General features: G+C 72.0%; 49 protein-coding genes (2 of these 49 only partly in view). 21 read left to right on the forward strand and 28 right to left on the reverse strand.

Features of this window, described 5'->3' with window-relative positions; genetic code table 11:
* On the reverse strand, positions 1-154 hold the 5' portion of the coding sequence (locus ABKA17_RS18450) for a P1 family peptidase (protein ID WP_502994310.1). 905 nt of this gene lie to the left of the window's left edge; the window shows 154 of its 1,059 coding nt (coding positions 1-154); it begins with the start codon at positions 152-154; its stop codon lies beyond the left edge, outside the window.
* 105 nt (positions 155-259) lie between these two features.
* Here ABKA17_RS18450 and ABKA17_RS18455 point away from each other — a divergent pair, with 105 nt between their 5' ends.
* From ABKA17_RS18455 to ABKA17_RS18475, 5 genes are all read left to right on the forward strand, one after another.
* On the forward strand, positions 260-1,516 hold the full coding sequence (locus ABKA17_RS18455; protein ID WP_353693170.1) for a MalY/PatB family protein: 1,257 nt from the start codon (positions 260-262) through the stop codon (positions 1,514-1,516).
* A gap of 292 nt (positions 1,517-1,808) precedes the next feature.
* Positions 1,809-2,813 carry a sugar ABC transporter substrate-binding protein gene (locus tag ABKA17_RS18460; RefSeq protein WP_353693171.1) on the forward strand — a complete coding sequence of 335 codons (1,005 nt, stop codon included), beginning with the start codon at positions 1,809-1,811 and terminating at the stop codon, positions 2,811-2,813.
* Positions 2,813-3,889 carry an ABC transporter permease gene (locus ABKA17_RS18465; RefSeq protein ID WP_353693172.1) on the forward strand — a complete coding sequence of 359 codons (1,077 nt, stop codon included), beginning with the start codon at positions 2,813-2,815 and terminating at the stop codon, positions 3,887-3,889. Before ABKA17_RS18460 ends, ABKA17_RS18465 begins: the two co-directional genes overlap by 1 nt.
* Positions 3,890-3,897: 8 nt before the next feature.
* Positions 3,898-4,779: an ATP-binding cassette domain-containing protein gene (locus tag ABKA17_RS18470; RefSeq protein ID WP_353693173.1), complete on the forward strand. Its 882-nt coding sequence runs from the start codon at positions 3,898-3,900 to the stop codon at positions 4,777-4,779.
* A gap of 105 nt (positions 4,780-4,884) precedes the next feature.
* On the forward strand, positions 4,885-5,337 hold the full coding sequence (locus tag ABKA17_RS18475) for a hypothetical protein (RefSeq protein WP_353693174.1): 453 nt from the start codon (positions 4,885-4,887) through the stop codon (positions 5,335-5,337).
* A gap of 21 nt (positions 5,338-5,358) precedes the next feature.
* On the opposite strand, the gene ABKA17_RS18480 is transcribed toward ABKA17_RS18475, so the two are convergent.
* The 5 genes from ABKA17_RS18480 to ABKA17_RS18500 all read right to left on the reverse strand — a co-directional run bounded on the left by ABKA17_RS18480 (position 5,359) and on the right by ABKA17_RS18500 (position 10,674).
* The gene (locus tag ABKA17_RS18480) at positions 5,359-6,513 is read right to left on the reverse strand and encodes an MFS transporter (RefSeq protein ID WP_353693618.1); all 1,155 of its coding nucleotides are present in this window, start codon (positions 6,511-6,513) and stop codon (positions 5,359-5,361) included.
* A 174-nt stretch (positions 6,514-6,687) separates the two neighbouring features.
* Positions 6,688-7,587, reverse strand: a complete 900-nt coding sequence (locus ABKA17_RS18485; RefSeq protein WP_353693175.1) for a PfkB family carbohydrate kinase — start codon at positions 7,585-7,587, stop codon at positions 6,688-6,690.
* 84 nt (positions 7,588-7,671) lie between these two features.
* On the reverse strand, positions 7,672-7,926 hold the full coding sequence (locus ABKA17_RS18490; protein WP_353693176.1) for a DUF3040 domain-containing protein: 255 nt from the start codon (positions 7,924-7,926) through the stop codon (positions 7,672-7,674).
* 199 nt (positions 7,927-8,125) lie between these two features.
* Positions 8,126-9,361 (reverse strand): cation:proton antiporter, encoded by a 1,236-nt coding sequence (locus ABKA17_RS18495; protein WP_353693177.1) that lies wholly within the window; start codon positions 9,359-9,361, stop codon positions 8,126-8,128.
* A 251-nt stretch (positions 9,362-9,612) separates the two neighbouring features.
* Positions 9,613-10,674 (reverse strand): oxygenase MpaB family protein, encoded by a 1,062-nt coding sequence (locus ABKA17_RS18500; RefSeq protein WP_353693178.1) that lies wholly within the window; start codon positions 10,672-10,674, stop codon positions 9,613-9,615.
* 92 nt (positions 10,675-10,766) lie between these two features.
* On the opposite strand from ABKA17_RS18500, the gene ABKA17_RS18505 reads away from it, so the two are divergent.
* Positions 10,767-11,414: a TetR/AcrR family transcriptional regulator gene (locus tag ABKA17_RS18505; protein WP_353693179.1), complete on the forward strand. Its 648-nt coding sequence runs from the start codon at positions 10,767-10,769 to the stop codon at positions 11,412-11,414.
* 15 nt (positions 11,415-11,429) lie between these two features.
* On the opposite strand, the gene ABKA17_RS18510 is transcribed toward ABKA17_RS18505, so the two are convergent.
* Together ABKA17_RS18510 and ABKA17_RS18515 are read right to left on the reverse strand one after the other, a co-directional pair.
* Complete coding sequence (locus ABKA17_RS18510; RefSeq protein WP_353693180.1) at positions 11,430-12,386, reverse strand: expansin EXLX1 family cellulose-binding protein; 957 nt, start codon at positions 12,384-12,386, stop codon at positions 11,430-11,432.
* A 159-nt stretch (positions 12,387-12,545) separates the two neighbouring features.
* On the reverse strand, positions 12,546-13,118 hold the full coding sequence (locus tag ABKA17_RS18515) for a GNAT family N-acetyltransferase (RefSeq protein ID WP_353693181.1): 573 nt from the start codon (positions 13,116-13,118) through the stop codon (positions 12,546-12,548).
* 72 nt (positions 13,119-13,190) lie between these two features.
* On the opposite strand from ABKA17_RS18515, the gene ABKA17_RS18520 reads away from it, so the two are divergent.
* A complete protein-coding gene (locus ABKA17_RS18520; RefSeq protein WP_353693619.1) occupies positions 13,191-13,640 on the forward strand; it encodes a GNAT family N-acetyltransferase in 450 nt (149 codons plus the stop codon).
* A gap of 12 nt (positions 13,641-13,652) precedes the next feature.
* Positions 13,653-14,519, forward strand: coding sequence for a fructosamine kinase family protein (locus ABKA17_RS18525; RefSeq protein WP_353693182.1), 867 nt, complete (start codon positions 13,653-13,655; stop codon positions 14,517-14,519).
* A 67-nt stretch (positions 14,520-14,586) separates the two neighbouring features.
* Here ABKA17_RS18525 and ABKA17_RS18530 read toward each other — a convergent pair whose 3' ends face one another.
* Positions 14,587-15,672 (reverse strand): FAD-dependent oxidoreductase, encoded by a 1,086-nt coding sequence (locus tag ABKA17_RS18530; protein WP_353693183.1) that lies wholly within the window; start codon positions 15,670-15,672, stop codon positions 14,587-14,589.
* A 266-nt stretch (positions 15,673-15,938) separates the two neighbouring features.
* Here ABKA17_RS18530 and ABKA17_RS18535 point away from each other — a divergent pair, with 266 nt between their 5' ends.
* From ABKA17_RS18535 to ABKA17_RS18560, 6 genes are all read left to right on the forward strand, one after another.
* Positions 15,939-17,513 carry an acyl-CoA carboxylase subunit beta gene (locus tag ABKA17_RS18535; protein ID WP_502994277.1) on the forward strand — a complete coding sequence of 525 codons (1,575 nt, stop codon included), beginning with the start codon at positions 15,939-15,941 and terminating at the stop codon, positions 17,511-17,513.
* Positions 17,514-17,617: 104 nt separating this feature from the next.
* Entirely contained in the window at positions 17,618-19,396 is a 1,779-nt protein-coding gene (locus tag ABKA17_RS18540; protein ID WP_353693184.1) for a fatty acyl-AMP ligase, read from the forward strand.
* Positions 19,393-23,409 carry a beta-ketoacyl synthase N-terminal-like domain-containing protein gene (locus ABKA17_RS18545; RefSeq protein WP_353693185.1) on the forward strand — a complete coding sequence of 1,339 codons (4,017 nt, stop codon included), beginning with the start codon at positions 19,393-19,395 and terminating at the stop codon, positions 23,407-23,409. The genes ABKA17_RS18540 and ABKA17_RS18545 overlap by 4 nt, the downstream gene beginning before the upstream one ends.
* A 20-nt stretch (positions 23,410-23,429) precedes the next feature.
* Entirely contained in the window at positions 23,430-24,374 is a 945-nt protein-coding gene (locus tag ABKA17_RS18550) for an alpha/beta hydrolase (protein WP_353693186.1), read from the forward strand.
* 122 nt (positions 24,375-24,496) lie between these two features.
* Positions 24,497-25,720 carry a PucR family transcriptional regulator gene (locus ABKA17_RS18555; RefSeq protein WP_353693187.1) on the forward strand — a complete coding sequence of 408 codons (1,224 nt, stop codon included), beginning with the start codon at positions 24,497-24,499 and terminating at the stop codon, positions 25,718-25,720.
* A 166-nt stretch (positions 25,721-25,886) separates the two neighbouring features.
* Entirely contained in the window at positions 25,887-26,528 is a 642-nt protein-coding gene (locus tag ABKA17_RS18560) for a cutinase family protein (RefSeq protein WP_353693188.1), read from the forward strand.
* 79 nt (positions 26,529-26,607) lie between these two features.
* Here ABKA17_RS18560 and ABKA17_RS18565 read toward each other — a convergent pair whose 3' ends face one another.
* The 4 genes from ABKA17_RS18565 to ABKA17_RS18580 form a co-directional block, all read right to left on the reverse strand.
* Complete coding sequence (locus tag ABKA17_RS18565) at positions 26,608-28,329, reverse strand: hypothetical protein (protein ID WP_353693189.1); 1,722 nt, start codon at positions 28,327-28,329, stop codon at positions 26,608-26,610.
* A gap of 109 nt (positions 28,330-28,438) precedes the next feature.
* A complete protein-coding gene (locus ABKA17_RS18570) occupies positions 28,439-29,464 on the reverse strand; it encodes a hemolysin family protein (RefSeq protein ID WP_353693190.1) in 1,026 nt (341 codons plus the stop codon).
* Positions 29,461-30,780 carry a hemolysin family protein gene (locus tag ABKA17_RS18575; RefSeq protein WP_353693191.1) on the reverse strand — a complete coding sequence of 440 codons (1,320 nt, stop codon included), beginning with the start codon at positions 30,778-30,780 and terminating at the stop codon, positions 29,461-29,463. Before ABKA17_RS18575 ends, ABKA17_RS18570 begins: the two co-directional genes overlap by 4 nt.
* A gap of 203 nt (positions 30,781-30,983) precedes the next feature.
* Positions 30,984-31,370, reverse strand: a complete 387-nt coding sequence (locus ABKA17_RS18580) for a BlaI/MecI/CopY family transcriptional regulator (RefSeq protein ID WP_353693192.1) — start codon at positions 31,368-31,370, stop codon at positions 30,984-30,986.
* A 145-nt stretch (positions 31,371-31,515) separates the two neighbouring features.
* Between ABKA17_RS18580 and ABKA17_RS18585 the strand changes: the two genes are divergently transcribed.
* Positions 31,516-31,755 (forward strand): twin-arginine translocase TatA/TatE family subunit, encoded by a 240-nt coding sequence (locus ABKA17_RS18585; RefSeq protein ID WP_353693193.1) that lies wholly within the window; start codon positions 31,516-31,518, stop codon positions 31,753-31,755.
* Here ABKA17_RS18585 and ABKA17_RS18590 read toward each other — a convergent pair.
* From ABKA17_RS18590 to ABKA17_RS18620, 7 genes are all read right to left on the reverse strand, one after another.
* Entirely contained in the window at positions 31,750-32,727 is a 978-nt protein-coding gene (locus ABKA17_RS18590; protein ID WP_353693194.1) for an ABC transporter substrate-binding protein, read from the reverse strand. The genes ABKA17_RS18585 and ABKA17_RS18590 overlap by 6 nt on opposite strands.
* Positions 32,728-32,893: 166 nt before the next feature.
* Complete coding sequence (locus tag ABKA17_RS18595; protein ID WP_353693195.1) at positions 32,894-34,414, reverse strand: carboxylesterase/lipase family protein; 1,521 nt, start codon at positions 34,412-34,414, stop codon at positions 32,894-32,896.
* An 85-nt stretch (positions 34,415-34,499) separates the two neighbouring features.
* Positions 34,500-35,441, reverse strand: a complete 942-nt coding sequence (locus ABKA17_RS18600) for a TIGR03619 family F420-dependent LLM class oxidoreductase (protein ID WP_353693196.1) — start codon at positions 35,439-35,441, stop codon at positions 34,500-34,502.
* Positions 35,438-37,159: an amidohydrolase gene (locus ABKA17_RS18605; RefSeq protein WP_353693197.1), complete on the reverse strand. Its 1,722-nt coding sequence runs from the start codon at positions 37,157-37,159 to the stop codon at positions 35,438-35,440. The genes ABKA17_RS18600 and ABKA17_RS18605 overlap by 4 nt, the downstream gene beginning before the upstream one ends.
* A gap of 26 nt (positions 37,160-37,185) precedes the next feature.
* Positions 37,186-38,160: an ABC transporter permease gene (locus ABKA17_RS18610; RefSeq protein ID WP_353693198.1), complete on the reverse strand. Its 975-nt coding sequence runs from the start codon at positions 38,158-38,160 to the stop codon at positions 37,186-37,188.
* Positions 38,157-39,704: a sugar ABC transporter ATP-binding protein gene (locus tag ABKA17_RS18615; RefSeq protein WP_353693199.1), complete on the reverse strand. Its 1,548-nt coding sequence runs from the start codon at positions 39,702-39,704 to the stop codon at positions 38,157-38,159. Before ABKA17_RS18615 ends, ABKA17_RS18610 begins: the two co-directional genes overlap by 4 nt.
* A 9-nt stretch (positions 39,705-39,713) precedes the next feature.
* Entirely contained in the window at positions 39,714-40,751 is a 1,038-nt protein-coding gene (locus ABKA17_RS18620) for a sugar ABC transporter substrate-binding protein (RefSeq protein ID WP_353693200.1), read from the reverse strand.
* A gap of 226 nt (positions 40,752-40,977) precedes the next feature.
* On the opposite strand from ABKA17_RS18620, the gene ABKA17_RS18625 reads away from it, so the two are divergent.
* Positions 40,978-42,039 carry a helix-turn-helix transcriptional regulator gene (locus tag ABKA17_RS18625; RefSeq protein WP_353693201.1) on the forward strand — a complete coding sequence of 354 codons (1,062 nt, stop codon included), beginning with the start codon at positions 40,978-40,980 and terminating at the stop codon, positions 42,037-42,039.
* Here the strand turns inward: ABKA17_RS18625 and ABKA17_RS18630 are convergent.
* The 5 genes from ABKA17_RS18630 to ABKA17_RS18650 form a co-directional block, all read right to left on the reverse strand.
* Positions 42,008-42,553, reverse strand: coding sequence for an ATP/GTP-binding protein (locus tag ABKA17_RS18630; RefSeq protein WP_353693202.1), 546 nt, complete (start codon positions 42,551-42,553; stop codon positions 42,008-42,010). The genes ABKA17_RS18625 and ABKA17_RS18630 overlap by 32 nt on opposite strands.
* 412 nt (positions 42,554-42,965) lie before the next feature.
* Positions 42,966-43,928, reverse strand: coding sequence for an alpha/beta hydrolase fold domain-containing protein (locus tag ABKA17_RS18635; protein ID WP_353693203.1), 963 nt, complete (start codon positions 43,926-43,928; stop codon positions 42,966-42,968).
* Between the two features lie 97 nt (positions 43,929-44,025).
* Entirely contained in the window at positions 44,026-45,639 is a 1,614-nt protein-coding gene (locus ABKA17_RS18640; protein ID WP_502994312.1) for a cellulase family glycosylhydrolase, read from the reverse strand.
* A gap of 214 nt (positions 45,640-45,853) precedes the next feature.
* On the reverse strand, positions 45,854-47,530 hold the full coding sequence (locus tag ABKA17_RS18645; protein WP_353693205.1) for a tetratricopeptide repeat protein: 1,677 nt from the start codon (positions 47,528-47,530) through the stop codon (positions 45,854-45,856).
* Between the two features lie 79 nt (positions 47,531-47,609).
* Positions 47,610-48,347, reverse strand: coding sequence for a flavodoxin family protein (locus ABKA17_RS18650; protein ID WP_353693206.1), 738 nt, complete (start codon positions 48,345-48,347; stop codon positions 47,610-47,612).
* A gap of 163 nt (positions 48,348-48,510) precedes the next feature.
* Between ABKA17_RS18650 and ABKA17_RS18655 the strand changes: the two genes are divergently transcribed.
* Positions 48,511-49,497, forward strand: a complete 987-nt coding sequence (locus ABKA17_RS18655; RefSeq protein ID WP_353693207.1) for an NAD-dependent epimerase/dehydratase family protein — start codon at positions 48,511-48,513, stop codon at positions 49,495-49,497.
* 241 nt (positions 49,498-49,738) lie between these two features.
* Here ABKA17_RS18655 and ABKA17_RS18660 read toward each other — a convergent pair whose 3' ends face one another.
* Positions 49,739-50,851, reverse strand: coding sequence for a sensor histidine kinase (locus tag ABKA17_RS18660; protein ID WP_353693208.1), 1,113 nt, complete (start codon positions 50,849-50,851; stop codon positions 49,739-49,741).
* A gap of 2 nt (positions 50,852-50,853) precedes the next feature.
* Positions 50,854-51,564 (reverse strand): response regulator transcription factor, encoded by a 711-nt coding sequence (locus ABKA17_RS18665; RefSeq protein WP_353693209.1) that lies wholly within the window; start codon positions 51,562-51,564, stop codon positions 50,854-50,856.
* Positions 51,565-51,678: 114 nt separating this feature from the next.
* On the opposite strand from ABKA17_RS18665, the gene ABKA17_RS18670 reads away from it, so the two are divergent.
* From ABKA17_RS18670 to ABKA17_RS18680, 3 genes are read left to right on the forward strand one after another with little or no spacing between them, the layout of a single operon-like run.
* Positions 51,679-52,362 (forward strand): glycosyltransferase family 2 protein, encoded by a 684-nt coding sequence (locus ABKA17_RS18670; RefSeq protein ID WP_353693210.1) that lies wholly within the window; start codon positions 51,679-51,681, stop codon positions 52,360-52,362.
* Positions 52,359-52,976, forward strand: coding sequence for a TIGR04282 family arsenosugar biosynthesis glycosyltransferase (locus ABKA17_RS18675; RefSeq protein ID WP_353693211.1), 618 nt, complete (start codon positions 52,359-52,361; stop codon positions 52,974-52,976). Before ABKA17_RS18670 ends, ABKA17_RS18675 begins: the two co-directional genes overlap by 4 nt.
* Entirely contained in the window at positions 52,973-53,719 is a 747-nt protein-coding gene (locus ABKA17_RS18680; RefSeq protein WP_353693212.1) for a class I SAM-dependent methyltransferase, read from the forward strand. Before ABKA17_RS18675 ends, ABKA17_RS18680 begins: the two co-directional genes overlap by 4 nt.
* Positions 53,720-54,032: 313 nt before the next feature.
* Here ABKA17_RS18680 and ABKA17_RS18685 read toward each other — a convergent pair whose 3' ends face one another.
* Positions 54,033-55,304: a molybdopterin-dependent oxidoreductase gene (locus ABKA17_RS18685; protein ID WP_502994279.1), complete on the reverse strand. Its 1,272-nt coding sequence runs from the start codon at positions 55,302-55,304 to the stop codon at positions 54,033-54,035.
* A 65-nt stretch (positions 55,305-55,369) separates the two neighbouring features.
* Between ABKA17_RS18685 and ABKA17_RS18690 the strand changes: the two genes are divergently transcribed.
* Positions 55,370-56,663 carry the 5' portion of a hypothetical protein gene (locus ABKA17_RS18690; protein WP_353693214.1) on the forward strand. The gene runs 38 nt beyond the window's last position, so only the first 1,294 of its 1,332 coding nucleotides appear in the window; the start codon lies at positions 55,370-55,372; its stop codon lies off the right edge, out of view.

Raw genomic sequence — 56,663 nt, forward strand, 5'->3', positions numbered from 1 at the left:
GCGGATCGATCAGGGTGGTGTGCCCTACCCGGATGCCGGGCACGTCCGTGAAACTGTTGAGCGGTCCCGTGGACATGTCACCGGCACACAGGCCGAGTTCGCGGGCGCGACGAGAGGCGCCGGGTGAAGGCGAGGACAAGGGTGGACCGGGCATGCGCATGATCGGCACACTAGCCAAAACCTCGTACGACATCGCGTACGGCCCGGAGAGACGTTCGTCCGCCTACGGCCTCGGCGCGTCCGGGCACTGGAGCGCATCATGACCGAACCCGAGCCCACGGACCGCACCCCCGGCGCCGCCGACGCCACGGACGCCCGGCGGACGGATCCCCTGGCCCGGCTCTCCCTGGAGCAGCTGCGGCGGCGCACCAGCATGAAGTGGCGCACCCACCCCGAGGACGTGCTGCCGCTGTGGGTGGCGGAGATGGACGTACCGGTCGCTGCGCCCGTCCTCGAGGCGCTGCGTTCGGCGCTCGATCTCGGCGACACGGGATACCCCTTCGGGACCGCCTATGCCGAGGCCCTGGCCGCTTTCGCCCACGACCGGTGGGGCTGGGACGGGCTGCGGGTGGCGGACACCGCGATCGTGCCCGACGTGATGATGGGCATCGTCGAGGTGCTCCGGCTGATCACCGACCCGGGCGACGCGGTCGTGGTGTGCTCACCGGTCTACCCGCCCTTCTACGCGTTCGTCGGCCACGACGCTCGCGAGATCGTCGAGGCACGTCTCGGCCCGGATCTGCGGATCGACCTGGCGGCCCTGGCGGACGCCTTCGTACGAGCTCGGCGCGGGGGCCGTCGGGCGGCGCTCTTGATGAGCAATCCGCACAATCCGACCGGTGTCGTGCACACCCGCCGGGAGCTGGAGGCGGTCGCGGCCCTGGCCCGGACGCATGGCGTGCGGGTGGTGTCCGACGAGATCCACGCTCCCCTGGTCCTGCCGGGAGCCGTCTTCACCCCGTTCCTGAGCGTGCCCGGCGCCGAGAACGCGTTCGCGCTGGCCTCGGCCTCCAAGGCGTGGAACCTGGCCGGGCTCAAGGCGGCCGTGGCCATCGCCGGTCCGGAAGCCGCCGACGAGCTCCGGCTCCTGCCGGAAGAGGTCGGTCACGGTCCCAGCCATCTCGGGATCATCGCCCACACCGCGGCCTTCCGCGCGGGCGGGGAGTGGCTGGACGACCTGCTGCTCGGGCTCGACGCCAACCGCACTCTGCTGGGCGAACTGGTCGCGGAGCACCTGCCCGACCTGGGGTATCACCGCCCCGAGGGCACCTATCTGGCCTGGCTGGACTGCCGAGGGCTGGGACTGCACGGTGATCACGACGCCGAGGGCCCCGGCGTGGTGAGCGATCTCGCCGGGCCCGCGCGGATGTTCCTCGACAGAGCCAGGGTCGCGCTCAGCTCGGGCCATGTCTTCGGCACTGGTGGCGAGGGACACGTCCGCCTCAACTTCGGCACGACGCCGACCATCCTGCGCCAGGCGCTGAGTCGTATGGGACGCGCGGTGCGGGGTCTGTAGACCGCGCCGCCCGCAAGCCCCGGCCCCGTCGGGGCTCCTTGTCGATACGTCCTGACAAACCTATTGACATCACCAGTGGGGCGTTTCATAGTACGACGCAACTAGAGCGCGCTAGTAACGCGCGCTAGCACCCCCACGAGCGGCACACACCCTCCGCTGCCTCACCCGACACAGCTCCGCCGCACACGGCATCGCCGAGCCGCCCGCCCGCCACTCCGGACCGGGCGGAACCCCTCACGCCAAGACCCACATCCCACTTCCACCCTGATCAGCACAGCGAGGTGCAAGGGACATGCACAGACACCACCGAGCCGCCACTCTGACCGCCACGGTTCTCGTCGGCGCCCTGTTCGCGACCGGCTGCTCCAGCAGTTCCGGTGGCAAGAAGTCCGAGGAAGGCGACGCGGCGGCCGCCGCGGGCAAGGCGAACACGCCGCGCATGACCGTGGCCATGGTCACCCACGCCTCCCCCGGCGACACCTTCTGGGACCTCGTCCGCAAGGGCGCCCAGGCCGCGGCCGCCAAGGACAACATCAAGCTCGTCTACTCCAGCGACCCCAGCGCCGGAAACCAGGCCAACCTGGTCCAGAACGCCATCGACCAGAAGGTCGACGGCATCGCCCTCACCGCGGCCAAGCCCGACGCCCTCAAGGACGTCATCGCCAAGGCCCAGAAGGCCGGCATCCCCGTCGTCGGCTTCAACTCCGGCGTCGACAACTGGCAAGACCTCGGCATGCTCGAGTACTTCGGGCAGGACGAGAACATCGCCGGCCAGGCCTTCGGCGAACGCCTCGACCAACTCGGCGCCAAGCACGCCCTCTGCGTCATCCAGGAGCAGGGCCAGGTCGCCCTGGAAGCCCGCTGCGCCGGCCTGAAGAAGGGCTTCAGCGGCACGACCGACACGCTGTACGTCAACGGCACCGACATGCCGTCCGTGAAGTCCACGATCACCGCCAAGCTCAAGGCGGACTCCTCCATCGACCAGGTCGTCACCCTCGGCGCGCCCATCGCGCTGACCGCGGTCCAGTCGCTCTCCGACGCGGGCAGCAAGGCCAAGGTCGCCACCTTCGACCTCAACAAGGACCTCGTCAAGGCCGTCCAGGCGGGAACCGTCGAGTTCGCGGTCGACCAGCAGCCCTACCTCCAGGGCTACCTGTCCGTCGACTCGCTGTGGCTGTACAAGAACAACGGCAACTACATGGGCGGCGGTGAGCAGCCGGTGCTGACCGGCCCGGCCTTCATCACCAAGGACAACGTCGACAAGGTCGCCGAGTTCGCCTCGAAGGGCACCCGGTGATGAGCATGACCCAGCACGCCGAGCCGGCGGTGACCTCACCGCCGGCCCCCGGCCCGAAGGCGACCGACGGCCGGACCGCTCAACGCCCCCTGGCCCTGCGTCTGTTGGCCCGCCCCGAGATCGGCGTCTTCCTCGGTGCCGTCGCGGTATGGGTGTTCTTCCTCGTCGCCGCCCCGCCGGTGCGCGACGGCGGCTCGATGGCGAACATCCTCTACCAGTCGTCGACCATCGGGATCATGGCCCTGCCGGTCGCGCTGCTGATGATCGGCGGGGAGTTCGACCTCTCGGCGGGTGTGGCGGTCATCGCCTCGGCGCTCACCGCCAGCATGCTGACGTACCAACTCACCCTGAACGTCTGGGCGGGTGTCGTCGTCGCGCTGCTCGTGTCGCTGGGCATCGGCTTCCTCAACGGCTGGCTGCTGGTCAGGACCGGCCTGCCGAGCTTCCTCGTCACTCTGGGCACGTTCCTGATCCTCCAGGGCGTGAATCTGGCGGTCACCAAGCTGGTCACCGGGAACGTCGCCACCGACGACATCAGCGACATGGACGGCTTCGCCGGCGCGAAGAAGGTCTTCGCCTCGTCCTTCGAGGTCGGCGGCGTGCAGGTCAAGATCACCGTGGTGTGGTGGCTGGTCTTCGCGGCCATCGCGACCTGGGTGCTGCTGCGTACGCGCTACGGCAACTGGATCTTCGCTGTGGGCGGCAACAAGGACTCCGCCCGCGCCGTGGGTGTCCCGGTCACCTTCACGAAGATCTCCCTGTTCATGCTGGTCGGCTTCGGCGCCTGGTTCGTCGGCATGCACAACCTGTTCTCCTTCAACACCGTGCAGTCCGGCGAAGGCGTGGGCCAGGAGCTCATCTACATCGCGGCGGCCGTGATCGGCGGCTGTCTCCTGACCGGCGGCGCCGGTTCGGCCGTCGGGCCGGTCTTCGGTGCGTTCATGTTCGGCATGGTGCAGCAGGGCATCGTCTACGCCGGCTGGAACCCGGACTGGTTCAAGGCCTTCCTCGGCGTGATGCTGCTCGGCGCCACGCTCATCAATCTGTGGGTCAGCCGCGCGGCGACCCGGAGGTGACCCATCCCATGACAACCACCCAGGACGACCCGCGCGAAGACGCCCCGGTCGTCGAACTCAAGGCCACGGGCAAGGCGTACGGCAATATCCGGGCCCTGCACGGCGTGGACCTGAAGGTCTTCCCCAGCCAGGTCACCTGTGTGCTCGGCGACAACGGCGCCGGCAAGTCCACCCTGATCAAAATCATCTCCGGGCTGCACCAGCACACCGAGGGCGAGTTCCTCGTCGACGGCGCCCCGGTCCGCTTCACCACCCCCCGAGAAGCCCTCGACAAGGGCATCGCCACCGTCTACCAGGACCTCGCCGTCGTCCCGCTGATGCCGGTGTGGCGCAACTTCTTCCTCGGCTCCGAGCTCACCAAGGGCCCCTGGCCGATCCGCCGCCTGGACATCGAGCAGATGAAGAAGACGGCCGACGAAGAGCTCCGCAACATGGGCATCGTCCTGGACGACCTCGAACAGCCCATCGGGACGCTGTCGGGCGGCCAGCGCCAGTGCGTGGCCATCGCCCGCGCCGTCCACTTCGGCGCCCGGGTGCTGATCCTGGACGAGCCCACCGCCGCGCTCGGCGTCAAGCAGTCCGGCGTGGTCCTCAAGTACATCGCCGCCGCCCGCGACCGCGGCCTGGGCGTCATCTTCATCACCCACAACCCCCACCACGCCTACATGGTCGGCGACCACTTCAGCGTGCTGCGCCTGGGCACCATGGAACTCAACGCCGCCCGCGACGAGGTCAGCCTCGAAGAACTCACCAACCACATGGCCGGCGGCTCCGAACTCGCCGCCCTCAAGCACGAGTTGTCCCAGGTCCGCGGCGTCGACGTCGAAGAACTCCCCGAAGCACAGGACCTCAAGGCACCCGTCGCGACGAGCGGGCAGCGGCTGTCCTGAGGGCAGTTGATCGCATGGCCACGGGGGCGCTCCTGTGGCCATGCGCTTCGAAGGCGCCCAGTAAATCGAGCGACCAACCGCCTCCGCGCCCCGCACACTCCGCACATGTCCACCGATGTGAGCGGAATGATCGAGTGCAGGCCCTTGGCGCGGATCTTCGGAGCGGACGACGAGGACGCCGTATGGCACGCCGCCATCGACCTCTTCTTCCTCGACCCCGGCAACGCCTATGACGCCCTCGCCTGCCTGTTCGGTGTCCGCAACACGTACGGGTTCCGGCCTCTGACAACGGACCGTGGCCTGCCGGAGGATGCTTCGGACGAGCTGCGGGACGGGATCGACGCGTGGCGCGGACCGGACGGCGAACCAGGCACGACATGGATCAGCTGGGCCGAACTGGCCGCGGCCGACTGGGAGGAGACGGACAGGTCCGGCACACGCAGTCGCGCCGCCGTCGCCGGGGCGGGGACCGGGTGGGCGCCGGTTTGGGACGTCATGCGGACGCTGGCCTCGTTGCACGGGCCGGAACATGTGAGGCTCGTGGTCTGGTTCCGGTGAACGCGAGGTGAGTACCCGCCGTCAGCACGGCCCTGCCAGGCGGGCCGCGACAGCCATGACGGCGACGGAGACCACGGTGATCCCGGCCCCGACGTAGAGCGGCGCGGTGTAGCCGAGGCCCGCGGTGATGGCCAGGCCTCCGAGCCAGGCGCCGAGGGCGTTGCCGACGTTGGATGCGGAGACGTTGGCGCCGGCGGCCAGTGCCGAGCCGTGGGCGGCGTCGGTGACGCGGGTGATCATGCCGGGCACGGCAGCGAACCCGAACAGCCCCATCAGGAACACCAGGATCACCGAAGCGGTGGCGTCGGCGGCCAGCAGGCCGAACGCGGCCAGGGTGACCGTCAGTCCGAGGAGGGCGAGGACCAGGGCGCGGTCCCGGTCGTGGTCGGCCGCTCGTCCGCCGAGCAGGTTCCCGACGACCAGGCCGACGCCGTACACCATCAACAGCCAGGCGACGTCTGCCGAGGAGAAGCCGCCGACCTCGGTGAAGGTGTAGGCGATGTAGCTGAACGCGCCGAACATGCCGCCGTAGCCGAGGGCCGTGGCGGTGAGGGTCAGCCAGACCTGAGTGGAGCGGAGTGCTCGGAACTGTGCGCGCAGGTCCGGGTGTTCCGTCCCTGTGGATCGGCCGGCCCTGGCAGGGACGAGGGCGATGATGCCCACCAGGGCCAGTACGCCGATCGCGGTGACCGCCCAGAACGCCGCCCGCCAGCCCCAGCGTTCACCGACGAGTGCGCCGAACGGCACGCCCAGCACGTTCGCCAGCGTCAGTCCGGCGAACATCACCGCCACCGCACGGGACTTGCGCTCCGGTGCCACGAGGCTCCGTGCGACGAGGGAGCCGATACCGAAGAACGAACCGTGGCACAGCGCGGCCACGATCCTGCCGAGCAGCATCACCGGATAGTTCGGCGCGATCGCGGACAACAGGTTGCCGAGGACGAACAGCACCACGAGGCCGACCAGGACCTGCTTGCGGGGCAGTCGCGCGGTGACCGCGGTCAGGGCGATCGCGCCGATCGCCACGCTCAGGGCGTATCCGGAGATCAGCCAGCCCGCTGTCGCCTCCGACACCGCAAGACTCGACGCCACCTGGGGCAGCAGGCCTGCGATCAGGAACTCGGTCAGGCCGATACCGAAGCCGCCGAGTGCCAGGGCGACGAGCCCGCTCGGCAGGCGTCGGCCTTCGATCGGGCCGCTGTCCAGCACGGAGCTGGGATTGCCGGCGGTCATGCTTCTGACGTCGCCTTTCGGGATGCGTTCAGGGTGCTCATCCGTCGACCCTCACGCGTGGCGACGGCTTCCGTCCATGGACAAAGGCCGACGGCACTTGGACGAACGTACGGCGCCCTACTCCCCTCGCAGCCAGGCGCGGGTACCGAACGAGGCGCAGGCCCGCGATGCCACCGTGGCCGCGGCACGCAGAGCCTCGGCGAAGTGTGCTGAGGTCAACTGGCCCTGAACGGCGAGGTGGTGGGTGAGGGCGCCGTGGAGGAAGTCTCCCGCGCCGAGCGTGTCCGCCACCGGGACCGAGGGGACGTCCACCGTGCCGCCGCCGTCGGGGCCCGACCACTCGATGGGCGCCGCCCCTTGGGTGATCGCCGCCCAGCCGACGCCGTACTCCCGCAGGAAGTGCAGGGTTTCCGCCGGGGTGTCGGTACCGGGCGGGTGGAAGTCCGCCGAGCAGACGGCGACGTCGATCGACGGCAGCAGATGCTCCGTGCCGTCCTTCCAGCTGCCCCCGTCCAGTACGGTCGGGCGGCCGAGGGCGCGGGCCAAGTGCGCGGCGAAGAGGGCGAGTTCCCTGTGGTGGCCGTCGAATTCGACGATGTCCGAGGCTGCCACGAGCGTGCCGAGATCGCCGGGTGGGGTGATGCGCCGACCTGTCGCGTTGGTCGAGGCGACGGCGCGTTCCCCGGTGGATGCCGTGACCATGATGGAGGAGACGGCCGGGGGCTCGGTCTCCTCGGGCGTCAGGTCCGACACGTCGACGCCGAACCGGTGCAGGTCGGCTGCCGCGGCGAGGCCCAGCGGATGGGATCCGATCGCGGTGAGCAGGCGGGCCGCGCCGCCCAGGTGGCTGAAGGCCACGGCAGCGTTCGCCGCCGGACCGCCCGCGGCGACGGTCTGCCGACGGGCCGTCAGTTTCTCGTCGGGGGCGGGCGCGCGGTCCACGAGGTGGATGACGTCGAGCGTGCACAGGCCCACGAACAGGCCTGCGGGACGTCGGCTCGCCGCCGGTTCCACCACGAGCGCCTCCTGCCGAGGGGGTGCGGGTGATCAGTGTACGAACCGACAGCGCCGACAAACCGACGAACCGGCGGTGAGCGGACGTCAGGCCGGCGGGTCGACCAACTGGGCCGCCAGGCCGACCCCGACCAGGCCCGCCGCGATGAGCAGCCCGTTGGCCAGGACCACCCCGGCGACGAGTACGACGGTGGCGACGGCCAGGGCCCACCAGGCGCCCGTGCGGCGGTACTCACGGGGCCGGGGGGGGTGGCCGACGCTCATCGCCCTGGCGAAACGGGGGTCGTCGCACGCGCACCGCGCTTCGAGTGCGACCAGACGCTCGTCCTCGGGTCGGGGCATGGCTTCTCCTTCGCGCCAGGCGCTGCCGAGCCGCGAGCGGCGGGGCAGCGAGTGTCGTGAACGGGGGCGAGATGCGACGCAGGCGGGTGTGTGACACGGTCGGGCGGCCGCGATCGCTCGGCGGGGCTGGGGCGAGCAGGCGGCTGGACACACGATGAGCGCGGTAGGAGGGACGTACCGGCTCACACTGCCCGGCTCTCTATGCATTCTCCCTGGCGGTTGGCCCGTGCAAACAAGTGTCGGCCACGGGTTGTCGGTTCGGCGCCGACGAGCCCAGGAACGTGAGAGCCCGCGCCAGCAGTTCCGCGCGTCCTGCCACGACCGGCCCCAGGACCGCGAGCACCAGCACGTATCCGGCGATGAAGGGGGCGAGGCGGTCGTCGAGGCCCGCGCTGGTCGCCATCGCGGCAAGGATCAGGGCGAACTCCCCTCGGGCGACCAGGGTGGTGGCGATGTCCGCGGCGCGCTCGGCACCGTAGCCGTACAGGCGTGCCACCAGGAGGCCGGCGGCGACGTTCATGACGACGGTCAGTGCGGCCGCGGCGGCCACCGGTCCTGCGACGCTCGCGACGACGGCGGGGTCGATGGCCAGTCCGAAGGCGAAGAAGAAGATGGCCGCGAAGGCGTCGCGCAGGGGGTGTACGAGCCGGCGGATCCGGGCGGCCGACGGTGTGCCGGCGAGGATGAGACCGACCATGAAGGCGCCGATGGCGTCGGCGACGCCCAGGACCTCGGAGATCCCGGCGACGAGGACCGCCGCGCCGAGGAAGCTGATGACGAGCAGTTCGTTGTCGCGGACCGCGATGAGCCGGCCGACCAGCCGTGTCCCGTAGCGGGCCGCGGCGGCCAGTGCGAGCAGGAAGCCGAAGGCCTTGCCCGCCTGCCAGAGCACGTCCGCGAGGCCCTGCGCGCCGCCGATGACCGGCTGGAGTGCCGCGAGATACAGGGCGAGGAAGATGTCCTCCACCACGATGACGCCCAGGATGAGACGGGTCTCGGGGCGGCCCAGACGGCCCAGGTCGATGAGGATCTTGGTGACGATCGCGGACGACGAGATGCCCAGCACGCCGGCCAGCACCAGCGCCTCACGGGCGCCCCAGCCGAGCGCGAAGCCGAAGCCCAGTCCCGCGCCGACGTTCAGCAGCAGATAGATGCCACCGGCCGCCAGGAGCCGCTTGCCGCCGCTCCTGAGGTCGTCGAGGTGGAACTCCAGGCCGAGGTAGAACAGCAGGAGCACCAGACCGAGCGCGGAGAGCATCTCGAAGTCGTGGGCGTCCTGGACCAGGACGATGCCGGGTGTGTGGGGGCCGAGCAGGATGCCGGCCAGCATGAACAGGGGGATGGTCGGAAGGCCGATCCTGCCGCCGAGGCGGGCGAGCAGGGCGGCCGCGAGGAAGGCGCCGCCCATGGCGAGGAGGGTGTCAGCGTGTCCCACGGGTCACCGCCCTCGGCCGTGAGAAGGGACGGGATGGCTTCACATGGCGGGGATGGATACAGGTACTCCTTGTGGTGCGTTGCTGCCGGCGTTCTCGAGGACCGCGCCCGGGCCGGGTGTCACCACCGGCCCGATCGGCGCCGTCTCTACGCTGGCACGACCCGCACGTCCTCGGCCATCGGTGTCAGCACTCATTTCGGCAGGTGGCGACCGCCCGCGATCCCGTGATCGTGTGGAGCACCTCGCCGCGTTCAGGAGAGCGGGCCGAGGATCTCCTGGGACTCGATCAGACCCTGGTCGCTGGGGGCCTTGCCGTCGCCGAAGACGCGGGTGGCCTGGCGGGCCCGGAACTCGAGGTGTGCTTCGGCGGGTTTGGCGTAGCCGTAGCGTGCGCGGGCCTCCGCCGGGGTCAGGATCTCGGCGTTGCGGGGCGGGACACCGAACTTGATCGGCGCGACCACCGGGACCGTGGAGGGGGACAGCAGGCCCAGCAGGCGCAGTTCGAGGGTGGGGTTGAGGTGGGCCAGGGCGAACGACACCTTCATCACGGGGACGATGAGGACGTCGAGGAGGCGGGACTGCCGGATGCCGGCCATGTCACGCATCCAGCGCGGCAAGGTGGCGATCGTGGCGGTCCGCTGCGCCTTCGCGACGGCGAGGCGCACCGGCTTCGCCCAGAACGGCACCGGCGGCAGGACGAGTTCGGTCCTGAGGAGGTGGTTCATGGCCTGGCGTGCGATCGGGCTGGCGGAGAGCCGGGGACGCGTCCGCGCGAAGTACGCCCGGACCCCGTCACGGGTGCGGGGCACGTCGTCCGGGGAGCAGGTCTGGAGTTCGGCGGCGACCGCGCAGGCCTCCCAGTACTCCTTCTCCTCCTGCGCGGTGAGTTTCCCGGGGCCGTACTTCTCGTAGGCGTAGAGGATCGAGTGCCAGCCCGTGAGCTGGATCCACAGCTGCGAGGCGGGGTCGTTGGCGTCGTAGGTGCCGCCGCCGTAGGGCAGTTCGCCGATCGCCTTGGAGTGGACCTTGACCAGGATGTCCGCGGCCTTGGACACCTCCCGTGAGCCGGCGAAGGCGACCATGGCGAAGTAGCGCAGGGTCCGGTCGTAGCGGGTACGGGCGCGCTGGTAGATGCCCTGGGTCCGGTCCACGGCGGCCACCAGGGGCGGGTCGAGTTCCTCGACGACCACGGCCCGCTGGAATCCCACCGTCGGCGCCGTCGGATAGCTCCAGACCTTCCACACCACCGAGCCCGGGCCGAAGAAGCCGTAGTCCTCGTGCGGTTGGACCTCGTCGCGCCTGAACTTCGCCATGGGGCCACTCCCTGTGCGTCCGCGGCGTGGACCGCCACTCGATTACGACACTGCTGTCGTAAATTAAGACACGGGTGTCGTAAACTGCCAAGGTGCCAGCGACCACGAATGCGTCGGACCGGCCGCGCAGACGGCGCCCCTACGCCCCGCGCGTTCCCATCGAGGAGCGCCGCGAGCAGCTGCTCGACGCGGCCCTGGCCGTGATCGTCAGCGACGGCTACGACCGGGTGTCCATCGACGCGATCGCCAGGCGGGCCGGTGTCGCGCGATCCGTGGTCTACGGCGCCTTCGCGAACCTCGACGCCCTGCTGCTCGCGCTGCTCGACCGACAGCAGGAACGCGCCTACGCACGACTGCTGGAGACCGTCCCCGACGCCGAGGAGCTGCGCGACCCCGCCGAGTTCGGCTCCGAAGCGGTGCGCCGGATGGCCGGCATGCTCCATGAGGACCCGGACACCTGGCGGCTGATCCTGCTGCCGCCAGGCGACATGCCGACCGTGGTCCGCGACCGTATCGAGGCGGACCGGGAACGCTTCCGGCTGCTTGTGGAGGAGTGGCTCTCCCTCCTCCTCGCCGGCCGGGGCGAGACGGGACTCGATCCGCGGGTCCTCGCCCACGCCCTCGTCGCCTGCGCCGAGCACTTCGGCCGGGTCGCGCTCACCGACCCCGACAGGTTCGACCTGCCCCAACTGGCGGGCCAGGTACGGGTGATCCTCGGCGCACTCTGGCCGGCGTCCTGACGTCGCGGCCCGTCCTCAGTGCGCCGCGAACTGCACGCTCGTCGGCTGCACCGCCTCGGCGCGCAGGGCGATCCCGTCGATCGTCAGCTGCTCGCCGTAGATGTCGGTGATCCTGATCGCTCCGCCGCAGCCGGTGCCCTGCTCGGAGAGGAAGTAGTTGTACTCGGTGCGGGCCAGCCGGGTCCAGCCGCTGCCGGTGCGGACCTCCAGGCGGGCCAGGGGATTGCGGTGGCCGATGGCCTGGATGGCACACCAGTAGCGGGTCGAGCCGGTCTTGTAGCGGATCGAGATCTTCTCGGACGTGGCGGGGCTGAGCAGGGTCCAGGTGACCGGTATCTGCCCTCGCGAGGGCGCGGCGAGCTTGGCGAACGCCTGCGGGCTGAGGTCTAGTTGGCCGGGTTTGCAGGGCAGCGGGCATTCGTTGGTGATCCGGACCGTGACGGTGGCGCCGTCGGCGGAGCGGACGCGCACATACGCTCCGCACGCCTGGGAGGTCTCGTAGTCGGTGTGGTTCATCGCCGCGGTCATGACGTCGTCGGTGGGTCCGTAGGAGCAGGCGCCGTCGCCGTTGCCGGTGTCGTAGAAGGTCGCGATGCCCTGGTAGGTGGTCCCGGGGCGGATCCGTCCGGCCAGTGACCCCGCGCCGGCGGCCGTGCGACGGGGACTGGCGGTCGAAGGCTTGGCCTTAGGGGTGCTCGGGGACGCGGAGGGGGCGGTCTTCGCCGTCGCCGAGGGGCTCGCCTTGGTGGCCGACGCGCTGGGGGACGCCGTGGCGGGCGCCCGTCCCGGTGTCGTGGCCGCCTCGCTCACCTCGACACTGGCCGACGACGCGGCGGGCTCGCCTCCGTCGTCGTCGGGACCGAACGCCACGATCAAGGAGGCGATGAGGGCGAAGGCCGCCGCGACCAGCGCGGAGACCACCCAGGTGCGCTGCCGGCCGGGTCGACGGCGGTGTGAAGAGGACGACGCCACGGATGAGGTCCTTACGTGGTTCGGAACGTGCTTCGGAACGTTCTTCGCGAGCACGCGTGCTGTGTGCAAGGCCCTCGAAGAGAGCCTCCGAACCCTCAGTGGCCGCCGGAACCGAAAAGGTTGCCGCCCTGCGTCGAGGAAATTCGAGGGAACGTGTCCTCAGCGCAGATCGAGTCGCATCAGAATCCGTGGATGCCCCGCCAGCACGGACGTGGTGTCGGCGGCATGGACGAATCCGGCGCGCTCGAAGTTCGTACGGATCCCCGCGTACGCCATCGTCAGATCGACCCGGGCGTCACCGTTGTCGAGGGGGTACGCCTCGACGGCCGGTGCGCCGTGCGAGCGGGCGAAGTCGACCGCGCCGGTGATGAGGGCGTGCGAGATCCCCTGCCCGCGATGGCCGGGGCGGACGCGGACGCACCACAGTGACCACACCGGTAGTTCGTCGAGGTGCGGGATCTTGCGGCTGCGGGCGAAGGTCGTCTCCGAGCGCGGCGCCACGGCGGCCCAGCCGACGGGCTCGTCGCCGTCGTAGGCGAGCACGCCGGGTGCGGGCTCCGCGCGGCACAGCCCGGCGACGTACTCGCCACGGGCCGGGCCGCGCAGTTCGTTGGCGAGCTTGGACGGGATCCGGTAGCTCAGGCACCAGCAGACGGTGGCGGTGGGCGACTTCGGTCCGATCACGAGACGGACGTCCTCGAAGACCGAAGCGGGGCGAACCTCGATGGGCATGGCGCCACGATGCCACGGTCCGTACCGAGCCGTGCGCCGTACAGGCATGCGAATTACCCTGGCGGGGTGATCATGACGGACTGGGACCTGCGGCCGGCGTCGGCGACCGACGTGGAGGCGATCGTCGAATTGCGTGCCGTGGTGATGTGGCCGGACCTCGAACGGCTCGGCCGGTACGACGAGCACCGGGTACGGCAGCGGCTGCGGGACAGCTTCGCACCCGAGCACGCCTGGATCATCGAGGTGGGCGGGGAGTTCGCCGGGTGCGTAGCGTTGCGACCGGCCCAGGACGCGCACTGGTTGGAGCACTTCTTCGTCGCCCCGCGTCTTCAGGGCAGCGGTGTCGGCTCCGCCGTACTGCGCAGGCTGCTGGAACGGTGTGACCGGGAGGGCATCCTGGTCCGGCTGAACGTGCTCCAGGGCAGCGCGGCCCGACGGCTGTACGAGCGGTACGGGTTCACCGTCGAGTCGGAGGATCCGGTCGACGTGTTCATGGTGCGCAAGCCGGAGAGCGGCGGCTGAGCGGAGGGCGCGGTGCGTGAGGAGGGTGACGGGCCGGAGGCGGTCGCCGCACGGCTCACCGGCCGTGCGGTGGTGGCGCGGCGGCGGCTGGCCGAGGCGGTCACCGAAGTCACGCTCGACGGTGGGCCGGTGGTGGTCAAGGACGCCGGGAGCGCCGAAGCTGCCCGTGCCGAGGCCGTGGGGCTGGACTGGCTGGCCGAGGCGGGGTCGGTCCGGGTGCCTGTCGTGCACGGTGTCGAGGGGCAGTGGCTGGTCACCGGGTGCGTTGCGGAGGGGCGCCCCGGTGCCGGGGCGGCGCTGCGGTTCGGCCGGGAGCTGGCCGGGCTGCATGCGGCCGGTGCGGCGGCGTTCGGTGCGCCTCCTCCAGGTGGGAGTGCCGAGGCGTTCATCGGGCGCGCCCCTATGCGGAACGTGCCGGGGTCCGACTGGCCCGGCTGGTACGCCGAGTACCGGGTGCTGCCGTACCTTCGCGCGGCCGTCGATCGTGGCACCGTCCTGCGTGGCGAGGCGGCTGTGGTGGAGCGGGTCTGCGAGCGACTGCCCGAGCTGGCCGGTCCGGGGGAGGTACCGGCTCGGCTGCACGGGGATCTGTGGAGCGGCAATGTGCTGTGGGGCGCCGACGGAGAAGTGCGGCTGATCGATCCGGCGGCACACGGGGGTCATCGTGAGAGCGACCTCGCGATGCTCCGGCTGTTCGGCTGTCCGCACCTCGCGGAGGTGCTGGAGGGCTACCAGAACGCCACGCCGCTCGCCGCCGGCTGGCAGCGGCGCGTCGGCCTGCACCAGCTGTTCCCGCTCCTTGTGCACGCCGTGCTCTTCGGCCGCTCCTACGCCGAGCAGGCCCTGGACGCGGCGCGGCAACTCCTCGCCGATCACTGAGCGGTTGGGCTTGCGGTGACCTGCGTCGGGGAGTTGATCATCGGGCTGCTCGTTCGGGGCACGGAACCTATGCCGAGCGGTCCAACCGGAAGCGCGGGTGGGGCTCGGCGCGGCCCGTGGCGAGGTCGGCGGCCATCGCGCCGATGAGCGGGGTGAATTTGGCGCCCTGCCCGGAGCACGGGGAGACGATGACGAGGGGGCCGCGCCGGTCGAGGACGAAGTCGTCCATCGGAGCGGTGGTGTACAGACAGGTGGCCTCCGCGACCGGGTCGGGGTGAAGGCCGGGGAGCCGGTCGTGGACGAAGGCGCTCACGCGGGCGCGTGACGTCGGGTCGACGACGCCGCTGCGGGTGCCGGCCGTGGTGGGCGTCCCGCGGTTGTGCTCGGCGACCTTCACGGCGGGCAGCGGGCCGCCGTCGCCGCCGGAGGGCAGACCGTAGGCCTGCATCGTCTTGTCGTTGTAGACCAAGGTCGGCCAGAGGACCGACGGGTCCCGCTGGCGGAAGTGGAAGACCTGCTGCTGGGTCACCTTCAACTCCGGCAGGGTGACGGGCAGGCCGAGCTCGGGCAGCCACGCTCCGGCGGCGATCACCACGGTGTCGGCGGTCAGTTCCCGGCCGTCGTCCGTACGCAGGCGCACCTTCCGTCCCACGTCGAACCCCGTGACCCGTACGCCGGTCCACACGTCCGCCCCGCACTCCACGGCCCTGCGCACACACGCCGCGACCGTCGCGTCGGCGTCGACCACACCGGCGTCCGGGTGGTACAGGACCCGGCCGTCGAAGCGGATGTACGGCCAACGCTCCGCGGCGTCCTGGGCGCCCAGGAGTTCGTACGGCACTCCGCCCTCACTCAGTACGCGGGCCAGCCCCTTGGTGTCGTGCTGCGCCCCGAAGTCGAGTCCACCGGTCGTCCGCAGCAAGGGAGTCGAGCTGTCCTTCTCCAGCTCGCGCCACTGCTCGTAGGCCCGCCCGGTCAGACCCACGTAGAGGGCCTCGGCGTACGCCCTGCGGAAGATCCGGGAGCTGCCGTGCGAACTGCCGTTCTTGTGGCCGATCTCGTAGGCCTCGACGAGCGTGACCTCGTGTCCGCGACGGGCGAGTTGCCAGGCGGTGGCCGCGCCCATCAGTCCGGCTCCCACGACGGCGATCAAAGGTCCTCCCCGGGTGTCCAGTTCGTCCCCGCGAGCACAACGCGGGCCATGGCGCACTCGATGGTATGCGTCGACGAGTACGTCTTCCGGATCGACGAGCGCCTACCGCACCAGCAGAGGCGCGGGACGCACGACGCCGGTCGGGGCCCCTTGTCACACCGGGATGAAATTCCCTCCCCGATGACTCAACTCCCCCAAAGGGACCACTGATTCGCCCCGCCCCCGTCGTCACGCTGCCATATTCGACAACCACTTCGGAGGTGGTTGTGACACAAGGGGCTACGACATCCGGTCCGGAGCCGAGGGCCGCGCTCGATCGTGGAGACACCGCCGAGCGCATCGCCGAGCTCGGCCGTCGCGAGAAGGAGGCGACGGGGGACGGCGGGGTGAGGAGGCGTGGAGAGTTCGGGGCCCGGGAGCGGATCGAGCGGCTGGTGGACCCGGGGTCCTTCAGCGAGACCGGTCTGTTCGTGCGGGCCAGGGACACCGGCGCAAGCGGCCGGCGCCCCTACGGCGACGGCGTGGTCACCGGGTTCGGCACCGTCGACGGGCGCCGGGTGTGCGTGTTCGCCCAGGACTCCTCGGTGTTCGGCGGAAGCATGGGCGAGGCGTTCGGCGAGAAGACCGTCGCCCTGATGGACCTCGCCCTGAAGACGGGCTGCCCCGTCATCGGCCTCAACGACTCCGGCGGCGCCCGCATCCAGGAGGGCGTCGCCTCACTCGCCCTCTACGCCGAGCTGGTGCGCAGAAACGTCCAGGCGTCCGGCGTCGTCCCGCAGATCTCCGTGGTGCTGGGTCCGTGCGCGGGCGGGGCCGCCTACTCGCCCGCGATCACCGACTTCACGGTGATGGTCGACGGCGCCTCGCACATGTTCGTCACCGGCCCCGACGTCATCGAGGCGGTCACCGGCGAGCGCACCACCGCCGAGGACCTGGGCGGCGCCCGCACCAGCAACACCGTCAACGGCAACGCCCACTTCCTCGCCGCCGACGAGGAGGACGCCCTCGACACCGTACGCGAGCTGCTGTCGTACCTCCCCGCCAACAACCTGGAGCCGCCACCGGAGTACGCGCCCGGGGACGCCCCCGCCGGGGAGCCGCTCGACTCGGTCGTCCCGGACCGGCTCGGGCAGGCCTACGACATGCGGGAGATCCTGCGGGCGGTCGTCGACGACGGTGAACTGCTCGATGTGCAGGAGCTGTTCGCACCGAACATCATCTGCGCCCTGGCCCGCGTCGAGGGACGGTCGGTCGGTGTCGTGGCCAACCAGCCGCTGTACGCCGCCGGCGTCCTAGACATCGACGCCTCCGAGAAGGCCGCACGGTTCGTACGGTTCTGCGACGCTTTCGGCATCCCCCTGCTGACCTTCACCGACGTACCCGGCTATCTGTCCGGGTCGCGCCAGGAGCGCGGCGGCATCATCCGGCGGGGCGCGAAACTGCTCTACGCCTATGCCGAGGCGACCGTCCCCAAGGTCACGGTCGTGGTGCGCAAGGCGTACGGCGGCGGGTACGCCGTGATGGGCTCCAAGCACCTGGGCGCCGACGTCAACCTCGCCTGGCCCACCGCCCGGATCGCCGTGATGGGCGCCGAGGGCGCGGTGGGCCTCCTGCACCGGCGCGAACTGGCCGCCGCGGCCGACCCCGAGGCGCTGCGGGCCCGTCTGGTCGCCACGTACGAACGCACCCACGGCACGCCCTACCTCGCCGCCGAACGCGGCTACGTCGACGCCGTCATCGCCCCTCGCGACACCCGCCCGCACATCTGCCGCGCCCTGCGCGCGCTGCACGGCAAACGCGCGCACCTGCCGCAGCGCCGCCACGGCAACATCCCGCTCTGAACCGACGCCGACGCGCCGGCATCCCGCTTCGACCCCCGACTCCCCTCCCCCGCACGGCCGTACCGCCGCTTCCGCAACGCCCCGCGACGTGAGGAGCACGACCGATGGACAGCCGCCGCCCCCCGCTCGCGCCCGCGTGCCGGACCCTGCCGGAGTATCTGCGGCACTGGGCCGAAAGCACCCCGGACCGACGGGCGTTCACCTTCGTCGATCACCCCGCGCCGCACTCGCGCGGTGTCCACCGCACCCTGACCTGGCGGCGTCTGGACCTGCGGGTGCGGGCGCTGGCCGCGCGCCTCGCCGAGGAGGCCGAACCGGGGGCACGGGTCGCGCTGTTGTGCCCGCAGGGCGTCGAGTACGTCACCGGGTTCCTCGCGACGCTGGCCGCCGGGATGGTCGCCGTACCGCTGTATCCGCCGGGCCTGCCCGGGCACGCGGACCGGCTCGCCGGGGTGCTGGCCGATGCCCGCCCGGCGGCCGTCGTGACCACGAGCGCGGTCCGGCAGGAGGTGGCCGACTTCTGCGCGCGCACCGGCCGTGACGGCGGCACGCGGATCGTGTGCGCGGACGCCGTGCCCGACGACGAGTCCCACGGTTTCCGTCCATCGGACACGGACGCCGGTGCCACCGCGTATCTCCAGTACACCTCCGGTTCGACCCGCGCCCCGGCCGGCGTGGAGATCACCCACGCCAATGTCGTCACCAACGCCCGCCAGGCGCTGACCGCGTACGGCGCCGACGTCCACCCGGTGACGTGCGTGGGCTGGCTGCCGCTCTACCACGACATGGGACTGGTGCTCAGCGTCGCCGCGCCCGTGGTCCGCGGTCTGCTGTCGGTGCTGATGGACCCGACCGCCTTCCTGCGCGAGCCCGTGCGCTGGCTCCGGCTGCTCGCCGCGCACCCGCGTGCCCTCAGTGCCGCTCCCAACTTCGCCTACGACTACTGCGCCGCGACCGTCACCGACAGCCAGAAGGCGGACCTGCGGCTGGACGGCGTCCACGCGCTGATCAACGGCAGCGAACCCGTCCGGCCCGGCACGGCCGACCGCTTCCACGCCGCCTTCGCCGACCGGGGTCTGGCACCCACCACCCACTGCCCCTCGTACGGACTCGCCGAGGCGACGGTGTTCGTCAGCGCCGCCCGGCCCGGTGCGCCGCTCGGCCGGTTCGCCCTCGACCGTGATGCCCTCGCCGCCGGAAAGGCACTGCCCGCCCGCCCCGACGACCCCAGAGCCGTGCTGCTGGCCGGCTGCGGCACCCCGGCGGGGCAGCGGATCCGCATCGTCGACCCGGCCACCGGCGCCGCGCTGTCGGAGGGCGAGGTCGGTGAGATCCGGGTGCAGGGGCCCAACGTCGGCCGCGGCTACTGGCAGCGGGCGGAGGAGAGCGAGCGGGTCTTCGGGGCCCTCCTCCCCGACGCCGAGGACTCCTCCGGCGGTCGCTGGCTGCGCACCGGTGACCTGGGGGCGGTGCTGGACGGGCAGTTGATCGTCACCGGCCGGCTCAAGGACCTCGTCATCGTCGACGGCCGCAACCACTACCCGCAGGACATCGAGGCCACGGCCCAGGACGCGCACCCGGCCGTACGCCCCGACCGGCTCGCCGTGTTCGCCGTCCCGGGTTCCTCGGGGGAACGGGTCGTGGTCGTGGCCGAACATGTCCGCACCACGACCCTCACCGACCTCGACGTGCCGAACGTCGTACGCGCCGTGCGCGGTGCCGTCTCCGGTCGGCACGGTCTGCGGCTGCACGACGTCGTGCTCGTCCCGCCGGGGTCGGTCGCGCGGACCTCCAGCGGCAAGGTGTCCCGCGCCCTGACCCGCGAGCGCTACCTCGACGGCATGTACACAGCGCCCCCCGCCTCGCGGAAGGCCGCGGGATGAGGGCCGTCGACGCGGGCGCGCTGCGCCGGCTGATCGCCGAGCGGGTCGGCTCCTGGGACGGCACCGCCCCCGAGGACGTTCCCATGGACCGGCAGCTCACGGACCTCGGCATGTCCTCCCGGGACGCGGTCGCGCTGGCCGCCGAACTGTCCCGCGCCACCGGGTGCGAGCTGCCGGCGACGCTGCTGTGGGAGGCGTCCACCGGGGACGCCCTGGTGGCGCGGCTGTGCGGTACGGCCTCCGGTCCGGCGCCGCTCGTCATGGCACCCGGCGGCCCCCGCGAGCCCGTCGCGGTCGTCGGGGTCGGCTGCCGGTTGCCGGGCGGGGTGCACGGCCCGGGCGAGTACTGGGAACTGCTGTCCAAAGGTGTCGACGCCGTGCGGCGGGTGCCCGAGGACCGCTGGCGTGACTTCACCGCCTTCCCGCCCGCCGACGCCCATCCCTACGGCGGCTATCTCGACGACATCGCCGGGTTCGACGCGGACCTGTTCCACATCACCCCGCGCGAGGCCGCGCTGATGGACCCCCAGCAGCGGATCCTGCTGGAGGTCGTCCACGAGGCGCTCGACCACGCCGCCGTGCCGGCCGCGTCCCTGGCGGGCACCGCCACGGGCGTCTTCGTCGGCGTCTCGGCCCCCGAGTACGGTCAGCTCACCGGCTCCGACCCGGCCGCCGTCGACCCGTGGGCGCCGGCCGGCGCGGCCCTGAGCATCACCGCGGGCCGGCTGGCGTACGTCCTGGACACGCGCGGGCCCTGTCTGGCCGTGGACACCGCCTGCTCCTCGTCGCTGGTCGCCGTGCACCACGCCTGCGTCAGCCTGTGGGCCGGCGAGAGCGAGACGGCGATCGCGGCCGGGGTCAACCTGCTGCTGTCGCCCGCCGTCACCGTCGCGTTCCGGCGGGCGGGCGTCCTCGCCCCCGACGGGCGGTGCAAACCGTTCTCGGCCGCGGCCGACGGCATCGGGCGCGGCGAGGGCTGCGCGGCGGTGATCCTCAAACGGCTGTCCCACGCGGAACGGGACGGCGACCGGGTGCTGGCGGTGATCCGGACGACGGCCGTCAACTCCGACGGGCGTTCCAACGGCCTGATGGCCCCCAACCCCGCCGCCCAACGGGCCCTGTTGGAGACCGCGTACACCCGGGCCGGTCTCACCCCGGGACAGGTCGACTTCGTCGAGGCGCACGGCACCGGCACCCCCCTCGGCGATCCGATCGAGGCGGGCGCCCTCGCCACGGTGCTCGGCGCCGAGCGCGACCCCGACCAGCCGCTGCTGCTCGGTTCCGTCAAGGGCAACCTCGGCCACCTGGAGTCGGCGGCGGGCATCGCAGGCCTGGTCAAGACGGTGCTCGCGCTGCGCCACGACGTCATCCCGCCCTCCCTGCACTGCACCGGCGGCAGCTCCCTCGGCGACGACCGGCTGCGGGTCGTGACCGAGCCCGAGCCATGGCCCCGCTACGGCGGCACCGCCACGGCGGGTGTCTCCGCGTTCGGCTTCGGCGGCACCAACGCCCATGCCGTACTGGAGGAATGGCGGCCCGCAGGTCCCCCGCCGGAGCCGGTCGACGAGCCGACCGCCCGGCTCCACCTCTTCTCCGACGCGGACGTCGAGCGGGTACGTGACACCGCGGCACGGGTGGCCGACTGGCTGGACACCAGCGCCGCGCACCCGGCCGACGTGGCCCGCACCCTCGCCGGGCGCACCGCCCGGGGACCGGTCCGCGCCGCCGTCGTCGCCCACGATCGCGCCGAACTCGCCGACGCGCTCAGGGCGTTGGCCGCCGGGCGCCCGGACTCACGGGTCGTGACCGGCGACCGGGACCTCGTCGGACCCGGCACCGTGTGGATCTTCTCCGGGTACGGCGGACAGTGGGCCGGCATGGGGCGCCGGCTGCTCGCCGAGGAACCCGCGTTCGCCGCCGCCGTGGAGAAGCTCGACCCGCAGCTCGCCGCCGAGTGCGACGGCCTCTCCCTGTACGACCACCTGGCCTCCGGCACCGGTCTCGACCGGTTGGTGACGGCCCAACCCCTCATGTTCGGGCTCCAGTTGGCACTCGCCGAGCTGTGGCGTTCCTACGGTGTCGAACCGGCCGCCGTGATCGGGCACTCCATGGGGGAAGTGGCCGCGGCGGTGTGCGCGGGCGCCCTGGACGTGTCGGACGGCGCGCGTGTCATCGCCGTACGCGCGCGGCTGCTGAACGGTCTGCGGGGCGGCGCGATGGCCGTCGTCGACCTCGACGACTCCGAACTCGGCTCCCTGGAGCGGGACTTCCCGGGTGTGCACGTCGCCGTGCACTCCTCGCCGCGGCAGAAGGTCGTCACCGGCGAGGAGGAAGCGGTGGGCCGGCTGGTGGACCGGCTCCAGAAGGAGGGCAGGCCCGCCCGGTCCCTGCGGGTGGTCGGCGCCGGGCACTCCCCGCAGGTCGACGCGCTGCTGCCGGAGCTGGCCGGCGAACTGGCCGGCGTGCGGGGCCGCCGACCGCGGCTGCCCGTCTACTCCACGGTCCTGGACGACCCGCGCGCCGAGAGCGCGTTCGACGCCTCCCACTGGACCGCCAACCTGCGCAGGCCGGTCCGTCTCGACCGCGCCGTAGCGGCGGCGGCCGCCGACGGTCACACCGCGTTCGTGGAGATCTCCTCCCACCCCGTCCTCACCGGGGCCGTGACCGACTCCGTACCGGGCGCGCTCGCCCTGGCCACCCTGCGCCGCGACGCGGACGGATCGGCCGCGTTCGCCGGCCAGCTGGGGGCGCTGTACGCGGCGGGGCAGCGGCTGCCGCTCCCGCCCGGCCAGGTCGTCGACGTACCCGGGCCGCGCTGGCGCCATGGGCGGCACTGGTGGACGGACGGGAGACCGGGGTCCGGCACACGCCCGGTGTCGGGGCCGGCCGACCCGCCCGTGACGGCGCGGGAGCAGCGTCCGGCCGATGACGGCGCGGGGCGCACGGACGGACGGCCCTCGGTCCTGGCACGTCTGAGCCACCACATCGCCGCCGTCAGCGGACACCCGCCGGCCCGGGTCGTCCCGGCCGCCGCCCTCGCCGACCTCGGGCTCGACTCGCTGATGGCGGTCCGCGTCCGTACCGCCATGGAACGCGAGTTCGGCATCGAACTGCCCCTGCGCGACCTGCTCGGCGCCGCGACCGTGGCCGAGGTCGCCACCCGCGTCGAGCAGGCGCTCCCCCTGACGGCCGGTGGTGTGCACCCGCGTCCACTGCGCGCCACCGGCTCCCGGCCTCCCCTGTTCCTCGTGCACGCGGCGGGCGGGCCGACCTCCGTGTACCGGCAGCTCACCGAACGACTCTCCGTCGAGCAACCGGTGTTCGGCCTCGACCGCGTCGAACAGGCCCGCACGGTCCCGGACAAGGCCCGCCGCTGCGCCGAGGCGATCGCCGCCGCGCATCCCGACGGCCCCGTACTGCTGGGCGGTTGGTCCTTCGGGGGCTTCGTCGCCCAGGAGGCCGCCCGGCAACTGACCGAGGCGGGACGTGAGGTGCGTCTGCTCGTCCTCATCGACTCCGTACGCCCTCTCCTGGACCCCGGTCTGACGCGGGCGGACCGGATCCGCCGCCACTTCGAGGGCTTCGCCTCGCACGTCGCCGAAAACTACGGCGTCCGGCTGGAGTTGCCGTACGAGGAGTTCCTGGCGATGGACGACGACGAGCACCGTATCGACGCCGTACTGGGGGCGCTGCGCGCGGCGGCCGACGTGCCGCCCGCCGCGTTGGAGCACCAGCGCGCCTCCTACCTCGACCTGAGGATCGGCGAGGCGCACCGGCCGGGCCCCCACCTCGGCCGGACCGTCCTGTACCGGGCCACCGAGCCCGCCCCGCACACCGTGCGCGATCCGGCCTACGAGCGGGACGACGCGACGCTGGGCTGGGACGAGGTGTGCCCGGACCTGGAGGTCGTACCGGTGTCCGGACACCATCTGGCGCTGCTCGACCCGCCGTACGTCGAGGAGATCGCCGCCCATCTCGACCGGGCGCTCGCCCCACGCGCCCCGGCCCCCTGAACCGCAACCGAGGAGCCGCCATGCCCCACCCTGCCACCGGAGTGACCCGGCGCACCGCCGCCAGAACGGCGGCCGCCGCCGGTCTGGCCGTCCTGTTCGGCGCCACGGCCGCCGAGGGCCGTGCGCGGGCGGCGACCCGGCTCGGCCCACGCACCCTGGACCTGTCCGTGCCGTCCGCCGCGCTGGGCCGCAGCGCGCCCGTGCGGCTGATCCTTCCGACGGGTTTCGACACCGACACCGGCCGGACCTACCCCGTGCTGTACCTGCTGCACGGGGCCCACGACGACTACACCTCCTGGACGCGGGAGACCGACATCGAGGCCTTCACCGAGGGGCGCGACCTGATCGTGGCGATGCCGGACGCGGGCCCCACAGGCATCCCCACCGCCTGGCGCAGCGGGCCCGACTACGAGACGTTCCAGGTCGAGGAGGTTCCGCGGCTGCTCGCGCGGGAGTACCGGGCCTCCGGCAGACGAGCCGTCGCCGGGGTGTCCACCGGCGGCTACGGCGCCATGGCCCACGCCGCCCGCCACCCGGGCGCGTTCGCCGCGGCGGCTTCCTACAGCGGGGTCCTCGACACCACCGCACCCGGCGTCCCGACCATCATGGACGCGATCGTCGCCCGCGAGGGCCTCTCGCCCGCCACGCTGTGGGGCAACCCCCTGCTGAACCTCCTCACCTGGCGGGACTTCAACCCGCGCGCCCGGGCGGAGGGGCTGCGCGGCACGGCCCTGTACGTCTCGCAGGGCAGCGGACTGGCCGGTGGCGGCGGCGACCCGCTGCCCCAGGTCCTGGAGAGCGCCCTGTGGCCCTCGGCCCACAGCTTCACCGACCGGCTCGCGCTGCTCCGCGTCCCGGCGACCACCCACTTCTACGCCGGTGGCGGGCACAGCTGGGCCTACTGGAAAGGCGAGTTCAGGGCGTCGTGGCCGATGCTCGCCGGTGCCCTGGGGGTGCCCGAGTAATGTCCGCGCCGTGGGGGCACGGAACGGAGCGGAGGGGTCGCCCGTCCAACTCGGGAGGTCTCACTCGTCCCGTGGGCAACAGCGCTCGCGCGAACCGCATCCGGGCGAAAGGAATGTCCCCGATGGCTTCCCCCACACCGCACGAGGTGCCCGACGGTCGCGGGGCCGCACCCGTGCCGCCCGCGCTGGCCGAGTTGCTGCGCGCCCAGCTCAAGAGCGTTGCCGACGAGGTGGAGGAGGAGGTCCGTCGCCAGGTCCCCGAGTACGCGCGGCCCGCCGACGACACCGAGCGCAAGCGGCTGCGGGAGGGGGTGGTGCAGGCCCTGACCCTGTTCGTCGATCACATCGCCGACCCGTGCGACGACGGGGAGTCGATCGCGGCGACGTACTACGAACTCGGGCGCGGTACGGCTGTCCAGGGCCGCGGACTGGACGCGTTGCAGTCCGCGCTGCGCGTCGGCGGGATGCACGCCTGGCGGCTGATGGGCCGTACGGCGGAGGACCTGGGGCTGGACTCGACGGTCGTGGCCGCGCTGGGCGAGATCGCGTTCCGGACGGTGCACGAGGTCGCGGAGGCGGCCGCGGCCGGGTACGCGGCCGGGCAGTTACGCAGCACGGACGAGCTGGAGCGGCGCCGAAAACGCCTGCTGAAGCTGCTCCTGGGCGGGGATCCCGTGGCCTCGGAGGCGGTGCAGGACCTGGCGCACCACGCGCGGTGGCCGGTGCCGCGGCGGATCGCCGTCGTCGCGCTCGCGACCGCTTCCCCCGACCAGCGCGAGGAGGGCCTGTCACCGGGGATGGCCGGCGCGCTGGTGGACATGGAGTCCCGGCCGCCTCGCATGGTGGTGCCCGATCCCGACGGTTCCGGGCGGTGGGCGGGGCGCGGGTTCGCCCTCGCGCTGCGCGGCCGGCCGGCGGCGGTGGGCCCGACGGTGCCGGTCACCGAGGGCGCGCGGTCGCTGCGCGTCGCCGCCCGGGCGCTGGGTCTGATGGGGCGCGGGATCCTGCCCCGGCAGGGGGTGGTGCGGTGCGCCGACCACCTGTCGACCCTGCTCCTGCACTCCGACGAGCCACTGCTCGACGACCTGCGGGCCCACGCCCTCCGCCCGCTCGACACGGTCCTGCCGGGCCAGCGCGCCCGGCTCGCCGAGACCCTGCTGGCCTGGCTGCTCAGCGGCAGCAACGTGCCGGATGTCGCGGCCCGGCTGCACATCCACCCGCAGACGGTCCGCTACCGCCTGCGTCAGCTGGAGAAGCTCTTCGGTGACGCCCTGCACGATCCCGGAACCCGCCTCGACCTCATCCTGGCGCTGCGGGCGGAATCACTGCACACGCGGACGGAATGACCGCGGAACGACTTTCGACGCCCGCACATTCGATAAAGGCTCAACCAGCTACAAAAACTCATGACGTTTCCATTGTCCCGTCCATAACAGTCGGACCGGCGAAGCGCATACCTTCGGGGCATCCTTTTTCGCAGGCGCGTATCGCGCCCCACCCGCGGAGGATTCCATGCGCATCCGTTTATGCTTCGCCGTACTCTCACTGGTCGGCGGTGCCGGGCTCGCCACCCTCTCGGCGCCGACTGCCACAGCCGCGGCCTGCACGGACATCGACGTCGTCGCGGCCCGCGGCACCTTCGAACCGGGCACGCTCGGTTTCATCGTCGGCGACCCCGTGTATTCCGCGCTGCAGAAGAAAGTCACCGGAAAGACGTTCTCCAGCTATGCGGTGAACTACCCCGCCGACCTTTCCCCGACTTCCGCCGCCCAGGGCAACGCGGATCTGGTGAACCACGTGAACCGGCAGGCCGCTTCCTGTCCGAATCAGCGGTTCGTTCTCGTCGGCTATTCGCAGGGAGCGAACGTCGTCGACAACTCCATCGGAATCAGCAGCGCCGGCGCGGTGGTCGGCAGTCCGATCGTCGCCACACTGCCGGCCACGGTCGAACCGAAGGTCAAGGCGGTGCTGCTGTTCGGCAACCCCATCCGGGCCATCGGCAAGAGCGTCACGGGCACCTATCAGAGCCGCACGATCGACTTCTGCGCGGCGGGCGACCCGGTCTGCGAGAACGGCGGAGGAGACGTGGGGGCCCATCTGGGATACACCGCGAACGCGGACGCGGCGGCCGCCTTCGCGGCGGGCCGGGTCTGAGGTGTGAGACCTGAAGTCCGAGCATGACGTGGGGAGGGCCCGGGAGATGTCCCGGGCCCTCCCTTCGTACCGTCGCGGGTTACCGCGGATTCGCAGCGAACCGCGCGAGGTTGGTGGACACGGGCTCGGGCCGGCCGTCGTTCTGCACCGGTGCCGCGGTCAGCACGTCGAGGTGCTGGTAGCCGTCGGCGACCACGGGGTGCAGGTCGGCGGGGACCCGGCCGGCCAGCAGTCCGTCGCCCGCGAGCACGGTCAGGACGGGGTTGGCGGTGAGCCCGCCGGGGTGCACGACGAGCCGCTTCACCTGCGGGGAGGTTGCCAGTTGCAGGTCGGTGACGAGCTTGGTCGGGAAGTACTGCTCGGTGAAGTCCAGCGGCTGCTCGGCCAGGCTCCGGGCCAGCTCCTGGATACCCGTGACCTCCTTGCCCGCGTCGGTGAACGGCGTGCCGTCGGCCGAGCGGTACCCGGGGTCGTCGGCGTCCCCCACCCGGTCGTAGTCACGCCAGGTGTACAGCGGCCCCGCCGGCCGGTCCGGGACGGCCTTGTACTCGGTGCCGTACAGGCCGGGCTGCTGCTGACCGCCGTTGGCGACGGGGAAGTTCTTGTCGGCGACCGGTCCCCCGTCGAAGAACCCCACGCTGCTCTGGAGGAAGGCGAGCGGTACGGAGTTGTCGTCCATCAGCGCGCCCAGCACCGCCTCATTGGTGAGCCGGAAGTCCTTCACGCTCGGCGAGCCGCTGAGGAAGGTGGCGGTGTCCTTGGAGAACAGGAACCGGTTCGTGGCCTCGATGTTGAGCCCCGAGGGCAGATAGCTCGGCAGGTCGGCCTCGGCCCCCGGGCTCTGCACGGCGCCCAGTCCGGCGATGGCGAGGAGTGTCATGGTCTCGGGGTTGAGCAGGACCGGCGCGGACAGCGAGCGGGGCAGCACTCCGCTGTCGAGTCCGGCCTGTACGACGCCGTGGCCGAGGCCGATGTCGGGCAGGTTCATGTCGTCAGGGAGGCTGCCGCTGAGGTCGGCCAGCGACGTCGAGACGGTGGTGTCGAGGGCGAAGTAGCCCGCGCACTGGTTGTATCCGGCGTCGGTCGTGGTGCGCGGGTTCCCGTCGAAGTCGGCGGCGGCGAAGTAGCCGGTGACGACCCCGCCCAGCGAATGTCCGCCGCACAGCACCTTGCGCTTGCGCAGCGTCTGGTCGGGCAGTTCGGCCGCGAGCAGGTCGTACTGGTCCCGGACGGTCTGCTCGATGCCGAGCCGGGCCATCCATCCCAACTGCCCGTTGTCCGCGAAGCCGTCGAAGGTGCGGCCCGCGACCTGCTTGCCGCGGTAGTAGTAGTCGACGGCCGTGTGCTGGTCGCCGGAGGCGATGCCGGTGCGGTCCTCCAGGCAGTTGGACCGCCGGTCCAGGGCCCAGAACTCGATGTGCAGGCCCTGTGCCGCGGCCGCCGTCACGGTGTTGCGGGCGACGCTGTCGAAGGCCCCGGCCCCCTCCAGGATGCCCGGCTGGGCGACCAGGATCCGGTCCGCGTCCGCGGCGGCGGCCGGACCGTCGTCGGCGCGGTAACGGAGATACGACAGCCAGTCGCACGCGGCCGGACGGGCACCGGCCGACTCCGGCAGCGGCACCCGTACCCGCACCACCGACTCACGCACCCCGGCGACCGGCGAGGTCGACACCACCGGCGTCTCGGTCCGCGCCCCGTCCGCCCGGGCGCCGGAAGCCGCCGCCGTGAGCGTCCCCGCGGTCAGCAGTACCGCCAGCGCGGCACACCGCCACGCCTTCCCTCTCCTGCGAATCGTGTCCATGCCCTGGACGCTAGGATCCCGGCCACACCCGCCTCAGGAAGTGCTGACAGGAACTCAGTCTTCCGGTGCGGCCTTGTCATCGGGGCGCAGCGCCGGGCTCACGGCCCCGTCACGCCGCCGGTTGCAGATAGCGGGCCAGCAGGTCGTCCAGGGTCACCATGCCCGTCAGGCGCCCGGCCCCGTCGCGTACGACCGCCAGGGTGGCCCGGTTGCGGCGCAGGAGCTCGATCGCGTCGGCGACGGTGGCGTCCTGTGTGAGCTCCGGTACCGGTCGGGCCAGGGCGCGGGCGTCGGTGGCGCGTGCCTGGGCGCGGGCGACGAGGGCGTCCCGGGCGTGGACGGAGCCGAGGACGCGACGCTCGCCGCCTTCCTCGCGGACGAGCAGGCGGGTGCGGTCGTGGTCGGAGGCGAGGCGGAGGATGGCGTCGATGTCGGCGGCACCGTCGACCGAGGTGATCTCCGCGGCCGGGATCTGGAGTTCCCCGACCGGGGTCTCGGGCTCGACGAGCGAGCGGGTCAGCAGCTCCGAGTCGTTCTCGCTGATCAGCCCCAGCCGCTCGGACTCCTCCACGAGGTGGGTGAGCTGCTCGCGGTTGTGGACCGCGGCGAGTTCGTCGCGCGGGGTGACCCGGCACAGCCGTACCAGGGCGTTGCTGATCCGGTTGAGCACCGCGATCAGCGGCCGTACCGCCTTCACCACGGCGCGGAAGGCCGGGGCGAGGAGCATGGCGGAGCGTTCGGGGTGGGCGATGGCCCAGGACTTGGGGGCCATCTCGCCGACCACCATGTGCAGGAACACCACGACGACCATCGCGAAGACGAACGCGATGGCGTAGCTGACGCCGCTGGGCAGGCCCAGGTCGTGCAGGAGCGGGTCGAGTTCATGGGAGATGGCGGGCTTGGAGACCGAGCCCAGGCCCAGGGTGCAGACGGTGATGCCGAGTTGGGCGCCGGCCAGCATCAGCGACAGCTCGCGCATGCCGGCCAGGGCCGCCTTGGCGCCGCGCTGCTGCTGGGCGACGGCCTTCTCCATACGGTGCCGCTTGGCGGCGACCAGGGCGAACTCGGCGGCGACGAAGAACCCGCTGCCGATCAGCAGCAGCACGGTGACGAAGAGCGCCATCGGGAAGCTCATGACCCCTCCTTGTGGATCCGGACCCGCTCCGGCACATGCCGGTCCAGGGTGCGTACGACGATGACCGCGCTGCCGCCCTCGGTCAGTTCGACCGTCAGCCGGTCGCCGATGGCGGGGAAGCGGCCCAGGCGGTCCACGATCAGGCCGGCCACGGTGTCGTAGTCGTCCTCCTCGGGCAGGTCGATGCCGGTGGCGTCGGCGATCTCGTCGAGGCGGCGGCCGGCGTCCACCAGCCAGCCCGCGCCGTCGGGGACGGCGACCTCGATGACCGTGTCGGTCTCGTCGGCGATGTCTCCGACCAGTTCCTCGGCGATGTCCTCGTAGGTGACGATGCCGGCGACCCCGCCGTGTTCGTCGAGGACGACCGCGAACTCGTCGTCCCGCTCGCGCATCTGCTCCACGGCGTCCGGCAGCGGCAGGGTGTCGGGCAGGAGCAGCGGTCGGCGGGCCAGCGCGCCCGCGGTCGTGGCGGCCAGCGTCGCGGCGGGCAGCCGCATCAGCTCGCGGACGCCGACGACGCCCGGAACGTCGTCCGGGTGGTCGCCGAGGACGGGGTAGGTGGAGTGGCCGTGCTTGGCGATGAGGTCGACGGCCTCGGCGGCGGTGGCGTCCTTGCGGACGAAGACGGCGTCGACGCGCGGCACCATCACCTCGTCGAGGGTGCGCTCGGAGAACTCCAGGGCGTGGTCGATGAGTTCGGCGGTCTCCCTGGGCAGCTCGCCCTGTTCGTGGGACTCGCCGATGAGGTGGCCGAGCTCCTCCAGGGTCGCGCCGTGGTGCAGTTCCTCGACGGGCTCGATGCCGACCTTGCGCAGCAGCCGGTTGGCGGCGCCGTCGAAGACGCGCACGAGCGGGCCGACGACCTTGAGGTACGCCAGGGTGGAGCCGGCCAGCGACTTCGCGAGGCGCTCCGGTACGGCGATCGCGAGGTTCTTCGGGGCCAGCTCGCCCAGCACCATCTGGACGACGGTGGCCAGGACGAAGGCGAGGACGACGGAGATCCCGCCGACGGCGCCCTCGGGGATGCCGATGCCGGTCAGGGCGGGCTCGAGCAGTGCGGAGACGGACGGTTCGGCGATGAAGCCGACGACCAGTCCGGTGACGGTGATGCCGAGCTGGGCGCCCGACAGCATGAAGGACAGCCGCTCCAGGACCGTCAGGGCGCGGGCGGCCCTTCGGTCACCCGCCTCCGCCTCGCGGGCCAGGGCGAGCCGGTCCACGGAGACGTAGGCGAACTCCTGGGCCACGAAGTAGCCGGTACCGGCGGTGAGGACGAAGACGGCCAGCAGGCCGAGCAGGGCGTTCACGGTGCTCATCGGCGTGTCGATCGAGCGGGGGCACCCTGCCCATGGGGTCCGGGACTGTGCCCCGGGGAGTCCGTCGCGGTGGCGGACAAGTCTTGCTCCTTCAGTTGGTGTGCGGTGGGGGAACGAACGGGACGGGGACGGGGTTCCCTCCGGCCGCCGGCGCACCGGCTTCTACGGTGCTGTAGATGTACCGTGCCGTAGATGTTAGGGCTTCAGGCGTCCGCGTCGCCTCTCGCCTGCCCGAGCAGGTCACGCAGCAGCTTCTCGTCCGCGGGGTCGAGGGAGGCGACGAAACTGGCCAGCACCGCCGCGCGGTCGCTCTCGGCGTCCAGGAGCCTGCGCATCTTGTGGGCCGCCAGTCCGAAGCGGTCCGACTCCGGTGTCCAGACGAACGAGCGGCCCGCCCGTTGCCGGGTCACCGCGCCCTTGGCCAGCAGCCGGGTCAGGATCGTGATCACCGTCGTATAGGCGAGGCCCGCCCCCAGCCGCCGCTGCACCCAGCCCGCCGTCGCCGGGCCGTCGGCCTCGCGCAGCACCGACAGGACCTGGGCCTCCAGCTCGCCCGGCCCCCGTCGCCGGGGGCGCCGGTGATCGGTCACGTCCTGTCTCCCTTCCCGCTGCCGCACACTGCACGGGCGGTCCATCGTAGGGACACCGTGCCGCTCCGCGGCCTGGCAGAGGTACGCTGCCCGCCTGGCCGGGATCGCCTCCGACTTCGGCACCGTCCGATCCGGAGGGATCCCCATGTTCGGAATGAGCGAGCTCGTCGTCGTCCTGCTCGTCGTGATCGCCGTCCTCGCTGCCAAGAAGCTCCCCGAACTGACCCGCTCGGCGGGCAAGTCGGCGCGCATCTTCAAGGCGGAGAAGCTCGCCATGGACGAGGGAGCGGCCGAGGAATCGGCGACCCCTCGCGTGGTCCAGGGCGAGGTGGTCACCGATTCCGGGCGGCCGCAGGCTCAGGGTGGCGCCACCGACGGGTCATGAGAACAGGGTGGCCAGGTCCGGCTTCTGGCCGCCGAACAGTCCGTCCTGCTCGCTGAGCGTGGCCAGCTTCTCCAGGGAGGCCATGTCGACCTCGGTGGGCCAGCTGGGGAGGATGAGGTTCTTCAGGACGTCGCCGCTGATCTTGGTGTAGGTGGTGAGGGTCTGGCGGGCCTCGTCCGGGTGCGCGGAGGCGTACTCGAGCGACTCGTTCATCGCCTCGGTGAACTTCTTCACCAGGTCCGGGTTCCGCTGCGTGAGCTGCGTCGAGGTGAAGTACGTCGCGACGGTGAGCTCGGGGTCCGTCTCCGCGAAGGGTGAGGCCACGACGCGGGCGCCCTGCGCCTTGGCGACGGTCTGCGCGGGTTCGCCCATCCAGGCGGCGTCCACCCGGCCGTCGTCCACGGCGGCGGGCATCTGGTCGAAGGGGATCTCTACGAACTTCACCTTCGAGGGGTCGCCGCCGGCCTTGCGGACCGATTCGCGCACCGTGGTGGAGCCGATGTTCTGGAGGGTGTTGACCGCCACCGTCCGTCCGGCGAGGTCCTTGGCCGTCTTGACGGGGCTGTCCTTCTTCACCATCACGGCGGTGACGTCCGCGCCCACCTTGCCGTTGGAGGCCGCGCCGTTGGCGACCGACTTGACCGGCACCTTCTTGACCTGGGCCAGCATCAGCGAGGTCGTGTTGCTGAACCCGAACTCGAACTGACCGCTCACCACACCGGGGATGATCGCGGCGCCACCCTGGGCGGCGACCATCTCCAGTTTGATGCCGCGGCTGCTGAAGAAGCCCTTCTGCTGCCCCAGATAGAGCGGGGCGACATCGACGATCGGAATGATCCCGACCTTGACCGTCGTGGTCTTCGTGCCGCCCGCGCTCGACGAACCGCTCGTTCCCGAGTCCGAGGATCCGCAGCCGGCCAGACCGGCGAGGGTGATCAGTGCTGCGCCAAGCCCGAGTACACGCCTTCGCATGGGCTCCTCCAGGGGGAAGGGGTGGGGAAGAGACCACGGCTGTCCTGGTGCGTCTCGACAGCCCGGCTTATTTTGTGCATTTTCGCGACGGCCGCAATCTACACGCCTTACTTCACGCTGTCAGCACTCCTGACAAGGCTCGTCCGACCGGGCCGCCGACCAGGGGTTACGCCGACGCCAAGGGCAGCGCGGCGAAGGTGTGCCGCTCCCACAGAAGGCGCGAGGCCTCCTCCGGATAGGCGGCCACCGTCGGTTCGATGTCCAGGAGTTGGACGAGACGCCGCTCGTCGTCGTACGCGGGCCAGCCGGGGTCGCCCGTGGTGGCGAACGCGGTCCAGGCGGAGCGGACGCGGTCGGAGAGCGCCTCGGTCTCGGGCGTGGGGGCGGGGCCGATCAGCATGCTGCCGAGGCCGTTGCCGTCGTACACGCCGAAGGTCAGGGGCACGTCCAGGCCGTGGCAGGCGCCCAGTGCGCCGCCGTTGGCGGGGGCGGACCAGGTGAGGTCGTAGACGTGCGCCCGGCCGCCGCCGGCCACCTGGGCCTGGGCCAGGTGCAGCGAGGGCATGCGGAACAGCCAGTCGGACTGGACGAGCTCGAAGAGGTACTCCGTGCCCGCGTCCGGGAAGGCGGCGCGGTACGCCTGTTCGGCGTCCGGCGTCGGGCCGAACAGGCTCAGAGCGAGTGCCGCCAGCCCGTCGTCCACCCGGCCGAGCAGTCCGCCGAGCAGCAGGAAGAGGCGGTACTCGTCCCGGTTGTGGCCGACGATCAGCTCCACGTCGGCGGCGGCGCCGGCGGCCAGCGCCTCCCAGGGCGCGGTGGGCAGGACGTCGCCGTCGACGACCGGTGAGAACGGGGTCGGGGTGAGGGCGACCGCACGCCACCGCGGCAGGTGCTCGCGCATCCGGGCGGTCAGCGTCGCCCCCGCCTCGGGCAGCTTGCGCGGGTCCACGCCGGCCAGGTCGGCGACGGTGGGCCGCAGCCCGATCTCGGCGGCCAGCGCCTGGGCGATGTCGGTGGCGAGCGCGTCCGAGAAGTACGTGCCCGGCACGCTCTGGGCGATGGCCCGCCGGAACAGGCCCCGCGCCCTGGGCATGACCATCAGGGCGGCGATGGACCCCGCGCCGGCCGACTCGCCGAAGACGGTGACCTGGTCCGGGTCGCCCCCGAAGGCGGCGATGTTCTCGCGCACCCACTCCAGCGCCGCGACCTGGTCGAGCAGACCGCGGTTGGCGGGGGCGCCCTCGATGTTGAGGAAGCCCTCGATGCCGACCCGGTAGTTGAGGCTGACCACGACGAGCCCGCCCTCGCCGGACAGGCGGCTGCCGTCGTAGGCGCGGTCGTCGGAGGAACCGAACTTGTAGGCGCCGCCGTAGATCCACACCATCACCGGGCGGCGTGCCGCCGGGTCCGCGTCCGGGGTCCAGACGTTCACGGTCAGCCAGTCGTCACCGGCCGAAAAGCCCCCGGGGGCCTCGGGTCCCATCGGCTCCTGGGGCGGAGGCGGGCCGAACGCGAACGCCTCGCGCACGCCGTCCCAGCGGTCCACCGGCCGTGGAGCGGCGAAGCGGTCCTCGCCCACCGGGGGCTGCGCGTAGGGGATGCCGCGGAAGACCGACAGGCCGCCCTCCCGACGGCCCTGTACGGTGCCCGCCGCCGTCGCGGCTTCCGGAAACTCGCTTCTGCTCATCGACGACTCCTCAGGGGCTCAGCGCGGTGGCGTGGCGCAATGTGTGCTGTGAAAACTAGTGCACTATGCGAACAGAAGTCACCCCTCACTTCGTCATGGTCTCCACGCGACGCGTCACCTCGCGACAGAACGACCCGATTCCGTCCGGATCATCAATGAACTGGTTCGGCTTTATACAAAAAGTCGTGAATCCCTGCTCCAGCTGTTCCGGGATCGACGCGAGGGCCGCCCCTAGATCCGCCGGCGAGCGGTCGTCCGGGAACACGGCCTGAGTGCCGCCGATCATCTCCAGCTCCGCCGCGTCCCGCCCGGCCGCGGCCATCGCCTCCTCGAGAGCCAGCAGGTCCTGCGCTGTGGGGCGACCCAGCGGATGGAAGCCATGGCCGTACCGGACGAGTCTGCGCAGGACCGGGCCGTGCAGGCGCTGTCCGCCGAACCACAGGCGGGGGCCCTCGGGGCGGTGGGCCTTGGGTTCGAAGTAGACGTCCCGGAAGGAGTAGTGCTCGCCGTCGTGGGAGATCGGGGACGCTCCCCACGCCTTCGCCCAGACCTCCAGATGTTCGTCCAGCAGACGTCCGCGGCGGCCGAAGGGGACGCCGAGCGCGTCGTACTCGTCCCTGCTCCAGCTGACCGTCGGCTGCACCAGCAGCCGCCCCTCGCTGATCAGGTCCAGGGTGCCCAACTCCCGTGCCATCAGCAGAGGATGACGCAGCGGTGCGAGGACGGCCGCCGCCGCCAGCCGCAGGCGCCGGGTGACGGAGGCGATGGCGGCGAGCAGGAGCAGGGAGTTGGGCCAGGGCGTGTACGGGTCCTGGTTGCCCGGGAGGGCGTAGTCACGGGGGTTGCCCATGATGCCGTCGGCGCCCGCGTCCGGACCGAGGACGATGTGCTCACTGACCATCACCGAGTCGAAACCGGCGTCCTCCGCCTCGCGGGCCCAGCGGACGGCGGCGGGCAGGTCGGCCTGGCCACCGGTGAGGGTCCAGTTCTCGCTCAGGACGAGCAGCATGCGGGGCGCGGCGCTCATCGCTCGCCCCGCTCGTGGACCACACGTCCGTCGAACACCGTCAGATCGACCCGTACGTCCGTGATCTCGTGCGGGTCGAGGCCGAGCAGCGGCCGGTCCAGGACGCACAGGTCGGCCACCTTGCCGACCTCGACCGAGCCCTTCCACTCCTCCGCGAAGTCCTGACGGGCCGGGTTGATCGTGTACGCGCGCAGGGCGTCGGCGAGGGGTACGCACTGCTCGGGACCGCTGGGCCGGCCGCTGGCCTTGGACTCACGGAGCATCATCGCGGCGACGCCCTGGCGCCAGTCGGGTTCGGTGATCGGCGCGTCGGAACTGGCGCAGACCGTCACACCTGCGTCGAGGGCGGAGCGTACGGGCCACTGGTAGGCGGAGCGCACGGGGCCGACGACCTCGTCCATCAGGTCGGAGATCGTCCACTTGATGCCGGGGTTCATGTTGACGCCGTACCCGTGCGCGGCGAGCTTGGCGAGGCTCGCGGGCCCCGCGAAGTCACCGTGGATGACGTAGTGGCGGGCCTCGGCCCTGGGCGCCGCCTCGTTCGCGGCGACGAAGGCGTCGACGACCTCGTCGATGGCCCGGTCACCGGTGACGTGCACACCGAGCTGGTAGCCCGCCTCGTGCGCGACCCGGATCATCTCCCGCAGCTCACCGGCCTGGAGGGCCGGGGTGTCGCCGTGCACACACAGCGCGCCGTGACCGCCGTCCGCGTAGGGCTCCTTCATCCAGGCCGTGCGGTTCGGCGGGACTCCGTCGGCGAAGATCTTGACGCCGATGGCACGCAGCAGGCGCTCGTCGGCGGAGGCGGGGCGCGGCAGTTCGGCCAGTCCCTTGCGCACGTCGTCGGCGGAGCCGCCCATGGGGGCGGGCAGCAGCAGGACGCTGATCCGGGCGTCCAGGGCGTTCTCCTCGGCGAGTTGGGCGTACGCGGTCCAGTTGTCGGTGCTCAGGCCGCCGAACAGCGAGGACGTGCCGCCGGGGCCGAGGCCGGGCTCGGTGTAACTGGTGATGCCTCGCGTGTGCAGTTCCCGGATCACGCCGGTGATGGCCTCGCGGCGCTGGGCGACGGTGGGGCTGGGCAGCGCGGCCTGGACGAGCCGCCCGGCCGCCTCGCGCAGGATGCCCGTGGGCTCGCCGTCACCGTCGTGGTCGATGACTCCGCCGGGCGGCGCCACGCTGTGCGCACCGATGCCGCAGCGGCGCAGCGCCTCACTGTTGACCCACACCATGTGGGAGGAGAAGTCGGTCAGACAGACCGGGTTGTCGGGCGCCACCGCGTCCAGGTCCCGGCGGTGCGGGAACCGGCCCGGGTCGGCGAGGCACTCCGCGAGATACCCAGGGTCCCAGCCGAGGCCGACGATCCACTCACCGGGCCGGGCCTCCCCCACCGCGCCGCGGACCACCTCGGCGACGTCGGCGATCGAGCCGACCGCCGGATGGCCGACGTAGAGCGCGAACGGCGGTTTCGTCAGGCCGTACGCCGCCCCGTGCAGATGCGAGTCGTTGATGCCCGGCAGGACGGTCCGTCCGCCGAGTTCGACGATCCGGGTGCCGGGGCCGGCCAGGGCGCGCATCTCGGCGTCGCCGCCGACGGCCAGGATCGTCCGGCCGTGCACGGCCACCCCTTCGGCGACGGTGAAGTCGCCGTCGACGGTGACGACTTGACCGCCCGTCAGAATTAGAGTGGGAATGCTGGGGGTGGGGGCGCTGTCGCTCACGTGGGTCCTTTCGGGGATGGGGGATGTCACCGCGTCGCCCGCGGTCCGAAGTAGGCGAGGGCGGCGCCTGCCACCAGGGCGGTGCCCTGGGCCATCTGCTGCCAGAAGGTCGGCACGTCCAACAGGGTCAGCCCGTTCTGGAGGCTTCCGAGGAAGAGCACGCCGAGGAGTACGCCGAAAACGGATCCGGATCCGCCGGTCAGCGCGACCCCGCCGAGCAGTACGGCGGTGAGCACGGTCAGTTCGAACCCGGCGCCGGAGGTCCCGGCGACCGCGCTGTCCAGCACCGATGCCTTGATGGCCCCGGCGAGAGCGGCGGCGACCCCGGTGACGACGAACAGCGCGAACGGCGTACGGCGGACGTTGATCCCGGAGAGGTAGGCGGCCTCCCGGTTGACGCCGATCGCGAAGACGTGCCGCCCGCCCGGAGTGAGTGCCAGGAACAGCGCCCCCGCCACGAGTACCAGCCCGGCGAGGAACACGGGCGCGTCGATCCCGGCGACCCGCGATCCGCCGAGCCAGGCGAACCCGGTGCCGAAGCTGCTCAGCGGCAGCGGGAAGAGCTGCTGCGCGAGTCCCCGTACCGCGGTCAGCATGCCCAGCGTCACGATGAACGCCGACAGGCCCAGGTAGCAGCACAGCACACCGTTCACCGCGCCGACCGCGGCGCCCACCACCAGCGCGCCGAGCACGGCGACGACCGGCGACTGGTGCTGCTGACCGGCGAGCCAGCCCGCCACCAGCCCGCCGAGGGCGAGGGTGGAGCCGACGGACAGATCGAGGTAGCCGCTGATGACGAGCAGCGCGAGCGGTACGGCCACGATGGCGAGGGTGGCCGCGTCGAGGGCGATCCCCCGCAGGTTGCCCGCGTCGAGGAAGCTGCCGGTCTTGAGCTGGAACACCAGCACCATGGCGAGGAGGACGACGAGCAGCGGATGCCGTCGCACGGTGTTCAGGCCGCTGCCCGCGAGGGTGCGGGGCAGTGGCAGAGCGGTGGTCATGCTGCTCCTTGCGAGCTGAGGTCGTGGACGGCCGAGAGCAGGGCGGTCTCGGTGAGCCGGGGCCCGTCGAGTTCGGCGACGACGCGTCCGGCGGAGACGATCAGGCAGCGGTGGGCCAGGGCGACGACCTCCTCCGGGTCGCTGGAGGCGAACAGCACGGCGGTGCCCCGCTGTTCGGCCAGGTCTGAGACCACCTGGTAGATCTCGTGCCGGGCGCCCACGTCGACGCCCTGCGTGGGTTCGTCGAGGAGCAGTACGTCGACGTCGCGTGCCTCGTTGATCCAGCGGCCGAGGACGAGTTTCTGCTGGTTGCCGCCGGAGAAGGCGGCGGCGGGGAAACGGGGTTGCGCCGGTCGGAGGCCCACGGCTTCGGAGAGGGCGCGGAAGACACGTTGTTCGGTGCGGCGGGAGCGGATCCCGCGCCGGGCGAGTGTGCGGATCGAGGGGAGCAGGGCGTTGTCCTGCGCGCTCAGTGCGGGGAACAGACCCTGTCTGCGTCGGTCCGCCGGTACGAGGGCGATGCCTGCGGCCAGGGCGTCGGCGGGGCGGGCGGTCCTGACGGGCCGCTCCCCCACCGTGACCGTTCCGGCCGAGGCGGGGCGGCGGCCGTAGAGGGTTTCCAGGATGCGGGTGCGGCCGGAGCCGATGAGGCCGTAGAGGCCTACGATTTCGCCTTCGGTGACGGTGAGGTCGATGGGGCCGAAACCTGGGCCGTGGAGGCCGTTCAGAGTGAGGGCGGGTCGCCTGATGGGTCGGGGTTGTGCGTTCGTGGGCGGCTTGGCGGTCGTGTGTGGCTGGTCGCGCGGTTCCCCGCGCCCCTTGGGTTGGTGGGTGATCGCGGTGATCAGAGCGTGCCGTGACTGACCTGGCCCCGAAGCATGGTGGGTTACGCGGCCGTCTCTCAGGACCGTTACCGCGTCCGCCAGGCGTTCCACCTCGCCCAGGAGGTGGGTGACGTACACGATGGCCAGTCCCTGGGTTCGTAGGTCCTCCACCCGCTCGGCCAGTGCGTCGCTCTCCGCACCCGACAGCGCTGCCGTCGGTTCGTCCAGGACCAGTACCGAGGCGCTGCGGCTGAGGGCTTTGGCTATTTCCACCAACTGGCGTTGACCCATGGGGAGTTCGCTCAGGCGGTCGCGTGGGGAGCAGGTTGCGGCGACTCGTTCCAGGAGTCCGGCCGCCATCTCGTCCTGGGCGCGGCGGTGGACGGTTCCGTAGCGGGTCCATTCCTGGCCGAGGAAGATGTTCTCGGCGACGGTGAGGGAGTCGACGACGCTGAGGGTCTGGTAGATGATCGCGACGCCGGCGGCGATGGACTCCCGGGGGGTGAGGCGCTCGTAGAGGACTCCGGTCACCTCGATGGTGCCCGCGTCGGGTGGGAAGGCGCCGCCGAGGCATTTGATGAGGGTGGACTTGCCGGCGCCGTTGTGGCCGAGCAGGGCGTGGATCTGGCCCGCCGGGACGGTGAGGTCCACGTCGTCCAGGGCCCGGACGCCGCCGAAGGACTTGGTGAGGCCGCGGATGCGGAGGGTCGGTTCGGTCATGGCGGACGCCTAGGAGTTCTGGGCGAGCAGCGCGTCGATCTTCGCGGTGTCGGCGCGCTGGACGAGGGTGATCGGCACCTGGGCGCTGGGGTTCGCCTTGCCGGCGGCGACCGCGAGGGGGACGTCGACGATGGCGTCGGCGATGTCCTGGGGGGCGAGAGCGGCGGAGGCCCGGTAGAAGGTGCCCTGCTTGATGGCGAGGAGGGAGGGGGCCGAGCCGTCCTGGCCGCCGACGAAGGTCTTGGCGTCGGTCGACTTGCGGCCGGTCTGCTGGAGCGCCTTGAAGCCGCCGTAGGCCGAGGCGTCGGTGACGCCGAGGACGATGTTGAGGTCGGGGTGCTTGGCGAGGACGGCGCGGGTCTTCGACAGTCCGGTGTCGGGGTCGATGGCCTGTTCCTGGGCGACGACGTCGACGCCGGGCGCGGCCTTGGTGAAGGCGTCGATCATGCCCTTGGTGCGTTCGCGGCCCAGTTGGATGGTGCTGTCGGTCAGGAACGCGATCTTGCCCTTGCCGCCGAGGTGTTCCTCGGCCCAGCGGGCGGCCGCCTGGCCGAGCAGGGTGCCGCCTTCGAGGAAGCTGAACTGGATGTCCGCGCTCTGGTGTTCCAGGGTGCCGCCGTACGTCACCCAGATCAGGCCTTCGTCCAGCGCGGACCTGGCGATCGACTCGGTGGCCTCGAAGACCATCGGGAACGACACGATGGCCGGGACCTTCCGGGCGACCCAGGCCTTGAGGTTGGTGGCCTGGGTGTCGGCGCTGCCCGCGTCGCTGGTCGTCAGGAGGGAGGCGTCGTGCTTCTTGGCGGCGGCGGTGGAGAGCTTCACCAGCGTGGAGTAGAGCGGGAGTTGGGTGAAGGGGTAGTCGAGGCCGATCGAGGTGAGCCGCTTGGTTCCGGCCGACGCGCCGGCTGCCCACGCGCTGCCCGCGGAGCCGTCGTCGGGGGCCGAGCAGCCCGCGGCGCCCAGCAGGGCGGCGGTCGCGGCGCCGCCGGACAGGGCGAGGAACCGTCGGCGGGAGGCTGGGGCGGGTGACGGGAGTCTGGTCATGGCGGCGCTCTCCGAGGGGTGCGGCCCGGGCCTGCTGGCGTCGGGCGTCCGGCTGTGCCGAACAGGAAAGACCGGGGCGCCGCGGCCCGCCATCCGTACAAATACCGACTGCCGGGGACCATGGCCTTCGCCGGTCTCCGAGCGGCGGGGGCCTTGTCCCAGAGCCCGAGGGCGCATATCGTTAGGGATCAAACGATGTGCTCGTTCGTGGGTTCCGGAGGCCCGCATGGTCACCCACCAGCAGCTCGCGGCCGCCACCCGCATCGGCATGCTCACCCGTGAACGCGACACCGCCGCGGCCTGCGCCCAGGCGCTGCACGAACTCGCCGAGGCCCTCCCCCTCGACGCGGCGACCCTGCTGGCCATCGATCCGATCACGGGGTCCCATGTCCAGGTCGCGGGCATCGGCTACACCGCCGTGACCTCCGAGGCGCTGGCCGCCGAGTTCGTGTCCACGCCGTGGTACGCCAACGTCGTACGGCAGTCCCTACCGCCGTCCATCACCGAGGACGCCGAGGACACCGACTCCGTCGGGCAGCGCTTCCGCAACGGCTGGTTCTACGCCGAGCGGGTCCGGCCGGCCGGCTTCCGCGACGCGCTGTCCGGGGCACTGCGTCACCACGGGCGCCTCGTCGGCCTGATCACCCTGTCCGTGCAAGGGCCCGACCGCTACGACTCCGAAGCCCGCCATCTGCTCGCCTCGGTCCTGCCGGCCCTGGGCGCCCTCGCCGACCCCACGGCCCACACCGGGGACCGGTACGACCTGCCCGCCACGGCGGATGCGAGCCTCGTCACCGCCGAGGGGCTCATCGCCCTGCCGGGCCGGGCGCCCGCCCAGGTGCTGGACGACGATGAATTCGCCTCGCTGGTCGGGGCGTTCCTGGTCTCGGAGGGACTGCGGCTGCGGTTCCTCTGGCCGGTGGGGCGCAGGTGGTACCGGGTGGCGCTGCACCGGTGCACGACGGGCTCACCCCGGGCCCGGCAGGCCGTCCTGGTCTCCGAGACGCCGACGGAACTGCCGTACGGTCTCAGTCCGCGCGAACTGGAGGTGCTGACCCGGGCCGCGCGGGGGCAGACGAACCAGGCCATCGCGCAGGCGCTGTTCCTGTCCCCGCGGACCGTGCACAGCCATATCGAGCACCTGCTGCGCAAGACGGGCTGCGCGTCCCGGGCCGAGGCCACCGCGCTGTGCGTACGCGACGGTGTCCTACGGCCCACCCCGGACGACGTGGCGCACTTCGTCGAGGCCGACGTCCTCACCGGCCGGGGCCGGAGAGCATCGCGCTGACCGTGGCGACGCGCCGGGGCAGAGCTGCGGCGGGGATGTCGACCAGCTCGTAGCCGAAGGCGCGGTAGCTCTCCTCGTGGACCTTCTCGAACTCCAGCGACTCCTCGAAGCTGATCCGGCGGGCGCTGGTGGGTTCGCAGAAGCCCAGGTTGCGGACGAAGAAGACCTGCCGCTCGTAGATCCCGTACGTCGTGATCCGCTCGAGCTCCACGGTCAGCGACGACGGCACCGGCTGCCCCAGGTACCGCGCGAGCGCGTGGGTGCACACCGGTGAACGGTCGTACACCTGCACCGCGTTGGACGTCGAGGCGGTCTGCTGCCGGTGTCGTTGCAGTTCGACGATCTCCTCGATGAAGGACGCCCGCGTCCACGGTTCGGCGTCACCGCGGGCCTGGGCCCGGGCGATCACCGCGGTGGCCGCTTCCTCGACGACCACATGGCCGAGCTCGGCCAGGGCACCCAGGATCGACGTCTTGCCCGCGCCCGGCGTGCCGGTGAGAACGTAACGGCGCATGCTTCGGAAGCCTCTCGTGCGTGGTGGGAAGAAGTGGGCGACGACGGAGGCGGTTCCTCGACGGCTCAGCTGCCGGAGACACCCGTCGTGCCCGGGGCACGCAGCAGGTCCAGTCCGCCCGCTTCACTCGTGCCGGTGGCGGCAGTGTAGGCGACCCACGGGTGGGGGCGGGTCAGGTGGTTCGGGTGCGGAGGCTGCGGGTTTTCCAACCCAGCAGCAGGGCCTGGACGATGAAACTCCGTCGTATACCGCAGTGCTGAAATCGGTGATCCGGACCCGACAACCCTCATCAGGGGGCGCCGGGTGCCGCCGTAGATCGTCCGGCTCTCGATCAGCTCGGGGCCGAAGTCTGCCGCGCCCTCGAAGATCGGCTCGGTTCCCGTCCGGCCGACGAAGGCTCATCGCCCTCGGACTAACCCGTTGCGCACCCGACTCGCAGCCATCGCCGCATCGCTCCGATCGCCTCGCTGGTCATCCGTCGGCTGACCTCCGCGTCCTGGATCGTCGTGGAGGCGTGGAATGTGCCCGGAAACAGGTGGAGTTCGGTCGGGACGCCGGCCCGGACCAGTCGTTGGGCGTAGTCCAGACCTTCGTCGCGCAGGGGATCGAACTCGCAGACGGCCACATAGGTGGGCGGTAGGCGGGTGAGGTCCTCGGCGCGGGCGGGCGCGGCGTAGTACGGCACGTCGACGCCGCCCCGTGCGCCGGGGCCGCCGAGATAGTGGTCCCAGAACGACTCGGCGTCGCGTCTTCTCAGCCCCGGGGTGTCGGTGAACTCGTGCATCGACGGGGTCAGGAGCCGGTCGTCCAGGGCCGGGATGCCCAGGTACTGGAAGCACGGCACCGGGCCACCGCGGTCCCGGGCCAGCAAGGACAGTGCGGCCGCGAGTCCGCCGCCGGCGCTGTCCCCGCCCACCCCGATCCGAGCCGGGTCGACGCCCAGTTCGGCGGCGTGCCGGACGGTCCACCGGAAAGCGGCGTAGCCGTCCTCAAGTCCCGCGGGGAACGGGTGCTCGGGAGCCAGCCGGTACTCCACGGACACGACGACGGCGCCCGTCTCCGCGGCGAACATGGCGCAGCCGCCGTGCGCCAGGGCGACACTGCCCAGGCAGAAGCCGCCGCCGTGGAGGTAGACCAGTGCGGACCGGGGGGCCGCACCGCCTCGCGGGGTGTAGATCCGTACCGGCACGTCGTGCGAGCCGTCGGGACCGGGCGCCGTCGACTGCCTCACGTCGACGGGGATCGGTCCCTCGTGCTCGGGTGTCGCGGCGAGGATCTGGGACTCCAGGGCGCGAGCCGCGGCGATGTCGTCGAAGGGCAGTGCGGGAAGCAGGGCCGCCCAGGGGGCCAGTTCCGGATCGAAGGCGTAGGGCATGTGGTGTCGCCTTCCCTCAGCTGATCCTTCGAACCAGGAGCCCGTACGGCCGACCGGCGGGGACGGTGCCCCCGCCGGCCTGCCAGGTGTCGTCCGCTCAGGCGGTCGCGCAGCTGCTGCCGCTCAGGGTGAAGGCGGTCGGGGCCGCGTTGGTCGCGCCCTTGGAGCCGATGAAGCCGAGGGTCACGGAACCGGCGGCGGGGATGCTGGATGTGTAGGAGGCGGGGGTGACGCTCACCGCGGCACCGCTCTGGGTGGGTGTGCCGCCCCACATGTTGGAGACGGTCTGGCCGTTGGCGAAGGAGAAGCCCAGGGTCCAGCCGTTGATGGCGGCCGTCCCGGTGTTGCGGATGGTGATCTCGCCCTGGAAGCCACCCGGCCACTCGCCGACCACGCGGTAGCCGACGGAGCAGGTGCCGGCGGGGGTGTCGTCGGTCGTGACGTTCACCGTGGCCGAACGGGACGAGCGGTTGCCGGCCGCGTCACGGGCGTAGACGGCGAAGGTGTACGACGTCTTGGCCGTGAGGCCCGACACTGTGACCGAATTGCCCGTGGACGAGGCGACCTTGGTCTCCGTGCCCCCGCTCACCCGAACCACGTCGTAGCCGGCGACGCCCACGTTGTCGGTCGAGGCGGTCCAGCTGAGGTTCGCCGAAGTGGCCGTCACGGCGGAGGCGGTCGGGGTGCCGGGCGTGGTGGGTGCCTGGGTGTCGCCCGGGTTGCCGCCGCCGAAGACGGTGGCTTCCTTGGAGGTCTGGGCGATGCCGTTGACGCCGTTGAAGATGCGCTGGCCCCAAGCACTCAGCTGGTTCGGGTCGAAGCCGATCGACAGGTCGAGGATCGGGTCGGTGTTGCCGCTCCAGGACCAGGCCAGGTAACCGAGGTCTAGCTGCTCGGCGGTGGCCAGCATCGTGTCCTCGTCCGGGTCGCCCCACTGGTCGGCGGGGCCGCCGAACTCGCCGATGACGAGCGGGAGTTTGGCGGTGACGAAGGCGTTGAGGTAGTCGGTGATCTCCGCCGCGGTGTCGAAGACGCTGTACATGTGGATCGAGAAGATCAGGTTGCCGGTGGTGTCGGCGGCGTACACGGACTGGGCGTTGGTGCGCATGACCTGCTGCCAGTCCTGGCCCCAGTTGGGGGCGTCCACCATGATCGTGTGCTCGAAGCCGGCGGAGCGCATCTTCTTGATCGCCGCGATGGTGGGATCGGTCCAGCCCGCCGGGTTGGTGTTGCCCCAGGGCTCGTTGCCGATGTTGATGATGATGTAGTTCTCTTCGCCCGCGAGCACGTTCTTCAGGCCGATCCAGTAGTCGGCCGCCTGGTCGAGGGTGCCGGCGGCGGCCTCCTCGCCGTATCCGGTGGTGTCGTGGACCTCCAGGACACAGATGAGCCGGTTGGCCTTGCACTGACTGACAACGTTGGCAACGTCCGAGGCGCTGTTGGCGCTCCAGCGGTGACCGTCGGCGAGGACGACCCGGACCGTGTTGGCGCCGAGCGCCTTGACGTCGGCCAGCGACTGAAGCTCACCGGGGTACCAGGTGTGGGCGTGGTTGACGCCGCGCATCACGAAGTCGTTGCCGTTGCCTTCGACCAGCCTGCCGTTGCTGATGTGCAGGCCGGTGGCCTGGGTGCCCGGCGGTTCGGCCTGGGCCTGCGCCGCGGCGGGGCACAGGGCGCCCACGACGACGAGGCCGAGGAGGACGGTCACCAGACGGGCCAGGAGGCTCTTTCTTGTCGTGCTTCCTGTTGTGCTGCTTGTTGTGCTTCTTGTTCTTCTCACTGCGACTCCAGGGAGTGAGCGCCAAGAAACTCAGGCTTGGGGATGGGAGCGCTCCCATGAAAGCCATCATGCCAAGTACACGTCAATAGAAAGCGCGTGCACGATTGGAATCCGGCCTACGGTCCCACCTACCGCCGGAACCCGATCAGGAGCAGCAGTCCTCGCCCGACGCCCGGTCGAGCCGGCAGAAGCAGGAGGCCTCGATCGGTACGTCCGCCTGCGCGACGGCGATCTTCAGCTGCTGAGCCACGATCCGCGCCTCGCCCGTCTTGCCGAGCCTGACCAGGCACTCGTGGAAGCCGTGCAGGGCCCATACGTTGCCGGGGTGCTGGGCCGCGCGCGGCAGGGTGTCGTCGAGTCCCAGGTCGGCGCGGTAGACGGCTTCGGCCTCCGCGACGCGCCCCCGTTCCAGGAGCAGGGCGCCGTAGGCGTGCCGGGTCGGCTGCATCCAGCCCCACGGCTCGTCGTAGGGCAGGTTGTCGTCGAGCGCGATCGACCGCTCCAGCGCGGCGAAGGCGGCTTCGAAGTCCCCCTTGCGGTACTCGAGTTCGCCGTCGAGCATCGCCGACGCGATGGCGAGGATGTCGGCGCAGGTGTTGTTGTTGAACAGCATGCGGCTCTCCGGCACCCGGGTCACCGCCTCCCGGAACAGCAGGCGTTCGGCCTCGGCCTCCTCGATCCGGCCGGTGGCCGACAGGGCGACCCCACGGGCGTAGTGCCGCATCGCGGTCGTGACGCTGTACAGCTCCGGGTCGGTGGGCACGGGCAGTCGGAGGATGTCGGCCCAGCGGCCGAAGCGGATCAGCACATGGACCCGCATGGCGAGGAAGCCCTCCAGCCAGTCCGCCATGGGCGGGCTCTGGACGCGCAGGAGTTCCTCCGGGACGGAGGCCTCCAGTTCGGCGGCGGTGTCCAGGGCGATGCGGGAGCGGCCGAGGAACATGGCCCCGTAGATCCGGAAGTGGTAGTCGTGCGAGCGGTACAGGGTGTAGAAGTTCATGGCCCCGGCCCGGGCCCGGTACTTCTCGTCGGCCACGATCGCGGTGCCGTTGTCCGAGACGACCCGCCGGTAGTCGCCGCACAGGACGTCCAGATGGGTGGGCATGTGCTGGAGGTGACCGGCGTCCGGGACCAGGCCCCGCAGCCGGTCGGCGACGGGCAGCGCGGTCTCTGGGGTCGGGGACATCTCCATCAGGTGGATGTACAGGTGCAGGATGCCCGGATGCGCCAGGCCCTCGTCCGTGGCGGTCGCCCGGTCGAGCACGGCCTTGGCCTCCAGGGTGCGGGCGCCCTTCTCCGGCTCGCCGGTCCTGAGGTTCCACAGCTGCCAGGGGGTGAGGTTCATCAGCGCGTCGGCGTACAGGGCGGCGATGTCGAGGTCGTCGGGGGCGAGTTCGTGCACGGCGCGCATGCGGTCGGCGTACGGCGCGTTCCACACCGAGCAGTCCTCGACGGCCTCGGCCTGTGGGTAGCGGGCGCGCAGCGCGCCGATCAGCGCCCGCTCCACGGGGGTGGCACCGGCCTCGGCCTTCTCGTGCGCCGCCTCCACCGCGGCATGGGTGCGCTCGACGGTCCGCCGCAGGTCCTCGCCGTCGAAGAACTCCCACGGCTTGTTGTAGTTGGGGCCGAGTGCGTACGCGAGGCCCCAGTACGCCATCGCGCAGTCGGGGTCGGCCGCGGCGGCCGCCTCGAAGCAGGCGACGGCCTCCTCGTGGTGGAAGGCGTACGTCCACACCAGTCCGCGGTCGAACCACAGTTGGGCTTCGGCTGACGTGGTGGTGACGGTGCGGGTGTGGGTGCCGAGGTCGTAGTCGTAGTCCATTGGAATCCCCCTGACGGCGAGCCGAGATGCGCGACGTTACCGGGTGTTTTGCACCCGACACACCGAACGTTCGGGAAAGTCAGCGGTAGTCGGGGTTGGGTGCGTCCAGGCGGCAGCCCGCGTCCCACTCCGAGCGCTGGTTTCCGTGGGCCGGGACGCCTCCCGCGCGCTTGAGGAGGGCCGCGAGGTGCATCAGGTTCCAGGTCATGAAGGCGGTGTTGCGGTTGGTGAAGTCGTTCTCGGGTCCGCCCGATCCGGGATCGAGGTACGACGGTCCGGGCCCCGCCGGTCCGATCCAGCCGGCGTCGGCCTGGGGTGGGATCGTGTAGCCGAGGTGCTGGAGGCTGTAGAGGAGGTTCATCGCGCAGTGCTTCACACCGTCCTCGTTGCCGGTGATCAGACAGCCGCCGACCTTGCCGTAATAGGCGTACTGGCCTTGGGAGTTGAGCAGGCCGGAGCAGCTGTAGAGGCGCTCGACGACCTGCTTGGTGACGGAGCTGTTGTCCCCCAGCCAGATGGGCCCGCACAGCACCAGGATGTCGGCGGCCCGCACCTTCTCGTACAGCGCGGGCCAGTCGTCGGTCGTGAAGCCGTGTTCTGTCATGTCCGGGTAGACGCCGGGCGCGAGGTCGTGGTCGACCGCCCTGATCACCTCGGTCGTCACGCCGCGCCCGTCCATGATGGCCCGGCTCTTGTCGATCAGTCCCTGGGTGTTGCTGACCTGCGGGGAGGGTTTGAGGGTGCAGTTGACGAAGAGGGCGGTGAGGTCGTCGAAGCGGTAGGGGTCGTTCGTGGAGGGGGTGAGCGACGCTGCCATGGCGGTCTCCCTTGCCGAAGGGCCGAAGTTTGCGGACGCGTACGGCAGCGTCTCGCGCATGTGTCGATTTGTCCCCGTCCGACGCGCCTCGGACGTCTTACGGAGTGGTGACGTGCCGGGCCGGTCGCGGGGTTCGGCAGGGTGACGGTTCTAGCGTGGCCGTATGCGTGTACTGGTCACCGGCGGTGCCGGGTTCATCGGGTCCCATGTCGTCGAGGCGCTGCTGGCGCACGGGCATGAACCGGTCGTGTACGACGTGCGGGTGGATCCCGCCGCCGACGTGCGCGACCCCGCCGCCGTCGCCCGGGCGCTGGCCGGCGTGGACGCCGTCTGCCACCAGGCGGCGATGGTCGGGCTCGGCAACGGGGTCGCGGACGCGGCGGACTATGTCTCCCACAACGACCTCGGAACCGCCGTCCTGCTCTCGGCGATGGCCGACGCGGGCGTGGGACGTCTCGTACTCGCCGGGTCGATGGTCGTGTACGGGGAGGGCCGGTACGAGTGTCCGCGGCACGGCGTGGTGCGGCCGGGACCGCGGGTCGTCGCGGACCTGGCCGCGGGGCGCTTCGAACCGCCCTGTCCGTTCTGCGGGGCCGACCTCTCCCCCGGGCTGGTCGGCGAGGACGCCCCCGTCGACCCGCGCAACGTCTACGCCACGACCAAGCTCGCCCAAGAGCATCTGGCCGCCGCCTGGGCCCGGGTGAGCGGCGGTCGGGCGGTGTCGCTGCGCTACCACAACGTGTACGGGCCCCGGATGCCCCGCGACACCCCGTACGCCGGTGTCGCCTCCTTCTTCCGTTCCGCGCTGGCCCGGGGCGAGGCGCCGCGTGTCTTCGAGGACGGCCGGCAACGGCGGGACTTCGTGCACGTACGGGACGTGGCCACCGCCAACGTGGCCGCGCTGGAGGCCGAGGGCCCGGCCGGAACACTGACCGCGTACAACACCGGCAGCGGCGAACCACGCACCGTGGGCGACATGGCGTACGCCCTCGCCACCGCGACCGGCGGACCCGAGCCCGTGGTCACCGCCGAGTACCGCCTCGGCGACGTCCGCCACATCACCGCCGACTCCGCCCGACTGCGGGCCGAGCTGGGCTGGAAGCCTCAGGTCCGGTTCGAGGACGGGATGCGGGAGTTCGCGGAGGAGTGAGCCGGGGTCCCCAGCGGGCCGAGGAGTGACCTGGGGTCCCCAGCGGGCCGAGGAGAGGCCCGGGGTCGCGGCCGACCGAGGAGAGGCCCCGCCCCCGGGCCTTCGTCGAGGGATGTGGCGCGAGTCAGGGTCGGCCGACAGCGCACGATCCAGCGCCCTCTGAAGCCCGGAGCGCGTCGGGCAGGTCGCGCTTCGCTTTCCGGCACGTACGTCTGCCCGGCCGAAGGATCCGGCGGCCGTCTCACGCCGGTGCCGCGGGGAGGGTGACCTCGAAGCGGCAGCCGCCGGGGATGTTGCGTACGGAGGCGCGGCCGTGGTGGGCCTCCACGATGCCTCGGACGATGGCGAGGCCGAGGCCCGCGCCGGCCGGTGGGGTGCGGGCGTGGGTGCCTCGCCAGCCGGTGTCGAAGACGCGCGGGAGGTCCTCCTCGGGGATGCCGCCGCAGCCGTCCGTCACGGACACCACGACGCCGTCCGGGGACCACTCGGCGGCGACCGCGACCGTGCCGTCGGCGGGGGTCCGTCGGATGGCGTTGACCAGGAGGTTCCCGAGGACGCGGCTCATCTCCTTGCCGTCGACCTCGACCGGGACCGCGTCCACCCGGTCGCCGACCAGCCGTACGCCGTGTTCGCGGGCGAGCGGGTCCGCGCCCGCGAGGGCGTCGCCGATCAGGTCGTAGAGGGAGATCCGGGTGCAGGTCAGGGGAAGGGTGCCGGCGTGGATGCGGGAGAGTTCGAAGAGGTCGGTGACCATGTCGTTGAGGCGCTCGACCTCGGTGCGCATCTGCCGGAGGTAGCGGTCGGGGTCGGCGGCGACGCCGTCCTCCAGCGCCTCGGACATGGCGCGCAGTCCGGCCAGCGGGGTGCGCAGATCGTGGGAGATCCAGGCGACCAGCTCGCGCCGGGAGGCCTCCAACGCGCGTTCACGGTCCCGGGATTCGGCGAGTTTGGCGCTGGTGACCGCCAACTCCCGGCTGAGTGCCTCCAGTTCGGCGGTCGCCGGGCCGTGGGGTGCGGTGAAGGCGCCGCCGTCGCCGAACGAGCGGGCGGCGCGGGCGAGTTCACGGCTGCGGGCGACGACCCAGCGGCCCAGTATCAGCGCGGTGGCCAGGGAGACCACGGCGGCCATCGCCACGACGGTCGTCACGACGCTCAGGTCGTGCCGGGACAGGAACATCGCCTGCGCCACGGCCAGGGTGCCGGCGAGCATCGCGGTCACGGCGACCGCGGCCACCACGGTGAGGGACGTGGTGAGCGAGCGGCGGCGCAGCAGCCACAGGGTGCAGGCCCCGAGGAGTCCGGCCGCGGCCGCGCCGAGGAACGCGAACAGGGCGATGAGCAGGGTGTCGCGCATGCTCACTCCCCCTCCGGCTCGAAGCGGTAGCCTACGCCCCACACGGTCTGGATCAGCCGGGGCCGGGCGGGGTCGTCCTCGACCTTGCCGCGCAGCCGGCGGACATGGACGGTGACGGTGGAGAGGTCGCCGAAGTCCCAGCCCCACACCTCGCGCATCAGGTCCTCGCGGGCGTAGGCCTGCCCCGGGTTGCGCAGGAAGAAGGCGAGGAGGTCGAACTCGCGGAGGGTGAGGGCGAGTTCGGTGCCGTCCTTGGTGGCGCGGCGGGCGCCTGGGTCGACGGCGAGGCCGGCCGAGCTGAGGAGCCGGGTGCCGGTGGCGGGCCGGGTGCGGCGCAGTACCGACTCCACGCGCAGCACGAGTTCGCGCGGGCTGAACGGCTTGGTGACGTAGTCGTCGGCGCCGACCTCCAGGCCGAGGATGCGGTCGTCCTCGTCGCCGCGCGCGGTGAGCATGATGACGGGCACCGGCCCCTGGTCGCGCATTCTGCGGCAGACCTCCAGACCGTCCATGCCCGGCAGCATGAGGTCCAGCACCACCAGGTCGGGCCAGTGGGCGGCGGCCCGGGTGAGGGCCGTGGGGCCGTCGTCGGCGCGGTCGACGAGGTAGCCGGCCCGGTCGAGGTAGCCGGCGACGATCTCCGCGACCGTGGGGTCGTCGTCGACGACCAGGACCCGTCCGGCCGCTGCGCCGGATGCGTTGGACTGCTGCATGTCTCCAGCCTCGCACCGGGCCCGTGTCCCTGCGGGCCCTGAGGGCTCCGGGCGGCCGGACGTCCGCGTTTCGTAAGGAGCCGCGGCCCGGTATGCCCGATTCGCGTTCGTAGGGTGAAAGCCGTGACCACCGACGCGGACGTTGATGTCGTCCTTCCCTGTCTCAACGAGGCCGAGGCCCTGCCCTGGGTGCTGGCCCGTATCCCGTCCGGCTGGCGGGCCCTGGTCGTGGACAACGGTTCCACCGACGGTTCGGCGGACATCGCCCGCGCGCTCGGCGCGACCGTGGTGCACGAACCGCGCCGGGGCTTCGGCGCCGCCTGCCACGCCGGGCTGACCGCGGCCACCGCGGACGTCGTCTGCTTCTGCGACTGCGACGCCTCCCTCGACCCGTCCCTGCTGGTGCCTTTCGTGGCCGAGGTCCGCGACGGCGGCGCCGACCTCGTCCTCGGCCGCAGGCGCCCGCTCGGCCGGGGCGCGTGGCCCGCCCATGCCCGGGCCGGGAACCTCGCCGTCGCCCGGCTGCTGCGCCGCCGCACCGGCCTGCGCCTGCACGACCTGGGTCCGCTGCGGGCCGCCCGCCGCAAGCCGCTGCTGGACCTGGACCTCACCGACCGGCGCAGCGGCTATCCGCTCCAGATGGTGGTGCGCGCCGCCGACGCGGGCTGGCGGGTCACCGAGCACGACGTGCCCTATCTGCCCCGCACCGGCGCCTCGAAGGTGACGGGCACCTGGCGCGGCACCTGGCAGGCGGTACGGGACATGAGTCGCGTCCTGGGCGAGGGGACGGCCCGGTGACCACTCTCCTCGTCATCACCAAGGAGCCCCTGCCCGGCCGAGTGAAGACCCGGCTCACCCCGCCGTTCACGCCACGTCAGGCGGCGGCACTGGCGGAGGCCTCGCTGTCCGACACCCTGCGGGTCGTGGCGGCCACCCCCGCCGCCCGGCGGGTGCTCGTCCTGGACGGGGCTCCCGGACCGTGGCTACCCCCCGGCTTCGAAGTCGTACGACAGTGTCCGGGTGGTCTCGACGAGCGGCTCGCGGCCGCCTTCGCGCACTGTTCCGGGCCCGCCCTGCTGATCGGCATGGACACCCCGCAAGTGACGCCTGAGCTGCTCACGGTCGACTTCGCCGACTGCGACGCGTACTTCGGGCCGGCCGAGGACGGCGGTTTCTGGGCCCTCGGGCTGGCCGAGCCCGATCCCGGTCTGCTGCTCGGAGTACCCATGTCGACGCCGGCCACCGGTGCCGTACAGCGGCAGCGGCTGGTCGGCGCGGGGCTGCGGGTGCGGGACCTGCCCCGGCTGCGGGACGTGGACACCGCGCCGGACGCCCATGCCGTCGCGGCGCTGGCCCCGCACGGCCGGTTCGCCGCGCGGCTGGCCCGATACGCGACGGCGGCACACCGATGAGCACGACGGCCTGGGCCACCGCCGACCCGTACGCCACCGCCCTGCGCACCGGCCGTGGCCCGCTGTTCCTGCGCCGCGCCGACGGCTGGCTGCTGCCCCTGGACGTGGAACGCTGGTGCGCCCGGGCCGACCCGGTCGACCTGGACGTGCTGGACCGGTGCGAGGGCACCGTCCTGGACGTCGGGTGCGGCCCCGGGCGGCTGGTCGCGGAACTCGCCGGGCGGGGACGGACCGCCCTCGGCATCGACGTCAGCGGAACGGCCGTCGACCACACCGTGCGCCTGGGCGGCCCGGCGCTGCGGCGCTCGGTCTTCGAGCCGCTGCCCGGCGAGGGCCGCTGGGGCACCGTGCTGCTCATGGACGGCAACGTCGGCATCGGCGGCGACCCGGGCGGGCTGCTGCACCGCATGTCCCAACTGCTCGCGCCCGAGGGCCTGTTGATCGCCGAGACGGCTCCGCTGGACATCGACGAGCGGGCCGAGGTGCAGGTCGTCGACGTCGCCGACACCGGGAGGTCCGGCGCCGCCTTCCCCTGGGCACGGCTCGGCACCCCGGCCCTGCTCCGGTACGCGGACGGGGCGGGATGGCGAGCCGTCGATCAGTGGGCGGCCGGTGCCCGCCGCTTCGTCTCCCTGCGCAGCCGCAGCGCCAGCAGCAGGGCCGAGGCTCCGAACAGCAGGGCGGTGATCAGCAGCCAGCGGGCCGCGAAGCCGTCCGGCGAGAGTCCGGTCGCCGACCGGTAACGCCGGGCCGTCATCCCGCTGATCAGCGGGAACCACACGAGGAGCAGCAGCCCCGACAGGGCGGCCGGGACGCGGACGTACATCGCCCAGGTGCGATGGCCGGCCGCGTCCAGCCCTCGGGCCACCGCCCGGTCCGCCACCGCGTACAGGGGCAGCAGGACGAGGTCGTGCAGCAGCGCCGAGCCCACCAACCACAGCGCCACACCGAACCAGTCGTCGGCGAGCAGACGTACCCCCGCGTAGCCGGCCAGGGCGAACGAGGCGGCCAGCACCAGGAGTTGGAAGGGACTGCCGAGCGGGATCCGGGGTCGCATCACAGGTCTCCGAAGGTCAGCCGGGCCACCCACTTGGTGTTCAGCACACCGGGCGCGGCGGGCACGATGATCCGCGCCGGGTAGCCGTGGTCGGGGGACAGATCCTCGCCGTTGACGTACAGGGCGAGCAGGGAGCGCGGGTCGGCGACCTGGTTGGCGCGCAGTGCCGCGCGGCGGAAGGAGCCGTGCCGCTGGAGGGACTCGACGAAGACGTCCGGCGGATCCCCGTCGTGGCCGACGAGCGCGGCGAGGTCGCGCAGCCGCACTCCGCGCCACCACTGGTCGGACGTCGACCAGCCCTCGACACAGGCGATCGGCAACGACGAGCTGTGCAAGGGGAGTCGGGCGAGGTCGCCACGGCTGAGGCGGACGGTTCCGGTGCGTCCCGTCACGGTGAGACGCCAGGCGTCCTCGGAGGTCTCCGCCGCGGCGATCCCGGCGTAGGCGGCCGTCTTGTTGATCTGGAAGCCGTTGGGGCCGTCGGCGGGGTCGGGTCCGCCGTGCGGTGCGAGCAGGGCGGTGCGCCTGAGGGGTCCGTCGAAGGATTGCCCTGCGGTGGTCGCGAACAGCAGCAGCGAGCCGCCGCCGACCAGCCACAGCGCGCCACGGCGGGAGACGGTCGGCGCGGCGGGGCGCGGCGAGACCAACTCGCCCTGCTCCTCCCGCAGTCGGCGCAGGTTGCGCAGGGCCGCCGGGGTCTTCAGTACGGCGTGGGCGACGAACGCCGCGAAGAACACCCAGGCGCCGTAGAAGTGCAGCGGGTAGAAGGAGCCCGGGAAGACGTAGTCCAGCTGGACGTTGAGGACGCCGGTCACGAACTCGAACAGCCCGCCGCCGACCAGCAACAGCAGGGAGAGCCGTTCCAGCGCGTGGGTGAGCGAGCGGGCGGGCGGCAGCGTGAACAGCTTGGGCACCACCGACCACAGCTTGGCCAGCAGGACGGGGATCAGGGTGACGCCGAGGGTGACGTGGACACCCTGGTTGAGGCGGTACAGCCAGTGCGGGTCGGTCGGCCAGGAGAAGAGGTAGAAGCCGAGGAGCCCCTTGTCGGGGGTCTTGTCGTTCACCGGCGACAGGTTCGGGTTGTAGGCGGCGTACGAGACCAGGCCCGTCACGAACAGCACCGTGATCCCGCCGAGCAGCACCACGCCGAGCACCGAGGTGAACCAGGGGCCGCGCACGGGGCTGCGCCAGAAACCCGGCGAGGAAGGAGACCATGTCATGGCTCGACCGTAGGTCCGTACCGCCCCGGGAAAGGGGCCACGACCCATGACGAAACGCTGACGTCCGGCCCGGACGGCGGTATCTTCCCCGTCCCCCGGCCTAGCGTTCCGGTGTGAACCGCGCCCTGCTCCGCGATCTGTACGCCGCCCTGGCCGCCGCCCTGCTCGTCACCGCGGCCGTCCTGGTCGGCCACCACATCCAGCACGCCCACCACACGCTGTTCGTCGACTGGCCCCCGCTGCTCGCGAACTGGGACCCCCACCTGGGCCCCGGCACGCCGGCGGCCGTCCTCCTGGCGGCCGCCGGCGTGGCGTACGGGCCCGCGCTGGCCGCCCGTCTGCGCTGGCGGGCGTTGCTCGCGGCGGCCTGGGGGACGGCCACGGCCTGGATCCTCTCGCTCGCCCTCGTCGACGGCTGGCACCGGGGCATCGCCGAGCAGCTCACCACTCGTCAGGAGTACCTCCGGGTCGTCGACCGCTTCGCCGACATCCCGGCCGCGCTGAACGGCTTCACCGGCCACATCCTGATCGACTCCCCCGACAACTGGCCCGCCCATGTCGCCGGGCATCCCCCGGCGGCCACCCTCACCTTCGTCCTGCTCGACCGGGTCGGTCTGCGGGGCGGCGGCTGGGCGGGCATGTGGTGCGTCCTCGTCGGGGCCACGGCGTGCGTGGCCGTGCTGGTCGCCGCACGCGCGCTGGCCGGGGAGCGGCTCGCGCGGCGGGCGGCGCCCTTCCTGGTGCTGGCGCCGGCCGCGGTGTGGATGGGTACGTCGGCCGACGCGTACTTCGCGGCGGTCGCCGCGTGGGCGGTGGCGCTGCTGGCGCTCGCGGTCACGGGCCCGTCGATCGGGCGGTCCGTCGGGTGGGCGGCCGGCTCGGGCCTCCTGTTCGGGCTCGCCTGCTATCTGTCGTACGGCCTGACGCTCTTCGCTCTCCTCGGTGCGACGGTCCTGCTGCTCGGGCGGCGGCGCGTGCGGGAGCGGCCGGTGCTGCTCCTGCCGTTGCTCGTCGGACTGGCCGTGGTGCCGACGGTCTTCACGCTCGCCGGGTTCGACTGGTGGGAGGGGTACCGGCTGCTGGTCACGCGCTACCACCAGGGCGCCGGCGGCATCCGCCCGTACGGCTACTGGGTCTGGGCCAACCTGGCGTGCACGGTGCTGATCACGGGCCTGGCGACGGCGGCGGGGCTGCGGCGGACCGGCGCCGTGCTGATCCGGCGGCGGGGCGGCACCCGCCTCGCCCTCCTCGTGGCCGCCGCGCTGCTCGCCCTGCTGGCGGCCGACCTGTCCGGCATGAGCAAGGCCGAGACGGAACGCATCTGGCTCCCCTTCGCCCTGTGGCTCCTCCCGGCCTGCGCCTTCCTCACCCGCCCCCGCGTCTGGCTGGCCGCCCAGGCGGTGCTCG

Origin of the sequence: Streptomyces sp. RG80 (assembly GCF_040446465.1) — a bacterium.
Taxonomy (GTDB): Bacteria; Actinomycetota; Actinomycetes; order Streptomycetales; family Streptomycetaceae; genus Streptomyces.

Coding starts and splice junctions, on each gene's coding strand:
- ABKA17_RS18560 (WP_353693188.1), top strand. CDS start 25,887: ATGCGCATCCGTTTATGCTTCGCCGTACTCTCACTGGTCGGCGGTGCC.
- ABKA17_RS18500 (WP_353693178.1), bottom strand. CDS start 10,674: ATGGCGAAGTTCAGGCGCGACGAGGTCCAACCGCACGAGGACTACGGC.
- ABKA17_RS18475 (WP_353693174.1), top strand. CDS start 4,885: ATGTCCACCGATGTGAGCGGAATGATCGAGTGCAGGCCCTTGGCGCGG.
- ABKA17_RS18470 (WP_353693173.1), top strand. CDS start 3,898: ATGACAACCACCCAGGACGACCCGCGCGAAGACGCCCCGGTCGTCGAA.
- ABKA17_RS18680 (WP_353693212.1), top strand. CDS start 52,973: ATGAGCACGACGGCCTGGGCCACCGCCGACCCGTACGCCACCGCCCTG.
- ABKA17_RS18665 (WP_353693209.1), bottom strand. CDS start 51,564: ATGCAGCAGTCCAACGCATCCGGCGCAGCGGCCGGACGGGTCCTGGTC.
- ABKA17_RS18645 (WP_353693205.1), bottom strand. CDS start 47,530: ATGGACTACGACTACGACCTCGGCACCCACACCCGCACCGTCACCACC.
- ABKA17_RS18650 (WP_353693206.1), bottom strand. CDS start 48,347: ATGGCAGCGTCGCTCACCCCCTCCACGAACGACCCCTACCGCTTCGAC.
- ABKA17_RS18490 (WP_353693176.1), bottom strand. CDS start 7,926: ATGCCCCGACCCGAGGACGAGCGTCTGGTCGCACTCGAAGCGCGGTGC.
- ABKA17_RS18610 (WP_353693198.1), bottom strand. CDS start 38,160: ATGACCACCGCTCTGCCACTGCCCCGCACCCTCGCGGGCAGCGGCCTG.
- ABKA17_RS18585 (WP_353693193.1), top strand. CDS start 31,516: ATGTTCGGAATGAGCGAGCTCGTCGTCGTCCTGCTCGTCGTGATCGCC.
- ABKA17_RS18455 (WP_353693170.1), top strand. CDS start 260: ATGACCGAACCCGAGCCCACGGACCGCACCCCCGGCGCCGCCGACGCC.
- ABKA17_RS18555 (WP_353693187.1), top strand. CDS start 24,497: ATGGCTTCCCCCACACCGCACGAGGTGCCCGACGGTCGCGGGGCCGCA.
- ABKA17_RS18570 (WP_353693190.1), bottom strand. CDS start 29,464: ATGAGCTTCCCGATGGCGCTCTTCGTCACCGTGCTGCTGCTGATCGGC.
- ABKA17_RS18550 (WP_353693186.1), top strand. CDS start 23,430: ATGCCCCACCCTGCCACCGGAGTGACCCGGCGCACCGCCGCCAGAACG.
- ABKA17_RS18515 (WP_353693181.1), bottom strand. CDS start 13,118: ATGCCCATCGAGGTTCGCCCCGCTTCGGTCTTCGAGGACGTCCGTCTC.
- ABKA17_RS18575 (WP_353693191.1), bottom strand. CDS start 30,780: ATGAGCACCGTGAACGCCCTGCTCGGCCTGCTGGCCGTCTTCGTCCTC.
- ABKA17_RS18685 (WP_502994279.1), bottom strand. CDS start 55,304: ATGGGTCGTGGCCCCTTTCCCGGGGCGGTACGGACCTACGGTCGAGCC.
- ABKA17_RS18545 (WP_353693185.1), top strand. CDS start 19,393: ATGAGGGCCGTCGACGCGGGCGCGCTGCGCCGGCTGATCGCCGAGCGG.
- ABKA17_RS18630 (WP_353693202.1), bottom strand. CDS start 42,553: ATGCGCCGTTACGTTCTCACCGGCACGCCGGGCGCGGGCAAGACGTCG.
- ABKA17_RS18600 (WP_353693196.1), bottom strand. CDS start 35,441: ATGAGCGCCGCGCCCCGCATGCTGCTCGTCCTGAGCGAGAACTGGACC.
- ABKA17_RS18655 (WP_353693207.1), top strand. CDS start 48,511: ATGCGTGTACTGGTCACCGGCGGTGCCGGGTTCATCGGGTCCCATGTC.
- ABKA17_RS18520 (WP_353693619.1), top strand. CDS start 13,191: ATGACGGACTGGGACCTGCGGCCGGCGTCGGCGACCGACGTGGAGGCG.
- ABKA17_RS18595 (WP_353693195.1), bottom strand. CDS start 34,414: ATGAGCAGAAGCGAGTTTCCGGAAGCCGCGACGGCGGCGGGCACCGTA.
- ABKA17_RS18565 (WP_353693189.1), bottom strand. CDS start 28,329: ATGGACACGATTCGCAGGAGAGGGAAGGCGTGGCGGTGTGCCGCGCTG.
- ABKA17_RS18635 (WP_353693203.1), bottom strand. CDS start 43,928: ATGCCCTACGCCTTCGATCCGGAACTGGCCCCCTGGGCGGCCCTGCTT.
- ABKA17_RS18460 (WP_353693171.1), top strand. CDS start 1,809: ATGCACAGACACCACCGAGCCGCCACTCTGACCGCCACGGTTCTCGTC.
- ABKA17_RS18620 (WP_353693200.1), bottom strand. CDS start 40,751: ATGACCAGACTCCCGTCACCCGCCCCAGCCTCCCGCCGACGGTTCCTC.
- ABKA17_RS18615 (WP_353693199.1), bottom strand. CDS start 39,704: ATGACCGAACCGACCCTCCGCATCCGCGGCCTCACCAAGTCCTTCGGC.
- ABKA17_RS18590 (WP_353693194.1), bottom strand. CDS start 32,727: ATGCGAAGGCGTGTACTCGGGCTTGGCGCAGCACTGATCACCCTCGCC.
- ABKA17_RS18540 (WP_353693184.1), top strand. CDS start 17,618: ATGGACAGCCGCCGCCCCCCGCTCGCGCCCGCGTGCCGGACCCTGCCG.
- ABKA17_RS18625 (WP_353693201.1), top strand. CDS start 40,978: ATGGTCACCCACCAGCAGCTCGCGGCCGCCACCCGCATCGGCATGCTC.
- ABKA17_RS18660 (WP_353693208.1), bottom strand. CDS start 50,851: ATGCGCGACACCCTGCTCATCGCCCTGTTCGCGTTCCTCGGCGCGGCC.
- ABKA17_RS18465 (WP_353693172.1), top strand. CDS start 2,813: ATGAGCATGACCCAGCACGCCGAGCCGGCGGTGACCTCACCGCCGGCC.